The organism is Brucella anthropi ATCC 49188, assembly GCF_000017405.1.
GTDB classification, from domain to species: Bacteria; Pseudomonadota; Alphaproteobacteria; order Rhizobiales; family Rhizobiaceae; genus Brucella; species Brucella anthropi.
The window spans coordinates 627566-684301 of the sequence record NC_009668.1; the positions used below are offsets into that span (position 1 = coordinate 627566).

Here is a 56736-nt window from a genome sequence, read left to right on the forward strand (position 1 = left end):
CCGTTTCGCGAAATATCCGGCGCGCGGACAAGCGCGCCGGATAGTCCGACTGTCGGGTTATGCGCATAATCCTGTCTGGAAACCGCGTCAAGTTTTCCAGATCATGCGTCGTTGATACAGTTTGCGCAATTTTCAGACATTGAGGGCGACGCCACCGGTCTCGCTGCCGGTCAGGCGGCGGGATTTGCCATCTGTACCAACGACGATCGTATAACGCCTGCGCCGCATTGAGAGGTTCGGCGAAACCGCCACATCGATGGCCGGATCGAACTGAAGCGTGATGCGCCACAGTTCAGGCTTGATCGTTTCCTCAACGGCGATGATACGGGCATCGAACGGCGTCGTGTGAAACATGCCGGTGATACGCTGCCCGACACGGTAAGGCGCGGTATCGTCCTCGACGGGGGCGGTCTCCACCTTGCTGTCATTGGCGGCCAGCGTATTCCAGTCGCGTGTGCCGGACTGGCGCGCCACAAGGTCGAGTGCCTTGCCGTGGCTGATGTTGATGCCTTCCTCGCTCAAAGCCTGCCGCAGACGGCGGGCCTGATGCTTGAAGTCAGCGTTATTGGTCCCAGCGATAATAGCTGTGGTCATTGTTTTCGCTCCTGATTGTGAGCGGCGTTTTCATGAACGGGTGCCCGCATTGCCGTTTCTGCCGTCACCGGAACAAAAACGTGAAACAGGAATGCTTTACCATGGCCAAAGGCTGCGGACGGCAGGTGCATTCCAACCGAAGGCTGGAAAATAGGCGCGTCGATACAGGATTTCAAGAGCCTGCCTGCTCGCGCTCTCGGCGCTTGCGCTGCAGGATGGTTCGGTGCACAAATCGGGATATGAAAACTATTGTTCGTCCCCGTCGTTCTGTCCTTTTCGTTCCTGCCGCCAACGCTCGCGCTCTGGAAAAGTCTCTGACCCTGTCAGCGGATTGCGTGATCTATGATCTGGAGGATTCCGTCGCGCCGGAGGCGAAGGTCGCGGCGCGCGATGCGCTGGCCGCGCATTTCGCAAGCCATCCGAAGGTTGGTTTCGAGCGGATTGTACGGGTCAATACGGCGGAAACGCCGTGGGGCAGGGATGATGTCGCGGCGGCTGCGAAGATGGGGGCGGATGCGATCCTTCTCCCCAAGACTGAACGACCACAGGATATAATCGACGCGGCCAACCGGCTTGATCGTCGGGATGCCGATCCGGCAGTTGGTGTCTGGGCGATGATCGAAACCGCGCGTGGCATTCTCAATGCCGACGAGATTGCGGTTCTCGGACATCGTTCGGCGGTGCGGCTTGCCTGTTTCGTCGTCGGGCCGAACGATATTGCGCGGGAAACCGGCGTGCGTCCGCAACCGGGGCGGCCCTATCTCGTCCCATGGCTGATGCAGATCATTCTTGCAGCGCGCGCTGGCGGGATCACCGTTCTCGACGGTGTTTACAATGATTTTCGGGATAGCGTTGGCTTCGAGGCGGAATGCGCGCAAGGTGCCGCCATGGGGTTCGATGGCAAGACGCTGATTCATCCCGGCCAGATTGAAGCGGCTAACCGTGCATTCTCACCAACCGAGGACGAGGTGGCCCATGCCCGCGCTGTTGTTGAAGTCTTCGCCCGGCCTGAAAATGCCGACAAGGGCGTCATCTCGCTGGACGGGCAGATGGTCGAACGTCTGCATCTCGAAATGGCCGAGCGTGTACTCGCTAAAACGGGCGTAAAGTTATAACAGAGGAAGCAACAGCATGAAGTTATATCGTTTCATTACAGGTCCGGACGATTCCGCATTCTGTCATCGCGTCACGGCGGCGCTCAACAAGGGCTGGCAGCTCTATGGTTCGCCGACCTATGCTTTCAATGCCGCAACCGGTGTCATGCACTGCGGCCAGCCGGTGGTGAAGGAAGTGGACGGCGTCGATTACACGCCGGACATCAAGCTCGGCGAATACTGATGGCCGTCCGCCGCATCGTTGCCAATATTGCAGCCGCCGATCCTGCGGCGGCAAAGCGCTTCTACGGCGACTTGCTGGGCCTTGATGTGGCGATGGATTTCGGCTGGATCGTCACCTATGCCACGGATGCGCAGGCACGGGTACAGGTGAGCATCATGAGTGAGGGCGGAGCGGGCACACCGGTGCCCGATCTTTCCATTGAGGTCGATGATGTCGATGCCGTGCTGGAGCGCGCAATCGCGCTGGGATTCCCCGTCGAATACGGTCCGGTCGATGAGGAATGGGGTGTGCGTCGCTTCTACACGCGTGACCCGTACGGTCGGCTCGTGAATATTCTAACCCACAAGAGTTGAACAAAAGGCCGGTTTCCCGGCCTTTTGTTTTTTGGTTCTAGTTCAAACCGCGCTTTTCAATCATCGCGTCTGGCGTCGGCATCTTGCCACGGAATGCCTTGTAAAGTTCTTCCGGGTCGCGGCTGCCACCAGCGGCATAGATATGCTGCTTCAGCTTTGCCGCCAGTTCCGGATTGAAGGCATCGCCGGTTTCCTCGAATGCCGAGAAGGCATCCGCGTCCAGCACTTCCGACCACATGTAGGAATAGTAGCCTGCGGAATAACCGTCGCCGGAGAAGACATGGGTGAAATGCGGTGTGCGATGGCGCATGATGATCGCATCCGGCATGGAAAGCTTTTCCAGCGTCTTTACCTCGAAAGCGAGCGGATCAGCGATCTTTTCCTTACCGGTATGGAACGCCATGTCCACCAGTGCGGATGAGGTGAACTCGACCGTGTTGAAGCCTGCATTGAAAGTGCGGGCCGCAAGCACCTTGTCGAGGAGCGCCTTCGGCATGGCTTCTCCGGTGCGATAGTGCACGGCGTATTGTTCGAGAACGGCCGGGACGGTCAACCAGTGTTCGTAAAGCTGCGACGGCAGTTCCACGAAATCGCGGGAAACGGCAGTGCCGGAAACGGCGGGCCATGTCACATCCGAGAGAAGCCCATGCAGTGCATGACCGAATTCGTGGAACAGCGTGCGCGCATCGTCAAGCGAGAGCAGGGCAGGTTCACCTGCCTTTGGCTTCGCAAAATTCATGACGTTGTAGATGATTGGCTTCTGTCCGCCATTGAGCTTGTGGCTTGATTGCAGGGAACTCATCCACGCGCCCGAACGCTTCGAGGTGCGGGCGAAATAGTCGCCGAGGAAAAGGCCGCGTTCGCTGCCATCCGCATTGAAGACCTGAAACACCCGCACATCCGGATGCCACGCAGCGATGCCCTTCTTTTCCTCGAAGCGGATGCCGAACAGGCGGTCTGCCACGTCAAAAGCGGCTTCGATGATCTTTTCGAGCTGAAGATAAGGCTTCAGTTCCGCTTCATCGAAGGCGAAGCGTTCGGCGCGCAGCTTTTCGGCATAGAAGCGCCAGTCCCATGGCGCAACCTTGTGATTGCCGCCATCGGCTGCGATCAGGCGCTCCAGTTCGACTTCTTCTTCATGGGCCTTGGCGCGCGCCTTGTCCCAGACGGGTTCCAGCAGGTCCATGACCGCCTTTGGCGTCTTGGCCATGGTGTCGTCGAGCTTGTAGGCGGCAAAGTTGGCGTAGCCGAGCAGATGTGCCTTGCGCTCGCGCAATTCCACCATTTCGCGCACGATGTCACGATTGTCGCTTTCGCCACCGTTCTCGCCGCGCTTTGCCCAGGCATTGAACGCCTGTTCGCGCAGTTCACGATTTTCGGAGAAGGAAAGGAATGGCTCGACAATTGAGCGTGATAGCGTAACCGCCCAGGCATCCGGTTTGCCGCGTTCAGCGGCGGCACTTTGCATGGCGTTCTTCAGGAAATCCGGCAGACCGGCGAGGTCGGCTTCATCGGTGATGAACAGGGCCCAGCTTGATTCATCCTTCAGCACATTCTGACCAAAGCGCGCGCCAAGTCCGGCAAGCTTTTCATTGATACCTGCAAGCTCCGTCTTGCCCGCTTCATCGAGCTTTGCTCCGGAGCGAACAAAACCTTTCCATGTCTTTTCAAGAACGCGTTTGGTCTCGGTATCGAGGTCCAGCATATCGCGATTTTCATAGAGCGCGTCGATGCGGGCGAAAAGCGCCGGGTCCATCATGATGCGCGAATAATGACGCGACATTTTCGGCGCGATCTCGCGTTCGAGCGCCTGGATCGTGTCGTTGCTATGCGCACCAGCGCGCATCCAGAAAATCGATGAAACGCGGTCGAGCGCCTTGCCGGTCAGCTGGAGAGCTTTCAGCGTATTATCGATGGTCGCTTCATCGGTCGCCTTCGCGATGACTTCCACTTCTGCGAGGTCCTCAGCCAACGCGGCATCGAATGCAGACGCGAAATCGTCATCCTTGAAAGCGGTGAAATCCGGCAGGCCCAGCGGTCCGCTCCATTCAGTCAGCGCGCGATTGTAAGCGGTCTTGTCGGACATGATGAGACTCCGGTTCAGATGAATTCGATATGGATCAGACTTAGGAGTTAAGCAGCAGAGGGGCAAGGGCTGGAAGGCCGCTTTCACGGTTTCCACATCGCGGGCGTCTCGCTGCCGGGGCAGGAGCTTGGAAAAAGCGTTCGACATCGTCTCGCAGGGCTTGACTTTATTGGCGACCAAGCGCACATCACGCCCGCAGCCGAATTTCTGCGGCAGCATTTTCAACCGGAGTTTTATTCTCTTATGCCCAGCGACAGTCACAGTCGATTGTTTCAGCCGTCAAGGCAGTTCGTGATCTGATCGCTTGCGGTCGGCTTGCACGGTCTGCCTTTGACGGCGGATCGACAGAAAGGCAAGCCCATGACCGACAACAACTTCTTCCCGGAAGTACTCAATGTTGCCGACCTCCCTGCTGCTGCCATCGCAAGCCGCATTGCGGACATGCGTACCGGCGACGCAGTGGAACTCGTTAACGAACTCGATGCCGATGATGCAGTCGCCGTCATCGCACAGCTTTCGCACGAAGATGCCATCCGTCTGCTCGACCAGCCGGAACTGCACCGTGCTACCGAAATCATCGCTACCCTGCCGCCCGGCCTCGCGAGTCTCCTGCTCGATGGCATGTCGGCGGACCGCGCAACCGACGTTTTTCAGGAACTGGAAGACGACGACCGCGCACGCCTGTTTCCCATTCTCGCGCCTGAAACCAAGGTCGCGCTGAAGAAATTGATGGGCTATCCGCCGAATACGGCGGGCTCGCTCATGACCATCGAATTCATTGCCGTGCCTTCCAACTGGAATGTTGGCCAGACGCTGGAATATATCCGCAAGGTCGAACGCACGCGTGAGACGGTTTATGCAATCTACGTGGTTGATCCGGCCAGCCGTGTTCTGTTGGGTGTGGTCAGCTTGCGCCGCCTCATCATCCGCCAGCCGGACGAACCGATTCTGTCTATCGCCCGCGACGAAGAGCCGATCACCATTTCGCCTCTCGCAAGTCGTGAGGAAGTGGCGCGCCTGTTCCGCAAGCACGACCTTCTGGCCGTACCTGTGGTGGACGAAAGCCGTCACATCATCGGCATTGTGACCGTTGATGACGTGCTCGACGCCATGACGGAAGAGGCAAGCGAGGACGCTTACCGTTTCGGCGGTATGGAGGCGCTCGACAAGCCCTATATGCGCATCGGCTTCGGCGAGATGCTGAAGAAGCGTGCGGGCTGGCTCGGTATCCTTTTCCTCGGCGAAATGCTGACCGCGAGCGCGATGCAGCATTTCGAGCTGGAGCTTGAAAAGGCTCTCGTGCTGACGCTGTTCATCCCGCTCATCATGTCATCGGGCGGTAATTCCGGCTCACAGGCGACGTCGCTGATTATCCGCGCGCTGGCCTTGCAGGAAATCAAGCTCAAGGACTGGTGGCGTGTCGCCCTGCGCGAATTGCCAACGGGCTTGGCCCTTGGCAGCTTTCTCGGCGTCATTGGCATCATTCGCATCGCCATCTGGCAGACGCTTGGCATCTACGACTATGGCGAACACTGGATTCTGGTGGCCGCGACCGTCGGTATGGCGCTGGTCTGCATCGTGACTTTCGGCTCGCTGACAGGCTCCATGCTGCCTTTCATCCTGCAAAGGCTCGGATTCGATCCGGCCAGCGCATCGGCGCCTTTCGTCGCCACACTGGTCGATGTGACCGGTCTTGTGATCTATTTCAGCGTCGCGCTGGTCATTTTGTCAGGCACGCTCTTGTAAGGCTCGGGCATGTCGCGAAAAAGTGGAAACTGGTTTTTCGATAACGACATGCCCAAAAAGAATTCAAAAAACTGTCAGAATGACAGTGTAAAAATGCAATGAAATTCGGGTTTTTCGGGTTAATTGGGGGGCAGTTTCGCGCTGCCCCTTTCTAAAATGCAAAAAAACCTGTAAGAGCGCCGCATTGTTTTTCCGCGCGGGTTTGTTGGCGCGGCTCCCAACTCATATAGAAGTGATCTCCATATGGAATTGCGTAATATCGCTATTATCGCACACGTCGATCATGGCAAAACCACTCTGGTCGATGAACTCCTGAAGCAGTCCGGCTCGTTCCGCGACAACCAGCGCGTTGCAGAACGCATGATGGATTCCAACGACATCGAAAAGGAACGCGGGATCACCATTCTCGCGAAGGCCACTTCGGTTGTCTGGAAAAACACGCGTATCAACATCGTCGACACGCCGGGCCACGCCGACTTCGGCGGCGAAGTTGAGCGTATTCTTTCGATGGTTGACGGCGCTATCGTTCTCGTTGACGCTGCTGAAGGTCCAATGCCACAGACGAAGTTCGTTGTTGGCAAGGCGCTGAAAGTTGGCCTGCGTCCGATCGTTGCGATCAACAAGATCGACCGTCCGGATGGCCGTCATGAAGAAGTCATCAACGAAGTGTTCGACCTCTTCGCCAATCTCGACGCGACCGACGAGCAGCTCGACTTCCCGATCCTGTACGGTTCAGGCCGTAACGGCTGGATGGCGCTGAACCCGGAAGGCCCACAGGACGAAGGTCTGGCTCCGCTGTTCGACCTCGTGTTGAAGCACGTTCCGGCACCGAAGGTTGCTGAAGGTCCGTTCCGCATGATCGGTACGATCCTCGAAGCCGATCCGTTCCTGGGCCGCATCATCACCGGTCGTATCCATTCCGGCTCGATCAAGCCGAACCAGGCCGTCAAGGTTCTCGGTCAGGATGGTTCGCTGCTCGAAAATGGCCGTATCTCGAAGATCCTCGCTTTCCGCGGCATCGAGCGTCAGGCCATTGACGAAGCCCATGCAGGCGACATCGTCGCTATCGCCGGTCTTTCCAAGGGCACTGTTGCCGACACCTTCTGCGATCCTTCGGTAAGCGAGCCTCTGGCTGCGCAGCCAATCGATCCGCCGACCGTGACCATGTCCTTCATCGTCAATGACAGCCCTTATGCGGGCACGGAAGGCGACAAGGTGACGAGCCGCGTTATCCGTGACCGTCTGCTCAAGGAAGCTGAAGGCAACGTTGCACTGAAGATCGAGGAATCGACCGAAAAGGATTCGTTCTTCGTTTCCGGTCGTGGCGAATTGCAGCTTGCAGTTCTGATCGAAAACATGCGCCGTGAGGGCTTCGAGCTTGGCGTTTCGCGTCCGCGCGTCGTCATGAAGGACGGCGAGAACGGCGAGAAGCTGGAGCCGGTGGAAGAAGTCGTCATCGACGTCGATGAAGAATATTCCGGCACGGTTGTGCAGAAGATGTCCGAACGCAAGGCCGAAATGGTCGAGCTGCGTCCTTCCGGCGGCAACCGCGTTCGTATGGTGTTCTACGCACCGACCCGTGGTCTGATCGGCTATCAATCGGAACTTCTGACCGATACGCGCGGCACGGCGATCATGAACCGTCTGTTCCACGACTATCAGCCATACAAGGGCGAAATCGCTGGCCGCAACAACGGCGTTCTGATCTCCAACGATCAGGGTGAAGCTGTTGCTTACGCATTGTTCAACCTTGAAGATCGCGGCCCGATGATCATCGACGCTGGTGTCAAGGTCTATCAGGGCATGCTGATCGGCATTCACAGCCGTGACAACGATCTGGAAGTCAACGTGCTCAAGGGCAAGAAGCTCACCAACATCCGCGCCGCAGGCAAGGATGAAGCCGTGAAGCTTACCCCGCCGATCAAGATGACGCTGGAACGCGCTCTGTCGTGGATTCAGGACGACGAGCTGGTTGAAGTGACGCCGAAGTCGATCCGTCTTCGCAAGCTCTACCTCGACCCGAATGAGCGCAAGCGCTTCGAAAAGAGCGGCAAGTCCAGCGCTGCTTAAGTTGACAGAATAAAGAAAACGGCGCCTTCGGGCGCCGTTTTTGTTTGCACGTTTAACGTGAACTTCAGCTCTTTGGTCGATTATGAGATCAATTGGGGGCGCTGATGATATTCTCGCGTTATGAGCGATTTGTTCTGACTGTCGTTGGTGCGTTGGGCGCAATCGACATTCTTCTGATTGCCGCGAAGGGCATTCGCGTAGACTGGACAGGCTACGGAATGATCGGGGCGATCGGTCTTGGAACGATCATGCTCGGCCTGTTTTATCGCTTCGTAAGGAATGATACCCGGATTGCGGAGACACTCATTCTGACTGCGGGCTTCATATTGTTCACACTGGTCGGGTCGGTCTTTAACTATATGTTGCTGCCGATCCATTTCCCGCGAATTGACGAATTCCTGGTCGGCGTCGATCGACTGATGGGATATGATTGGCCAAGTCTGGTCACATACATTGCGCAGTGGCCCGGTGTTTCAGCACTGTTGAAGATAGTTTACTTCACTTCCCTGCCGCAGTTGGTGATGGTTGTTCTGTTGCTCGGCTTTTCGGGGCAATCAGAAAAACTTGCTCATTTCCTGATGACTGGAATTGTAGGCGCTCTTCTCAGCATCGTGGTGTGGGCCTTTTTTCCAACATTCGGTACATCGGCTGTATGGAACCTGCCTGATGATGTTGTGAGAAGTGCAGGATTGGCTGTCGGTCCGTCCTATGGCTTGGAATTGATCCGCTTGTCGAAGGAAGGGGTAGATTATCTGACGCCAGCCAATGTGCTCGGCCTGATCGGATTCCCGTCGTTCCACACCGTCATGGCTGCCATGTCCGTGGTCTTTACATGGCGCATCGCATGGGTGCGTTTACCGGTACTCGCTCTGAATATATTCATGGTACCCGCGATCCTGCTGCACGGCGGGCACCATCTGAGCGATGTCTTTGGTGGACTGGCAGTTTTCACCATCGCATATTTCATCACGCACTATGCGATCAACGTTCTCCGCGACGATAGGGCTGCATCAGCGCCTGCGGGACACGTGCCCGCCGCGCCATCACGATGAGCGCCACAATCGACATGATATAAGGGATCATCAGGAAGAGCTGATAAGGCACCACCTTGCCGTAAACCGTCTGCAGGCGGAGCTGGAAAGCATCGAACAGCGCGAACAGCAGTGCGCCCAGAAGTGCGCGTGCAGGCTTCCATGACGCGAAAACGACGAGCGCAATACAGACCCAACCGCGCCCCTGCATCATCGTCGGGAAGAACGAGTTGAATGCAGAGAGCGTGAGGAACGCGCCGCCGACAGCCATAAGCGCGCTGCCGAACATGATCGTGAAGACGCGAACGCGGATTGGGTTGATGCCTTGCGCTTCGGCGGCATGCGGATTTTCGCCGGTCATGCGGATGGCAAGGCCGAGTGGTGTGCGGAAAAGCACATAACCAAGCAGCAGTGCCAGAGGAATGGCGATCCAGGTGAGGGCCGTCTGCGTGCCAAGCACCTGTCCGATAAACGGAATATCCGCAAGCCAGGACGGATTGACCGGCTGGAATGGTGTAATCGTTGGCGGAGTTGAAGAGAGCGGCACCAGAAGACGGAACAGGAAGTAGCTGAGGCTCGACGCAAACAGCGTGATGCCAAGACCGACCACATGCTGTGACAGGCCGAGCGGGACGGTGAGCGCCGCGTGAAGCAGGCCGAACAGAGCGCCGGAAGCGGCGGCGGCAAGCACACCGACCCACAGGTCGGCACCATTATAGACTGTCAGCCAGCCGATCATCGCACCGAAGGTCATGATGCCTTCGATGCCGAGATTAAGCACACCCGCCCGTTCGCAATAAAGTGCGCCGAGCGTGCCGAAGATCAGCGGCGTTGCAATGCGCAGGACCGAGACCCAGAGGCCTGCGGAGAGCAGGATATCCATCAACTCGTTCATCGGGCGATCCTGTATTGTGTGAAGAACAGAGCAACCAGCATAGTCAGAAGCGACAGCGCCACGGTGACATCGGCGATGAAGCTCGGAATGCCAATGGCACGGCTCATGCCGTCGGCACCGACAAACATTGCGGCAGCAAAAAGTGCGGAGAAGATCGCGCCGATAGGATTCAAATTGGCCAACATGGCGACAATGATGCCGGAATAGCCGAAGCCCGGCGACAGATCGGTCGTGACGTAACCCTTAACGCCCATGACCTGTATTGCGCCTGCAAGTCCTGCAAGACCACCGGAAATGCAGGCGACTTTCACCAGTGTCTTGCCAAGCGGAACGCCTGCAAAACGCGCGGCTTGCGGGTTGAGACCGGCAGCCTTGGTTTCCAGCCCGAACACGGTGCGCTTCTGCACATAGGCGATGATGAGCGCCAGAGCGATAGCGATGACTATGCCAATGTGAAGCCGCATGCCTGCCATGATTTTTGGCAGCACCGCCGCATCCGGCACAGGCTCGGATTGCGGCCAGCCAAAGGCGAGGGGGTCTTTCATCGGCCCTTCGATCATCATCGAGACGATGAGCACCGCAACGAAATTCAAAAGCAGGGTCGTCACCACTTCATCGACACCGAAGCGCAGACGAAGCCCGAGCGGAATAAGCAGGAAAATCATGCCTGCAATCGCGCCGACGATAAGCAACAGCGGAATGAGAATAGGGGCAGGAAGCTGCAATTGCGTCCCACAGGCGACCACCGCCAGCGCACCCATATAGAACTGGCCTTCGGCGCCGATATTCCAGAGTTTGGAGCGGAAGGCGACGGCAGCGGCAAGGCCGGTCAGCATCAAGGGTGTTGCGCGGGTGAGTGTTTCGGTGATCGAAAGCTTGTTACCGAAAGCGCCGATGGCTATCTGGCGGAAGGATTCCAAAACCGGCGCACCGGCAGCGGCAATGAGCAGTCCGGCAAGCACAAAGGCGGTCAAAACGGCGATAATTGGTGCGGTTGCTACCAGTGCCATGGGCCGTGTTTCGCGTCTTTCAATACGCATCAGTTCAGCCCCTTCGTGAGATTAGTCTGCCATTCCCCAGCCATCATCAGGCCCAGCCGTTGCGCATTGGCTTCTCCGGCGTCAATCGGCGGCGAGAGGCGGCCCTTGACGATGGCCTGTACGCGGTCGGCAAGGCCGATAATTTCATCCAGATCTTCCGAGATTAGCAGAACCGCTGCTCCCTTTGCCCGCGCTTCCAGAATACGGGCATGAATGGCTGCGACGGCACCTTCATCAAGGCCACGCGTCGGTTGCGCCGCGATCAGAATGCGCGGAGCCGTTTCAAGATTGCGACCCAGAATAAGCTTCTGCATGTTGCCGCCGGAAAGCAGGCGAATGCGGCTATCAGGCGTGCCGCCGCGCACATCGAAATCCTTGATGATGCGGTCGGTAAATTCACGCGCAGCCGCGCGATTGACCAGAAGACCATTGGAGAACTGGGGATCGCGCACGCGTTCAAGCACAGCATTTTCCCAAAGCGTCAGGTCACCGATTGCGCCTTCCGCATTGCGATCTTCGGGAATGCGGCCAACACCTTCGGCCACAAATTGGCGCGGGTCGAATTTGGTGACCGTTTGCCCGAACATGACAAGTGAGCCACTCGCAGGCTGGCTGAGACCCGAAACGAGACGCCCGAGCGCTGCCTGCCCATTACCCGACACGCCAATGATGCCAAGCGTTTCGCCAGCGCGAAGGTGAAAGTCGAGATCACTAAGGCGGGCCGCGCCATCTTCCACCACTGTTACATTCTTCGCTTCCAACAAGGTTTCGCCGGGCGTGGCCGCTGCACGCGAAGGGCGTGAAACGCGACGGCCAACCATCAGTTCGGCGAGTTCCTCTTTCGAGGTTTCGGAAGCCTTGCGCTCAGCGACAAGCTTTCCACCGCGCAGGACGATCACCCGGTCGGCTGCCGACATGACTTCATGCAGCTTGTGCGAGATGAAGATCAGCGACAGGCCCTGACGTGCCATTTCTTTCAGTGTCGCGAAGAGGTTTTCGGCTTCCTGCGTGGTCAGAACGGCGGTCGGCTCGTCGAGGATCAGAATGTCGGCGTCGTTATAAAGCGCTTTGAGAATTTCCACGCGCTGCTGTTCACCGACCGAAAGATCGCCAAGCCGTGCATCGGGATCAACCTGCAGGCCAAAGCGCTTGGCGATTTCCGCGATCTTGTTACACGCTGCACCGTGCGCGGATTTGAGTCTCCAGAGGCTTTCAGTGCCGGTGATGATGTTTTCCAGAACCGTGAGATTGGGCGCGAGCGTAAAATGCTGGTGCACCATGCCCACGCCCGCATCGATGGCTGCGCGGGGCTTGCCTTGCGGGATTTCAACGCCTTTCACGAAGACACGACCTTCATCCGGCACATAATGGCCGAACAGGATATTCATCAGCGTGGTTTTGCCTGCACCATTTTCGCCAAGAAAAGCGAGGATTTCGCCGCGCTCAAGCTTCAGCGAAATATCGTCATTGGCGGTAAGCGCGCCAAACCGCTTGGTGATGTTTTGCAGTTCAAGAACTGTGGTGGTCATGTGTTCAACCCCGCAACGGGAAATCTGTGCTGCCAACGCTGGTCCGCCTCCAGACGCTGGCCAAGGCTCAAAAGCAGCCGGTCCGCGCCCATCGGGGCCACAAGCTGCAAGGCGACCGGCATGTCGTCGGCGTCGGTTTCAAAGGGAAGCGAGAGTGCCGGAAAACCGGAAATATTCGCAAGCGCCGCATAAGGCGCGAAGGCATTCATCTTCTGCCAATGCGCATCGACATCGCCTTGATCCGTGGGAAAGGAACCGAGCGGCATCGGCCCGCGCGCGAGCATAGGCGTGATCAGCACGTCGATGTCGCGGAAAATCTGCCAGAGCATATGTGCGGCGCTGACAGCTCCGTTCATGGCGCGGTAAAGCGCGGTGGCTTCCATGCGCCGCCCGCGCTCCGCAACGGCGCGGGTGAGCGGTTCAAGCTTGTCTTCATCAAGGGCCAGAAAATCGATTGCGGCCGCAAGATTGACGGAAATGATACGGTCGAATGCGCGTGCGCTGGAAGCGATCAGCGGGCTGAATTCCGAAGCCGGGATTTCGCGGATTGTGTGTCCCTGTGCCTCAAGGAAATGCGCTGCATCTGCCACAACCTGCAGGCGCTCTGATGTGATTGGATAGTTTGCGAGATCGCCGGTCACGATGCCGATACGAAGGCGGTCCGGCAAATCGCCTGCCAGCATCGCCGGGTCGGGCAGAAAGCCTTCCGTTTTGCCTTCAACAAGCGGCAGAAGCGCTTTCGCATCACGGACCGAGCGGCAAAGCGCAAACTCGCTCGCAATGCCTGCAAGATAATTGCCGAAATGCGGACCCGCTGGCATAGCGCCACGACTTGGTTTCAGACCGACAAGCCCGCAGGTTGCGGCGGGCACACGGATGGAACCACCAGCGTCGGTAGCGTGCGCAATTGCGACTATCCCGGCTGCAACCGCTGCTGCCGCTCCGCCGGATGATCCACCGGGTGAAAGCGTTTCATCGAAGGGATGGCATGCAGGCGGTGCTCCCGCTGGTTCGCTCGCAAGCGCCAGACCGAATTCGGGAACGGTGGTAGTACCGAAGAAATTCAATCCGGCTGCGCGTAGCCGGTGGCCGAGTTCGGAATCCATCTGAGGTGAGGCATTGAGGAATGCCTGCGAGCCGAGCCGGATCGGCAGACCGGCACAGGGCCCGCCCAGATCCTTGAATAGGGAGGGAACGCCCGCGAAGGCAGCTCTGGATGGCGCTGCATCGAATGCGATGGCACCGGCGCGGCCAAGATCGCGATCGAGATATGCAATGACGCCCAAGGGGCGCCATTTTTCTGCTGCGTCGAGAGCGGCATCCATGGCCTGTTCGGCACTGAGGATTCCTTCCGCAATCGCCTGCGCGAGCGCGGTCGCATCCTGTTGGTTCATGTCGATTGCCACGATATGCTTGCCCGTCCTGAATGATTACTTCGGTTCGGCCGGGTTCGGCTTGTACTCGAACTTGCCTTCCTTCAGTTCCACACGGCGGGCTTCCATCTTGGCTTCCGCTTCGGCAGGGGCAATGCCCTTGACGTAGATGATGTCGTTGCCGCCTTCCTTCATCAGGCTGAACGGCGTGTAATCCTTGCCGGTTGCCTGGCTGGCCTTCACGTCGGCGATAGCCGCATTCAGGATCGGGCGGAAATTCCAGATCGCATTGGCGAAGACCGTGTCGGGATAGCGCGGCGTATAGTCGATCAGCGAGCCGATGGCCTTGATACCGCGTTCCTTGGCGGCATCGGCTGTGCCGATGCGCTCACCGAACAGGATGTCGGCACCGGAGTCGATCTGGGCAAGACCGGCTTCGCGTGCTTTCGGTGGGTCAAAGAAGGTGCCAATGAACGATGCGATGAACTTCGCATCGGGACGGGTTTCCTTCACGCCATCCTGAAAGGCATTGATGAGCATGTTGACTTCCGGGATCGGCACGGCACCGACGGAGCCGAAGGTGCCGGACTTGCTCATCGCGCCTGCCAGCATGCCTGCGAGATAGGCAGATTCAAAGTTCCAGGTGCCGAAAACACCAAAATTATCGCCCTGCGGCTTGCCGGAGGAGCCCATGACGAAAGCCGTCTTCGGATAATCGCCTGCCACCTGGCGCGCTTCGCGTTCGACGGCATAGGATTCGCCGACGATCAGCTTGATGCCCTGTTCGGCATATTCGCGCATGGCGCGGGGGTAGTCGCTCGCTGAAACGCCCTCGGAGAAGACATATTCGATGACGCCGTCGTCATTTGCCTGCTTCAGTGCCTCGTGAAGGCGGGAATTCCAGGCATTCTCGACCGGCGAGGCGTGGATGCCCGCGACTTTCAGCTTTTCATCGGCCGCAAAGACGCGAGTGGTCATTGCCGTTGCGCCGAGTGCTGCCGACATTGCGAGAATGTCGCGACGGGTAAAGTTCGGTGCTTTGATGATTTTGGTCATAGGACCCCTCTTTTGTGTTTTCGGCGTGCCGGGAATGCACTGCCGGTTGCTTCGTTTTGTGTGAGCAGAATGTATGAGCAACGGTTCTATCTTTGCTCAATCTGCCTCGAATACAAGCGAATTAGGCTGCGGCCTGAAAATTAGGCATGGGGTTTCAAGCCGCGACTGTTCCGGTTCGTTCATCCGGCAATGTGCCGGGTAGGCCGAAACTGTTGATATTATTAGCCGATTGGCGCGTAATCAGCCCCGTCAACCGAAGACGGACGGCCTTCGAGGTTGAGGCGGCTTATGCGCTGCGGTGTTTCGGCGATGACCTTGCCACGCTTCACGACGGTCAGGCGGTTTGCCTTGAGCCGCAGCGCTTCAATTGGATCGCGCGCCTGCAGCACCACGAAATCGGCATTGCAGCCCTTTGCAAGACCGTAGCCTTCGAGGCCCAGCGCCTTGGCGGAATTGACGGTGAGTGCATCGAAAACCTGCTTCTTGCCTTCGATCGACGTCATCTGCGCCACGTGAATGGCCATATGGCCGACTTCCAGCATGTCGCCGGAACCCATCGAGTACCAGGGGTCCATAACGCAATCGTGGCCGAAAGCGACATTGATACCGGCAGCCATCAGCTCCGGCACGCGTGTCATTCCGCGGCGCTTCGGATAGGTGTCCGCGCGGCCTTGCAGCGTGATGTTGATGAGCGGGTTCGGGATGGCGTTCATCTTTGCTTCCGCAATCAGCGGAATGAGTTTCGAGACGTAATAATTATCCATGGAATGCATGGAGGTGAGGTGCGAGCCGGATACACGGCCCTGCAGGCCAAAACGCATGGTCTGCGCCGCCAGCGTCTCGACATGGCGCGACATCGGATCGTCGCTTTCGTCGCAATGGATATCGACCGGCAGCCCGCGTTCAGCGGCAATGCGGCAGAGTTCCTCCAGCGAGGCTGCGCCATCAGCCATGGTGCGCTCAAAATGCGGAATGCCGCCGACGACGTCGAGGCCCATATCGAGCGAGCGGTTGACGAGATCGACCGCGCCCGGCGAACGGTAGTAACCATCCTGCGGGAAGGCCACGAGCTGCAGATCGATGTAAGGCTTCACCTTCTCGCGCACTTCGATCATCGCTTCAGCAGTGAGAAGGCGCGGATCGCTGACATCGACATGGCTGCGAATGGCCAGCAGGCCCTGCGAAACGGCCAGATCGCAATAACGCAGCGCGCGCTCGACCATGGCTTCAACGGTCAGCATCGGCTTCAGTTCGCCCCAGAGCGCGATGCCTTCAAGAAGCGTACCGGAACGGTTGAGGCGTGGCAGGCCAAGCGACAGGGTCGCGTCCATATGGAAATGCGGATCGATGAAAGGCGGGGTCACGAGCCGGTCGGTCGCATCGATTTCCTGAGCCGCCTGATGCTCCCCCTTGGAGGGCCCGATATCGGCAATCTTGCCGTCCTTGACCAAAATGTCCTGCTTCTCGCGACCGTCGGGGAGATTGGCGTTTCTCACGATCAAATCGAACATCGGCAGGACCTTTCGTCTGGATATGCAAGAACAGAGCTCAAAAATATGGGCTCATTTTCCAATTGCCTTATACCCTATATCCGGTGGGCGCAATGCCGGGGGAAGCTGGAAGGGGTCGTCATCCTCAATGGAAAATGCTAGGCCCCGCAATCATCTTTGTAGGATTGCCATGTTCACGATCAGTCGCGTCGAAACCTTTAGTCAGGAGATCAAGAAAAGTCGATTTCTGGCCATTGCTTCGCCTGTCGCAAACGAGCAGGCGGCGAAGGATTTTTTGAGCGAGCATTCCGATCTGTCGGCGAGCCATAATTGCTGGGCCTGGCGCATGGGGCAGAACTACCGTTTCAGTGACGACGGTGAGCCAAGCGGCACGGCAGGAAAGCCGATCTTGCAGGCAATCGACGGCCAGCAGCTGGACAATATTGCAGTCGTGGTTACGCGCTGGTTCGGCGGCATTCTTCTGGGAAGTGGTGGCCTGATGCGCGCCTATGGCGGCACTGCCGCTACCTGTCTGCGACAGGCTGAGAAAACAGAAGTTATCCCGCTGGTCGGATTTCAGTTCGCCTGCGATTTTTCAGATCATGCGCTGCTAAAAGCACGTCTGACGGCGGTGGAAAACCTTGCTATCGCGCAAGAGAATTTCACCGGTACCGGCGTGGAAATGGCGGGCACGATGCCCATCGCCGCGCGGGATGAACTATCCCGCCTCGTCACCGATCTGACGCGCGGCAAGACGATTATCGCATTTGATGACTAGAGCATGTCTCCCAAAAGTGGGGACCGGTTTTGGGATAAAGACATGCTTAAAAACAAAGAGATAGAGTGTTTCCAATGATTCAATCAAAACAGGAAATGCTCTAGATTGTACCGCTCGTATACTGCTGGCGCTTGTTCTCATACATCAGCAGGTCGGCGCGCTTGGCAACGGTTTCCAGCTTCTCGCCCGGCATGCTGGTTGCAGAGCCGATGGAAAGATTGAGCTTGAGTTGGGAATAATACTGGTTGTTGATATCGACCAGCCGCTGAATGTCCTCGACCATCGCCTCGGCGCCGCGCTCATCGACATAAGGCAGCACGATAGCGAATTCGTCACCGCCAATGCGTGCGGCATGGCCCGGCTGCTTCACGGCTTCATTCAGCACTTCTCCGATGCGTCGCAGCAATCCGTCACCTGTCGCATGGCCCCATTGATCATTCGCGGCCTTGAGGCCGTTGAGATCGATGATGATGACTGAAACGGGCGTATGGCCCTTGCGCTCAAGCCGGTTAAGCTCATCGACATAATAGGCGCGATTGTGCAGCTTGGTCAGCACATCGTGCTTGCCCAGATATTCCAGATAGGCCTCGGCCTTCTTGCGCGCCGTGATGTCGGTAAGTGCGACCTGCACCAGCGACCAATCCGTCTCATGTCCCGGCAGAACAGAGAACTGCAGCAGAACATGCCGTTCGGACCCATCGAGCGCATAGTTCACCACTTCGCGACGCTGGAACAGGATTCCGTTCCACAGATCGATCAGTTGTTCGCGGAAAGAGGCTTCCATCTCATCCTTGAAGATATGCGGCAGGTTCTGCAGCAGCGTTTTCTTGTCGGATGCGAGGAAGAGGGCCGTCGTCTCGGTGTTGATTTCGAGCACGCGGATCTCGCTCATGCACTGGCGCACGAATTCTGGATGCACGTCGGTAAACACCCGAAAATCAACGATGCCGCGCTGGCGCACATCGTCCATCAGTTGCTTGATGCGGCTGAAATCCTCGACCCAGAGCGAAACCGGTGAATGTTCGAAGAGGCCCACGGCGTGCTGTTTGTGCCGATCCTGCTCGCGGCGGGCATTCTCGCGAGCGGTCACATCCTCGATGGAAAGCAGAACCCGCTCCCACGTGTGTTCATAGCCGGGAAGCACGACGCCCTTGAGCTGGATGTCGAGCCGCTTGCCGCCGAGCGAATAGTTGATGGTGTCGCTTGAGAAAGTACCGCCGCCGTTCCAGAGCTGGACCATCTCATCGATATGCGGGTCCAGCATGTCGTCGCGAAACACGCGTTCGAGGTTGGCGACCAGATGACTGACGCTGTCCGCCTCGAAAAGCGAAAGCGTCTTGCGGTTGACCTTCAGAACCCGGATATGGCTGGTGCAGATGCGCAACCGGGTCGTGTCTTCGTGCAGGAAAGCCCCGAGATCGGTAACGCCAAGCGCACGCCATTCTTCGAACTGCTTGCGCAGACCGCTATAATCCTCAAGCCACAGGGAAATTGGCGCAAGGTCAAAAATATTGGCGCTGTCGCTCAAGGCAGACTCGATATTCATGGATTTCCCGCTCTACCATTGGCTTCCCGCATTTCCGAAACTGAGGCGTTCAGGATATGCGTCCAAACCGGATTCTCTTTTCCCATCGGGAAAAGCCGCGATGGATTATTGGGAGCGCGTTATATTACGTGAGGCTCAGATAAACTAGAGGTTTTAGTGTAAAAACACTTCGCTTTTTACGAAAAATACAAAGGGCGGCCCCTTGGGGCGCCGCCCTGAATAGATATATAGGCGGCTATCAGTTCTCGATCGGCAGCCGATGGCGCACGAGCGTTGTCCAGTACGAGCAACCCCAGGCAATGACATCGTCGTTGAAGTCATATTTCGGATGATGGAGATTGGCGCTCGGGCCGTTGCCGATGTTGATCATCGCGCCCGGCACCTCGTTCAGCATGAAGGCAAAGTCTTCACCGCCAAGCGTTGCCGGCATATCCCGAGCCACGCGGTCAGCGCCCGCAACTGCATCGGCAGCGATTGCGGCCAGTTCTGTCTCGCGCTCGTGATTAACGGTGACCGGATAGCTGCGCTGATAGTCGAGCGTGGCCTTGGCGCCGAAAGCATCGGCAATGCCCTGCACGGCGCGAGCCAGCTTTTCCTCGATATGGTCGCGCACTTCCTCACGAAGCGTGCGGACCGTACCGGTCAACCGGATTTTCTGCGGAATCACGTTGAAAGCATCGCCGCCCTGAATGGTGGTGATCGAGATCACAGCGGAATCCAGCGGGTCGACGGTGCGTGCGGTCAGCGTCTGGATTGCCTGAATGAGTGCTGCCGTCACCGGGATGGGATCGATGGTCTGGTGCGGCGAAGCTGCATGTCCGCCAACGCCCTCGATGGTGATGTCGAGAATGTCAACCGATCCCATGATCGGGCCGGAATTGATGATGAAGTGTCCGACGGGAAGATTCGGGCGGTTATGCATGCCGTAGACTTCATTGACCGGCCAGCGCTTGAACAGGCCGTCGTCGATCATCGCCTTTGCGCCTGCGCCGCCTTCTTCGGCAGGCTGGAAGATAACGATGACGGTGCCGTCGAAGGCGCGGCTTTGCGCCAGTTCGCGGGCAGCGCCCAGAAGCATGGTCGTATGGCCGTCATGGCCGCAGGCATGCATTTTCCCCGGCACTTTCGATGACCATTCCGCGCCGGTTTCTTCGAGGATCGGCAGTGCGTCCATGTCGGCACGCAGGCCGATGGCGCGACCGGAACGGTTCGACTGACCGCGAATGACGCCGACGACGCCGGTGCGCCCGATACCAGTCACGACCTCATCGACGCCAGCGGCGCGTAGCGCTTCGGCAACTTTTTCGGCAGTCCGGTTCACATCGTAAAGCAGCTCGGGGTTTTCGTGCAGGTCACGACGGAACGCGACGAGTTCGTCCAGCTGGTTCGATGTCCAGTTTTCAACCGGCATGTCAGGCTCCTTTTGTGTTGTCTTCGGCGGTGTCGAGGCGGTAGCGGAAATCGCAATGGCTTGCGCCCTTCATGATGGTCTGCGAGCGTTCCAGCTTCATTTCGGGATTGTAGCCGATGCAGAAATCGCCATCGCGATTGCAGGAAAGCAGGTGACCGATATGGCCAAGACCCATCTCGCGGTACATTTCCGAATAGCGGCAGCGCGTAACGTTGAAATCGAAATGATCTTCGCCCTGCGAAATCACGTCGATCTCCAGTGCGTTTTCCTTCGTCCACAGCGGCTGGATATCGGCAAAGTCCTGTATCGTTGGCGTGCGGCCCAGCTCGTCGGCAAAGCTCTTGCCCTGTTCGATGGCCGAACGGCTGACTGCTTCGCCGATTGCAGCCTGCGCTTCTTCCTCACCGGAGCGCTCGCGAATAACTTCGTAAACATTCTTGAGAACCAGCGCTTCGATGCGGCGACGTTCGAGAATTGACATTTGATTCATGGACCTGACCTTTCACATGAACGTTAAATGAGCGGGACTAGAGATTTGGCTCGGTGAGATCCTTGCGCCGAAGCCATGCGAGATAGAACGGCGCGATCTTCCGCGCGACTTTATGAAAAGGCAGTGGTGCCGGTTCCGAGACGGGCAGGGCAAGTTCCTGCACAGGCTCGCCGTCGAGCGCCCGTGCGAATTCACGCCCGAGCGATGTGCCAAGCGCAACACCGCGCCCGTTGCAGCCGATCCATGCCCAGCCATTGGGGCCGAGCTGATGAACGCGCGGGAAACGATCCCATGTCATGCCGATATAACCGCTCCACACATGGGTGATTTCCGGCTCGCCAAGTGCAGGGAAAGCTTCCGCCATGTTGCGCGCCGTCTTGCGCTTGACGCGTTCTGCGATGTTGAAATTACCCATTACCACGCCGCCGGTAATCAGCCGGTTGCGGGCATCGTAGCGGAAGAAGCGCAGATCGCCGCGCGTATCGGAAACCGCCTGCCGTCCCGGCAAAATCGTCGCCCGCAGATTGTCGCTGACAGGTGCCGTCGCCATTTGCCACGAGAGTACCGGCACGATGGTGCGGGCTAGGCGCGGGGCAAGCCCTTCGCGCAACTCGCCGGTATAGGCGTTGGTGGCGAGCAGAAAGCCCTTGGCACGAACTGTGGCGCTGGCGGTCTTGACTTCCCAATAGTCGCCCACCTGGGCATAGGAGATGACCGGGCTTTGTTCGTGAATGATTGCGCCGTGGCGTTCGGCTGCGGCTGCAAGCCCGCGCGCGAAAGCCAGCGGATTGATATGGCCGCCGGTCGGGTTGAACATGCCGCCATACCAGAAATCGCTGCCCAACAGCCGCGATGTTGCGGCGCGGTCGAAAAACTCTGCCGGGAAGCCGAAACGTTTCCATGCGTCCACGCGGGTTTGCGAAAGCTTCACCCGGCCCGGCGAATGGGCAGGCTGGAACCAGCCGTTCTGTTCGGCCTCAGCGTCGATATTTTCATCACGCACGATGGAAAACAGAATGTCGGCGCTATTGCCGATCAGTCTGGCAAAACGTTCACCTGATGCGCCGTAGCGTTTGGCGATTGCATCGGGTTCCGCCGAAGTCATGGTCGGAATGACCTGTCCATTGTTGCGCCCCGATGCGCCCCAGCCGACCGCATTGCCTTCCAGCAGGATGACGCGCTTGCCGCGTTTCGCCAGATGGAGCGCTGCTGAAAGTCCCGTAAAGCCACCGCCGACGATGGCGACATCGGCTTCCGCATCATTGTTCAGCGGCTTTGCTTGTGTGCGGGCAGGGGCGGTGGCAGCCCAGATGGAGGGTGGAAAGACTATGTTCTGCATGGTGTCACGCATTTTCCAAACGAGGAGGCGTCCAGCCCTTGCCAGGAATGGAGGCAAGGAGGCGCTGTGTATATTCATGTTGCGGATTAGCGAAGACCTCAGCCGTCGGACCTGCTTCGGCGATCTCACCCTTCGACATGACGATGATGCGGTCGCAAAGCTGGGCCGCGACGCGCAGATCATGCGTTACGAAAAGCAGCGACAGGTTGAGCCGTTCGCGCAAGTCTGCGAGCAGGCGAAGAACCTGCGCCTGTACCGAGACATCGAGCGCGGAGACCGGTTCGTCGGCGACGATGATGCGAGGTTCCAGCGCCAGCGCGCGGGCGATGCCGATGCGCTGCCGCTGTCCGCCCGAGAACTCATGCGGAAATCGGTCGGCGGCAGCGGGCGAAAGCTCAACTAGTTCCAGCAGTTCGCGGGCCTTTGCATGCGCCTGTGCCTTCGGTACACCATGGACGATTGGGCCTTGTGCGATGAGGTCCACGACGCGGCGACGCGGGTTGAGCGAGGCCATCGGGTCCTGAAAAACCATCTGGATGTCCTTGCGCATGGCACGCACTTCACGCGGACTGGCGCTCAGAAAATCCCTGCCATTCACATCGACCTTGCCACTATCGGCTTCAAGCAGACGGGTGACGATGCGCGAAACGGTTGTCTTGCCCGAGCCGCTTTCGCCAACGACGCCGAGCGTTTCGCCCTGACGTAGTTCGAACGAAAGGTCCTTTACGGCGGGCACGGCGCTGCGTTTGCCGGTGAGCAAGCCACCGCGCGCCTTGAAGGTTTTGCGTAAAGCGCTCGCCTTGAGAATGATCGGTTGTGTGTTCACCGATGGCTTCGGTTCGGGCGGAGTGAGAGCTGGAACCGATGCGATCAGCGCTTTGGTATAAGCGTGCTGCGGATGGTTCAGCACTTCGTTTGCCGGGCCTTCCTCGACCAGTTCGCCAAGCCGCAAAACGGCCACGCGGTCGGCAATTTCCGCCACCACGCCGAAATCATGCGTGATGAACAGGATGCCGGTATTGTGTTCGCGTTGCAGGTCGCGGATCAGTTTCAGGATTTGTGCCTGCGTGGTCACGTCGAGCGCCGTGGTCGGCTCGTCGGCGATGATGAGGCGCGGTTTCAGGATCAGCGCCATGGCGATCATGACACGCTGGCGCTGTCCGCCCGAAATCTGGTGCGGGTAGGCGTTATAGGCGGATTCAGGGTCCGGAATTTTCACTTCCGCCAGCATGTTCAGCACGGCGGCGCGACGTTCCTTGCGACCGAGTTTCGTGTGCAGGCGCAACACTTCATCGATCTGCCAGCCGACCGTCTTCTGCGGGTTGAGCGCGGTCATCGGCTCCTGAAAGATCATGCCGATGCGGTCGCCGCGCAGCTTCTTCATGTCGGCTTCGCTGAGCGAATAGAGATCGGTGCCTTCAAGCCTGATTATGCCATTGGTCACGCGCACATGCGGTTCCGGCAAAAGGCGCATGATTGCGCCTGCCGAAAGCGATTTGCCGGAACCGCTTTCGCCGACGAGGCAGACGATTTCGCCGGGATTGATGGTCATTGTCAGGTCCTGCAAGGCGTAAGGGCGGTCGGCGCCCTTTGGCAGCGCGATCTGCAGGTTTTTGATTTCCAGAACGGGTGCAGCGGTCATTATTTCTTCTGCCTCGGATTAAGCGCGTCGTTCAGGCCTTCGCCAAGCAGGCTGAAGGAGAGAACGGTGAGCAGAATTGCGATGCCGGGAATGACCGAGCAGAACCAGTCGGTGCGCAGCACAGCACGACCCTGACCGATCATGTTGCCCCAGCTCGCATAGTTCGGGTCACCGAGACCGAGGAAAGCGAGCGCGCTTTCCATCAGGATGGAGGTGGCCATCACCACGGATGCGAAGACAATCACCGGCGGCAGGGCATTCGGCAGGATTTCACGGAAGATTATTGAGGCATTCCCGACGCCGAGATTGCGCGCTGCATCGATGAATTCGCGCTTGCGCAGCGCCAGAAATTCGGCGCGTACCATGCGGGCAGGCGCGGTCCATGACACGATGCCGATGCAGATGATGATGTTTTCAATCGATGAACCGAAGATTGCCACCAGTGTCAGAAGCAGTACGAAGCTTGGAACGGTCTGGAAGGCTTCGGTGATGCGCATCAGAACGTCATCCACCCAGCCGCCATAATAGCCGGCAAGAGCGCCGATGATGATGCCGATCACGATAGAAATCAGGGTGGCGACCACGCCGATCAGAAGCGAAATGCGCGCGCCATGGACGATGCCTGCCATGATATCGCGCCCAAGCTGGTCGGTACCAAGCGGCGTTGCAGCATTGACGAATGGCCAGACGAGCGGATCGCCTGCGCGCCGCAGCGGGTCGCCGGGCGCAATGACATCAGCCAGCAACGCGATCAGGACCACGGCGATGAAGAGGATAAGGCCTAGTACGGCGGCGCGGTTGCGGCTGAAGCGCTGCCACAGAACTTTCGTGCGGGAGACCTGCGGGCGGGTGAGGGAGATGTCCTGTGAAGTCATGACAGTTCGATCCTGGAATCAAGCCGCGCATAGATGAGGTCGGTGATGAAATTCACGATCACCACCAGCACCGAGCACAGAAAGATGATGCCCATCAGCGTGTTGAGGTCGCGCTTGATCACGGAAGTGTAGGCAAGCTGACCGAGGCCGGGCAGCGAGAAGATTGTCTCGATCACGACGGAGCCGCCAAGCACAGTCGAGAACTGTAGTCCGAGCAGCGTAACGACAGGCAGGAATGCGTTGCGCATGATGTGATGAAACATCAGCCTTGCACCGCTGGCGCCCTTGGCTCGTGCGGTACGAACATAATCGAGGTCGGCCACTTCCAGCACGCTGGTGCGCATCAGGCGCATGTAGAAGGCGAGATAGATGAGCGAAAGCGCCGTCGTCGGCATGACGAGGTGCACGGCAATATCCCAGACATTCTTCCAGCCGGTGTAAAACCCGGCAATCGTCTTGTAACCGCCGACCGGCAGCCAGCCGAGCTTGACGGAAAAGATGAACATCAAGATGAGGCTGAGAAAGAAGCTAGGCATTGCATAGAAGACAAGGCCGAGCGTGGAAATCGCATTGTCGGTCAGCGAATAGGCGCGCCGCGCGGCGAAAGCTCCGAGCGCGATGCCGAAAATGAAGGCCACCGAAAGCGAGGAAACCATGAGCAGGAGCGTCGGCACGAGGCGGGCCATCAGTACGTCAAGCACCGGCTGTTCGTAGACGTAGGACCAGCCGAAATCGAACTGCGCCAGCTTGGTCATGTAAATCCAGAGCTGTGTCCAGACCGGCTGGTCAAGGCCGTATTCGGTGCGCAGATTGGCGACGAATTGCGGATCTGCGCCGCCCATGTCACCGACAAGTGCGTCCACGGTATCGCCGGGCGCGAGCTTGATCAGCAGGAATGACCCGATCATGATGAGAAGAATGACGGGGATCGCCTGCAAGATGCGCCGCAGCGCAAAAGTCAGGATCGGGGGCAGGGGCATTGCGGGTTATCCTGCAAGATATTCATTTCAGCATTCATGAAATTGGGGAACCGCTGCCGGATGACCGGCAGCGGCTGGTATTGCTTATTGATCGATCCACAGATCGTACCAACTGGAAGAATCCCAGCGCGGCGTGTTGTGGTGGTTCTTCAAGACCTTGTTGGTCACGCCGACGAACGGATGTTCGATGGCGAAGATGACCGGCAGGTCTTTCATCTCAAGCTGCTGGATCTGGTGATAAAGATCGGCGCGCTTGGTCGGGTCGAGCTCGCTCGCGGCCTTGTCGATCAGGCTGTCCATTTCGTCCGATTTGTAGTCGAACTGGTTGGACCATGCGGTGCCGACCGGAGCGCCGGAGCGCAGCCAGACGGTGGTGGAAACAGCCGGATCGGAGCGGAATTGGTGCCAGCCGCTTGCCGTGTCGAAGTCATGGTCACGATAGACACCGTTCAGAAAGCCCGGCGCATCGTTGGTCAGGATCTGGACGTCGATACCGACTTCCTTCATCGCCTGAGCATAATATTCGGCCCAGAGCTGCGTATATTCACCCCATGGTGCCGGGCGATGACGCAGCTTGAAGCGGATGCCGTCGGGGCCAGCCGGATAACCGGCTTCGTCGAGCAGTTTCTTCGCCTTTTCAACATCATACGGGTAGGTTTGGACCTGATCCGTGTAATTGGCGCCGCCGGCGCTTGGGATCGGGCCACGGCCCGGCTTGGCATAGCCGCGCATGATTGTCTTGATCGCAAAGTCGATATCGAGCGCGTGATAGATCGCCTGACGAACTTTCAGATTGGCAAGGATCGGATTGCGCAGATTGAACTCGATGGTCGAGTGGGCAACGTTGTTTTCGAAACCCTTGGTGCCGGTGTCGAAGCGGCCATCCTTCTGGAGGCGCTCGGTATCCGACATGGAAATGCCGTTGAAGGCGGTTTCCATCATTTCACCGGCTTCAAGCGCTGCGGCAGCAGCGGCCTTGTCCGGCATGAAACGCCAGACGATGCGGTCGAGATAAGGATATTCCTTGCCACGCCAGTAATCGTCGTTGCGCTCGGCAATGATGTGCTGGCCACGCTCATATTCGACGAACTTGAACGGTCCCGTGCCGACCGGTGCGGCGTTGTACTTGTTCTTGAGAATATCCGTGCCTTCATAAAGATGCTTCGGCACCGGATGACCGAGATCAGGCATGGCGGCGACGAGCAGCTCCAGCGGCATCGGCTTGGAATAGCGGAACACTGCCGTGTGCGGATCGGTGCAATCGACGGCTTCGAGATTGGCCTGAAGCGTGGTCGAATAGTTGAGCAGCTTCTTCCAGAGGTTCATCGCGCTGTACGAAACGTCATCGCAGGTGAAGGGCTGGCCGTCGTGCCAGCGCACATTCTCGCGCAGCTTGAAGGTGATAGCCTTGCCGTCTTCCGAGGAAGACCAGCTTGTCGCCAGAACCGGCACATAGCCCTCGTAGGTGCGATCGATCAGCGGCTCCATGATGCGGCCGGTGATCTGATAGACACCGGTGGAGGCGCGCAGCGCAGGGTTAAGCACACCCTGCTCGGTGTTCATATGGACGATGACAGTGCCGCCGCGCTTCACTTCTTCGGCGTGCGAAGACGCCGTCGCAAGCGAAAACGCCGCTAGAAACAGGCCAAGGCCAGCTTTTCTGATATGCATTCTCTGTTCCCCTGAAGGACGTTGAGGGAGGGCTTTCCAGCCTCTTTTCCCGCACGTCCCAATATTGTTCAAGCCCCTGAAATCGCAACGAAATGCCACCTCAGAGGGTCTTTATTGTATGCAAGCATTGATATGCTAGAATCCGTGGCGATAATGTCAAGATAAACTAATATCGCGGGCAAAATTGGTAAAATTTCTCGACCAGCCTGCGTTAATAAATGTCGATTTTCTACGACGGAGTTTGTTGATGAGCCAGAATTCCCCCGAGCAGAACGCAAACTCGGGCAAAAACGAGCGCGGCGCGGTCTGGATCACCGGCGCCGGGTCGGGCATCGGCGCTGCCATGGCGCGAAGGTTCGCACGCGAGGGCTGGCGGGTGGCGCTGACGGGCCGCAAGGCGGATGCACTTGCAGCGATTGCCGAGGCGATCGTCTCCAATGGTGGCGAGGCGCAGATATTTCCGGCGGATGTTCTCGACCGGGAGGCAGTTGCCGCTACTGCCGGAGCTATCGTCGAATGGGCAGGTCGTCTTGATGTGCTCTGCAACAATGCCGGTCTCAATATTCCGCGCCGTAGCTGGGCGGATATTGATTTCGATTCATGGGACGATGTCATCGACATCAACATCAAGGGTGCAATCAATGTGATTGCCGCTGCTCTGACGCCTATGCGTGCGCAGGGTGGTGGGTTGATGATCCACACATCGTCCTGGGCAGGGCGGTTTTCATCGCCCGGCGGCGGTGTTCCTTATGGTGCGTCCAAACATGCGCTCAACGATCTGAGCGCCAGCCTGAATGCGCAGGAAGGGCCGAACGGCATCCGGTCGACCGTGCTATGCCCCGGTGAGGTGGCGACGCCGCTTCTGGCGCGTCGTCCGGGCTTCGATCTCTCTCGCATGGATGATGTCATCCAGCCCGAGGATATGGCTGAAACCGCCCTCTATGTTGCCAATATGAATCCCAAGGTTACGATCCACGAGATTGTTCTGGCTCCGACCAAGAAATAGAAAAGGAAGTTTTGTATGTCTCATCCGGTCAAAGGCGTCGATCATATTTTCCTGCTGGTCGGCGATCTGGAGAAAAGTGCCGAACAATATCGCCGTTTCGGATTTACGCTGAGCCCGCGCGGCCTCCACAGCAAGGAAAAGGGCACCGGCAACTACACCATCATGTTTCCGGAGGATTATTTCGAGCTGCTCGGCATCGTCGCCGAGACGCCGGGCAATCTGCATCAGCGCGAGAAGCTGGCAGCGCAGGGCGAAGGTCTCCATGCCATTGCCTGCCGCATCGACAATGCGCGCGATGCCAAGGCGGAACTGGGCGTGCTGGGCATCAAGACCGGCGAGGTTGGCGCGTTTCAGCGTCCGGTAGAACTGCCGGGCGGTGGCGAGGGTGTTGCGGCTTTTGAAACGGTGTCTTTCGCGGAAAGTGAAGTGCCGCAAGGTATGGTCTTCATGTGCCAGCACAAGACCCGCGAAACAGTCTGGCTGCCGGAACTGATCGAACATGCAAATGGTGCAAATGGCCTTTCCGCCATTGTTGCCATCTCATCCGATCCGGAAGCCGCCGCCAAAGGTTTTGCCCGCCTGTACGCCAATGGCAAGGCAGAGGCACAGGATGGTGGCTGGAAGGTTTCGACAGGCTCACGTTCGGCAGACATATGGGTTGTGAGTGAGGAGAAAGCCGCTGCAATCTATCCCGGTGTGGATTTTGCCCGGACACCGGGCAAGGCTTTCGCCGTTCTGCGCATCCGGGTCGCATCGCTGGATAAGGCGCGCGGCGTTCTCGATGCCAACGGAATTTCCCACGTGAAGACATCTGCGGGCATCGCCGTGCTGCCGGAAAATGCCAGCGGCACGGTTCTGGAGTTCTCGGAACAGTAAGGGTTTGAGCAAGCGGGGCTGTGAGGCCCCGCTTTGCTAATCAGCGCGGAAAGCGCTGGTTTTCTTCCAGTACGTTCAGGTCCATGTGGTTGCGCATATAGCGCTCGGACGCCTTTTGCAGCGGCTGGTAGTCCCATGGATAATAGGCGCCGTTGCGCAACGCCGGATAGACGACGTGGCGACGAGCCTGACTGGCCCGGACGTCGGCATCGTAGCGTTCCAGATTCCAGCGTTTTTCAGCTTTGGCCAGAAGGTCGTCCAGAACGGTTTTGAATTCCGGCAGTTCCGCCAGATTGCGCAGCTCGTCGGGATCGTCGGCAAGGTTGAGCAATTGTGGCGGGTCGGCGCGGCACAGGTTGAGCTTCCAGTCGCCATCCCGCAGCGAGATCATTGGCGCAATGGTGCCTTCGGCTGCATATTCGACCGGAACCGCACCGCGTTCGGCTGTACCGGAGGCAACATCTGTCAGTGAAACGCCGTCGGCCCACGGCATGATGCCCTTGAGGTCGATCCCGGCAAGGTCGGCCAGTGTCGGCAGAACGTCGAGCGTCGAGACGGGCGCATCCACGCGGCCAGCCCGCAATTGCGGGGCCGCAATCATCAACGGGACGCGAGCGGAGCCATCGAAGAAGCTCATCTTGAACCACAGGCCGCGTTCGCCAAGCATATCGCCGTGATCGGAAGTGAAGACGACAATCGTGTCATCCGCCATGCCGCAGCGTTCGACGACATCGAGCAGGACGCCGATCTTGTCATCCACATAGGAGATATTGGCGAAATAGGCCTGACGTGCCGTGCGAACCTGTTCGCGGGTCAGATCGTAGTCCTCGGCCTTGCAGGCCCGTAACAGGCGTTCGGTGTGCGGGTCGATCTCGCTTTCAGCCAGCGGTCCGATTTTCGGATCAAGTTCGGGAATGCCCGCATAGAGATCGAAGAAGTGCTTGCGCGCTACGTAAGGGTCATGCGGATGTGTGAAACTGACCGTCAGACACCATGGCCGCTCGTCGTGGCCGCGCGCCAGATCATAGAGCTTTGCTTCGGCCTGATAGGCAACTTCATCGTCATATTCGAGCTGGTTGGTGATTTCGGCGGAACCCGCTCCGGTGATCGAACCGAGATTGTGATACCACCAGTCGATACGTTCACCGGGCTTGCGATAATCTGGCGTCCAGCCGAAATCCGCCGGGTAGATGTCGGTGGTGAGCCGCTGCTCGAAACCGTGCAGCTGATCCGGACCGACGAAATGCATCTTGCCGGAAAGCGCCGTCTGGTAGCCAGCGTTGCGGAGATGATGCGCATAGGTCGGGATTTCAGACGAAAACTCCGCAGCATTGTCATAGACGCCAGTTCGAAACGGCAACTGGCCCGACATGAACGATGCACGCGCCGGGGCACAGAGGGGGCTCGCGGTGTAGCAGTTGGCAAAACGGGCGGAATGTTCGGCAAGCTTTCTCAGATTGGGAACATGCAGGAATTCGGCCGGGCCGTCCGGAAAGAACGTGCCGTTCAGCTGATCGACCATGAGGATGAGGATATTCGGCTTTTTCATTGTGCGGGACCGTTGGCAAGTGTGGGAACGCGAAACGGCGGGCGCTGAAACGCCCGCCTGCAAACTGCGTGTTGTTCTCGGTTAAAGACCGAGGTTTGCCTTGACGGCTTCCGCGCCCGGTTCGCCCTTGAATGTGGTGACACCCGCAAGCCATTTGTCGATCTGGTCCGGATGCGCCTTCAGCCATTCCTTGGCGGCTGCAGGACCTTCCGCACCTTCATCGAGAATCTTGCCCATCAGCTCATTCTCGATATCGACAGTGAAAGTGAGGCTCTTGAAGAACGTTGCGGCATTCGGGCACTGCGCGGCCCAGCCGGTGCGGCCAAGCGTGTAGACTTCCGCGCCGCCGAAATTCGGGCCGAAATAGTCATCGCCACCCGCCAGATATTCTATCTTGAGCTTGTTGTTCATCGGGTGCGGCGCCCAGGCCAGAAACACGACCCATGCCTTATCCTTGTTCTTGCGATCCACCTGCGCGAGCATGGCCTGCTCGCTCGATTCCACCAGCTTCCAGCCATCGAGCTTGAACTTCTGGTCCTCGATGATTTTCTGGATGTTCTGGTTGGCAGGCGCACCCGGCTCGATGCCGTAGATTTCCTTGCCAAATTTGTCCGCATGGGCGGCAAGATCGGCAAAGTCCTTCACGCCTTCGCTTGCCACATAATCCGGCACGGCCAGAGTGAACTTCGCCCCTTCGAGATTCTTGACGATGACTTCGGCGGCTTTCGCCTTGTCGAGATCGTCGCGGAACTTCTGCTGTGCGGGCATCCAGTTGCCGAGGAAAACGTCAAGATTACCGGTCTTGAGCGCCTCATAGCCGATCGGCACGGACATGGTCTTTACATCGGGCTTATAGCCGAGACCTTCCAGCAGCACGCTTGCGACGGAGTTGGTGGAGGTGATGTCGGTCCAGCCCGGATCGGACAGCCGGATGGTTTCGCAAGCTGCGGGATCGGCAGCAGAAGCCGCTCCTGAAAGCCCCGCCAGTGCCGTGAACGTCAGTGCCGCAATCTTCAAGTAGCGCATTTTGTGACCCCTCCTATAGATTAAGACCAGTTATGTCTTATGTTCCTACTTTAAGGAGAACATCATTTAGGCTAAGGAAAAACCCATTCATTTTTTATCGAAGCTATAGAAAGTATTTATGGTTTCTCCATCCTGGGACCTTGGCAGCCTTGGCGTTTTCGAAGCGGTGGGACGATTGGAAAATCTGACCCTTGCAGCGCGTGAACTCGGCATGACGCAACCGGCGGTCAGCTATCAGATAAAACGCATCGAGGAGCGTCTGGGCGTCGCATTGTTCGCTCGACGGGCCCGTGGTGTCGAGATATTGCCCGAGGGCCGCATTCTTTATGAAGCAGTGCGCTCCGGTCTCGATGGAATCGATGAGGCTGTGCAGCAGATAAAACGTCGCCAGCGCGCGCCGGGACTGCGGATCGCGACCGACTATGGCTTCGCGACGTTCTGGCTGATGCCGCGTGTCGCGCAGTTTCGCCCGAAACATCCGGAGGTGGATGTGCGCATCACGGCATCATCCATGCTTCAGCCGCTCGACCGGCGTGACGCGGATATTTCGGTCCTTTTCGGCGGTCGCGAGGATTTCCCGAAGGACGCTATCGCCTTCATCGGTGAAAAAGTCGTGCCGGTCTGTTCGCCTGCCTATCTTGCCGAGCATGGCCCGTTTCCGGATGGGAAACGGCTGGGTACCGCTTCACTGCTGCATCTTGATACGCTGCAGGGTGATCGCTGGTTCACATGGCAGTCATGGCTCGATGCTATCGGTGAGGACATCGAGGACGGCAATTACGGGCTGGTCTTCAACACCTATAATCTGGTGATCGAGGCAGCCATTGCCGATCAGGGGGTGGCGCTTGGCTGGGCGGGGCTGATCGACGGGGCCGTGCAGCGCGGGCAGCTTGTCCATGCTTGCGAGGTGTCGCAGACGAGCGACAAAGGTTATTGGCTGGTCTTCAATCCGGACATTTCTGCGGGCGCGCGCAAGCTCGCACTGGAATTGCTGCAAGCAGCAGACGAAAGCTGATATTGTAAGAAAGCAGTCGCGATCCTACTTTTGCACATCATTCAATATCTGACGCGCTTGCCAAAAGCGCGCGGTTTTTTAAGAGGTGTCGATATGATTACCTGGAACCGGATCGATGAAACGAATTGAACTTCTGATCGAAAATATCATTCTGGCGTCACGCTGGCTGCTGGTTGTCTTCTATCTCGGCCTCGCCGTCGCGCTGGCGATCTATGCTGTATCCTTCGTGGGCAAGCTGTTCGATTTTGCAACGAAAGTTACCGCGCTGAATGATACCGACACGATCCTGAAAGTCCTAGGGCTCATCGACGCGGCGTTGATTGCGAGCCTCGTGGTGATGGTCATCATTTCGGGCTATGAGAATTTCGTCAGCCGCTTCGATCAGGCTGGCGACGAGGTGCATTGGCTTGGCACCATCGATGCGGGCTCGCTCAAGATCAAGGTTGCCTCGACCATCGTGGCGATCTCGTCGATTCATCTGCTGCAGATATTCCTCAACGCCACCACCTACACGTCAAACCAGTTGCTGTGGTTCACCATCATCCATCTGGCATTCGTGTTTTCGGCGCTGTTCCTCGCCTATATCGACAAGCTCACGGCCAAGGATAAAGGCGGGGCTAAAGGCAAGGGCAAGATCGAGCCGAATATCTGATGCTCTCGGATATAATTCATTGAAAAGACCCGGCTTTTGCCGGGCCTTTTGTTTTGAAAGACGAATGCAGTAAAGTTGGTTTCAATCAATGTGAAGAAGCTGCCGATATGCATTGCAGGCAGCGGTGTGGCTCCATTTCAACCTTGTGCTAGACTGACCTTCTTTGAGAGGAAGGGCTGACCATGACACGTCTGACGGCGAAGGATTTCCCGCAAGAACTTCTCGAACTCTACGATTTCTATGCCCATGGTCGGATAACCAAACGAGAGTTTCTGGACAAGGCTGCAAAGTTTGCGGTCGGCACCATGACGGCCACAACCATACTGGCCTCGCTCAGTCCCGATTATGCGATGGCGCAACAGGTCGAATTCACCGATCCCGATATCCATCCCGAATACATCACCTATTCGTCACCGGAAGGAAACGGCGAGGTTCGAGCCTATCTGGTGCGACCGGCCAAGCTGCAGGGCAAGCTGCCCGCCGTCGTGGTAGTGCACGAAAATCGCGGACTGAACCCGTATATCGAAGACGTCGCCCGCCGTGTCGCAAAGGCCGGTTTCATCGCACTCGCGCCCGACGGTCTCACCTCGGTTGGTGGCTATCCCGGCAATGACGATAAGGGCCGTGAATTACAGCAGCAGGTCGACCCGACCAAGCTGATGAACGACTTCTTTGCGGCGGTCGATTTCATGATGAAAAGCGATCTGACGACCGGAAAGGTCGGCATTACCGGCTTTTGCTATGGCGGTGGTGTTGCCAATGCGGCGGCGGTCGCCTTTCCGGAACTCGCAGCCGCTGTGCCTTTCTATGGCAGGCAGGCTCCGGCGGATGAAGTGTCGCGCATCAAGGCGCCTATCCTGTTGCACTATGCCGAACTGGACACCCGCATCAATGAGGGCTGGCCCGCTTATGAGGAAGCGTTGAAAAAGAACGGCAAGACCTACGAGGCTTACATCTATCCGGGCGTCAATCATGGCTTCCACAACGATTCCACACCGCGCTACGACGAAGCGGCGGCGAAGCTCGCATGGGATCGGACAATCGAATGGTTCAAGCGCTATCTGGCCTGAAGTTAGAGCATGTCTCCCGAAAGTGGGAACCGGCTTCGGGATGAAGACATGCGTGAAAACGAACAGATAGGGCGCCGATCTGATGCAATCAGATCGAAACGCGCTCTAGGCCTTCGCTTTCAGGGCCTTGAAGACGTTGACGGCTATCACGACGACAATACCGATTAGAACCGCAAGTACAGCCTGCAGGAAGGACGTGGCGATCCATTCGAAGGCGGCTGCAAACCGGGTGCCCTCGGTCGGCAGGTGCGAGACGATGGAATGGATGAAGGCTTCAACGCTATGGATGCCGATGGAATCCAGCCCATGTACGATGATGCTGCCGCCGACCCAAAGCATGGCGATGGTGCCAACAGTGCTCAGAACCTTCAATATGATGGGCATGCCCGCGACCAGCCCCTTGCCGAGTTGCCTGCCGAAAGCCGTGTGACTGTTGCGCACGAGCGAGACGCCCATATCGTCGAGCTTCACGATGATGCCGACCACGCCATAAACGGCGAAGGTGATCAATATGCCGACTGCGGCGAGGATGGCTGCCTGCGTATAGATGCTCGACGGAGCCAGGCCCGCCAGCGTCAGCGCCATGATTTCCGCCGACAGGATGAAGTCCGTGCGGATCGCACCGCTGACGGTTGTTTCCTCGATCTCCTTGGCAGTCGTGCCCTTGGTTTCCTCATGTTCCTCTTCCTTGTGCGGGATGAAGAACTCCACCAGCTTTTCCGTTCCTTCAAAGGCCAGATAGACACCGCCGATCATCAGAAGCGGCATGATGAAGGATGGTGCGAAATAGCCGAGGATGAGCGCCAGCGGCAGCAGGACGATGAGCTTGTTGCGCAGCGATCCCTTGGTGATTTTCCAGATGACCGGCAATTCACGTTCCGGCTTCAGTCCCACAACATATTTCGGCGTAACGGCCGTATCATCAATCACGATGCCTGCAGCCTTGGCGCTGGCCTTTGCCGTCTGTCCTGCAACATCGTCGAGCGAAGCTGCCGCCATTTTCGCAATGGCTGCGACATCATCGAGAAGCGCGAACAAGCCGGACGCCATGGGGAACCTTTCTATATTGCTGTTGCAGGTAGCTAAACTTTGAATGGGCAGTACGTCTAGATGGAAATCATCATTGCCTGCAACTGTATCTGAAATCGATACAATCTGTGCATGATTGTCAATGTTTCAATGATCATACCGATGGCTATATTGGCGGTAACACAACAGGAGAGATAGCCATGCTTAATCAGATCAAGGGCCTCCACCACGTGACCTCGCTTGCCGCCGATGCGCGCTCCAATAACCGCTTTTTCACCGATACTCTGGGACTGCGCCGCGTCAAGAAGACCGTCAATTTCGACGATCCGAGTGTCTATCATCTCTATTATGGTGATGAACTAGGCACGCCCGGCACTGTCATGACCTATTTCCCGTTTCCCGGCATGCCGCGCAGTCGCGATGGTACGGGCGAGGTGGGGACGACGGTATTTGCCGTGCCGCAGGGTTCTCTTGGCTTCTGGAAGGATCGTTTCGAGCAATCCGCCGTCAAGATTGAATCCGACGACGAAGCGTTCGGCGAAAAGCGTATCCATTTCCGTGGACCGGATGGCGACAGTTTTGCACTGGTTGAAGTGAAGGACGATCCACGTGCGCCGTGGGCACATGAGGGGATTGATGCCGAGCACGCCATCCGTGGCTTTCATTCGGTCTCAATGCGGCTTCGCGACGAAGGCGCGACCTCGGAACTGCTGAAATATATGGGATATCAGAAGCTCGATGCGAAGGACGGTGTCACCCGGCTCATCATGCCGGAAGGCAATGGTGCGGGCGTCATCGATCTGGAAACCTTGCCAGCAGTTGGTCGCAACCAGCAGGGTGCCGGTTCCGTGCATCACGTGGCATTCGCCGTCGAAAACCGCGAGAAGCAGCTGGAGGTGCGCAAGGCGCTGATGGATACGGGCTATCACGTCACACCGGTCATCGACCGCGATTACTTCTGGGCGATCTATTTCCGCACGCCGGGCGGCGTGCTGTTCGAGGTGGCGACCAACGAGCCCGGTTTCGACCGCGACGAGGATACGGCCCATCTCGGTGAAGCGCTGAAGCTGCCGGAGCAGCACCAACATCTGCGTGGCTATCTCGAAGAGCATCTGGACAAGATCTGAAGACGTCGGGACAGGAGATTGAACATGACAATCCAAACCTATGAGCACCGGCTGAAGGCCGGTGCGAACGGAGCGCCGCTGTTCATCGTGTTTCACGGTACGGGCGGCGATGAAAACCAGTTTTTCGGTCTGGCGGAACAGCTTTTGCCGGAAGCGACCATCGTGTCGCCACGCGGTGATGTGTCGGAATATGGCGCTGCGCGCTTCTTCCGCCGCACAGGCGAGGGCGTCTACGATATGGAAGACCTCGCTCGCGCCACCGACAAGATGGCCGGTTTCATCGCTGGCCTTGTGGCGCAGCACAAGCCATCCGAAGTGATCGGGCTCGGCTATTCCAATGGCGCCAATATCATGGCGAACCTGCTGATCGAGAAAGGCAGGGTGTTCGACAAGGCGGCACTTCTGCATCCGCTGGTGCCATTCAGGCCGAAGGACAATCCGGCGCTCGAAGGCGCGAAAATTCTGATGACTGCCGGGCGGATGGACCCGATCTGTCCGCCGGATCTGACAGAAGCGCTTGCACATTATTTCGAGCGCCAGAAAGCTGATGTCGAGCTGGTCTGGCATCCGGGCGGGCACGAGTTGCGCCAGACGGAACTGGCCGCCGTTCAGTCACTGCTCCAGAATTAAGCTCAAAGCCACCGTTCAATTTTGTACGGCGGCATTATTGTTCTGGCTCTCTTGTAAAAAACAATATACATTATATTTAATTGTATATTGAAAATAGGGTGCCATGATGGATGCGATTTCGGGCCGAGCGCCAGCCCATGAAAACAAGATGACGCGCACGGAAATGGAGGGGCGGGCAACCGAGGTTGCCGAACTCCTCAAGACGCTGTCGCATCCGGCGCGGCTTATGCTGGCCTGCACGCTTGCAGAACGGGAATATTCGGTTGGAGAGCTGGAGGAAGCGCTTGGCATTCACCAGCCGACACTGTCGCAGCAGCTGGGCGTGCTGCGCGAAGCGGGCATTGTCGAAACCCGTCGCGAAGCGAAGCAGATTTTCTACCGGCTGACGGAAGCCAAGGCCGCACAACTCATCGAGGCGCTTTACGGCATTTTTTGTGCACCGGAGGAGCGGGCATGATCACAACCTATCTGCAATCATTGGCAGGCGGCATGTTGCTCGGTCTTTCCGCAGTCCTGCTGCTTGTCTTCAATGGGCGCATCGCCGGGATCAGCGGCATCGTCGGGCGGCTTCTGGGCGGCAAACAGGTTCCAGCCAATGCGGTCTTTGTCGTCGGCCTCGTTCTGGGGCCGATTATCTATGCGGCAATTTATGGTTCCTTTCCCCCGGTCACGATGGCTATGTCCTGGCCCGTCATCGTCGTGGCAGGACTTCTGGTCGGTATCGGAACGCGGATGGGATCGGGCTGCACATCCGGTCATGGCATCCTCGGCATGGCGCGGTTTTCCAGGCGTTCGATAGCCGCAACGCTCACCTTTCTTGTAACCGGCATCGTGGTGGCCAGCATTTCGGGAGCATTGCTATGAAACAGTCGGCATATGCGCGTCTGGCCATGACGCTGCTTGCGGGCGCGATCTTTGGTTTTGGCCTGTCGCTGTCGGGCATGATCGATCCGTCGCGGGTGACGGGTTTTCTGAATATTACCAGCGGTCACTGGGACCCGAGTCTTGCCTTCGTGCTGGGCGGTGCCCTCCTGGTGGCTATCCCCGGCGTGATGTTGCAGCGGCGTATGGCGCGGCCGGTGCTGGACCAGTCTTTCCATCTGCCGGAGAATACTGAGATCGACCGTCGGTTGATTACCGGTTCTGCCATTTTCGGTGCGGGTTGGGGGCTGGCAGGCTTTTGTCCAGGCCCTGTCGTGTCCGCACTGTCCATGGGGATGCCGCAGGTATGGCTCTTCGTTGCAATGATGGTTTTGGGAATGATTTTCCACGATCGTATTATGACGAAGTATTCATAGGAAAATCATTCCGGGCGGCGAAATTCCGGACAAAAGGCAGCAGAAGCATTCAAATCTTGAACTCTTTGGTCAAATTACCCTTTTAATAGGGAGATGAATGAGTTAGGCACCCTCTGAATGATCTTGAGGGAACCGTGCCATGGCTGGATTGCTGAAACGTTTTGCCGGATATTATCGTCCGCATCGTGGGCTGTTCGCGCTGGATTTTACCAGCGCCGTGGCGTCCGGCCTGCTTGAGCTTGCCTTTCCGGTTGCCGTTACGCTTTTCATCGACAAGCTGTTGCCGACCGGCCAGCTTGGCGTGATCGCCATTGCTGCGGTCGGCCTGCTGGCCATCTACGTCGTCAATGCCTTCCTGCAGGTTATCGTGACCTATTGGGGGCATATGCTCGGCATCAAGATCGAGACGGAGATGCGCCGCAAGGCCTTCGATCATCTGCAGAAACTCTCCTTCGGCTTCTTCGATAATCAGAAGACCGGCCATCTTGTGGCGCGACTGACCAAGGATCTGGAAGAGATCGGCGAAGTGGCGCATCACGGACCGGAAGATGTCTTCATCGCGATCATGACCCTGATCGGCGCCTTCATCCTGATGCTGTGGGTGCATCCGCAGCTTGCGCTGATTACCGCCGTCATCGTACCGCTGTCGGCCTATGTCACCGCCCGCTATGGCGGACGCATGACGCACACATGGCACGCGCTTTACCGGCGCGTCGGTGATTTCAACGCGCGTATCGAGGAGAATGTCGGCGGCATCCGTGTCGTTCAGGCCTTCACGAACGAAGATCATGAACGCCAGCTTTTCGCGGAGAGCAACGACAAGTATCTCACCACCAAACTCGCCGCCTACAAGATCATGGCCGCGTCGATGTCTCTGTCCTATCTGTCGATGCGCTTTGTGCAGGTCGTGGTGATGCTGGCAGGCGCATGGTTCGTGGTGCGCGGCGAACTGACGGCTGGTGGATTTGTCGGCTTCCTGCTGCTGGTGAATGTGTTCTTCCGCCCGATTGAAAAGATCAATTCGGTCATCGAAACCTATCCGAAAGGCATTGCCGGTTTTCAGCGTTATACGGAGTTTCTCGACACGCGCCCGGATATTGCAGACCGCCCCGGTGCGCAGTCCGTTGCACGTCTGACCGGCGATATCGAATATCGCGATGTCAGTTTCGGCTATAGTACCGAGCGCCCCATTGTCGACGGTCTCGATATTTCCATTCGTGCTGGCGAAACGATTGCCTTTGTTGGTCCTTCCGGTGCAGGCAAGACGACGATCTGCTCGCTGCTGCCGCGTTTCTATGATGTGACGAAGGGCGCGATTCTTGCCGACGGCAGCGACATTCGCGATATGACCCTGAAGTCTCTGCGGTCGAATATCGGTATTGTCAGTCAGGATGTGTTCCTGTTCGCCGGAACGATCCGCGAAAACATCGCCTATGGCCGTCTTGATGCGACTGACGCGGAAATCGTCGAGGCCGCGCGCCGCGCGCGGCTTGATGGCGTGATTGCCAATCTGCCGGAAGGCTATGACACGGTTATTGGTGAGCGTGGCGTCAAGCTTTCCGGCGGGCAGAAGCAGCGCATGGCCATTGCGCGCATATTCCTGAAGAACCCGCCGATCCTGATCCTCGATGAGGCGACTTCCGCACTCGATACGGAAACCGAACGTGCCATCCAGCAATCGCTCGCCGAGCTTTCACAGGGGCGCACGACGCTGGTGATCGCACACCGCCTTGCAACCATCGTCAATGCCGACCGCATTCTGGTGGTGGAGGGCGGACGGATCGCCGAACAGGGCAGTCATGCCGAGCTTCTGGCCATGAAGGACGGACGCTACAAGCGCCTGCATATTGCGCAGGCCGGGCTGGATCAGGGGCATTATTCAGCGGCGGAATAGGCTGATCTGCACATCAGGATACGCTTAAGAAAGGCGGCCTTTGGCCGTCTTTTTTATTGTCTGACAACGAGCGGAAGAGTTTCCTTTGATATCTGATGTATCAGATATTGACATATCAGATTCGCTGTTTCAGGATCGGAGCGTGAATTCAGTGACAAACAGGTGTTGCCTTGGGTGATAACGTTTCCCCCCTTTCTCCGATCAAGGTGAAGAGCCTCAGAGACCATGTGCATGACAATCTGCGGGAGGCGATTATTTCCGGGCGGATCAAGTCCGGCGAAAAGCTGAATGAGAGGCAGCTGGCATCCGATCTGGGCATCAGCACGAGCCCTTTGAAAGAAGCGCTGCGCCAGCTGGAAGGAGAAGGGCTGGTGCGCACGGAGGCCCGTCGTGGAACGTTCGTCTCGTTCAATGCGCGGCAGGCCGAAGAGATGACGCTCGCTCGTGCCGCGCTTGAAAGCATCATTGCGCGGCAGGCGGCCAAGCATGGCGGCGAGGAGGCGTTCGGCTTTCTTCGCGCGGTGATTGAAGAAATGCGGGCGGCGGTCGAGGCAGGCAATGTCGATCAGCTGATCGAGCTGAACGAGAAGTTCCACGACGGCATCCATGAGGCATCGGGATGTGAATATCTGCGCCGGTTGCAAAATGCACAGCGCATGTACGACCACGCCGCAAGGGTGACTGTTCTGTCGCGCGAGGATGTGCGTCGGCAGTCCTTCAACGAGCATGAAGCAATCATGAAGGCAATTACGGCACGTAACGGCGATCTGGCTGAGCGTCTGATGCGCGAACACATCGTGAAAGCGGGAGACACGCATATCGAACTGGTCTTCTGACCAGTACATTGGGAGGAAATAATGGATCTAGCGGAATACCGCCGGGTGCTTCGGGGCATTTCGGGTGTGCACGCGACTGCCTATGATACAGATGGTGAAATCGATGACGCGCTGACGGCGAAAATTGTCGAGCGGATCGCCGGCGCCGGTGTGCATAATATTGTTACCGGCGGCAATACGGGCGAGTTCTACAGCATGACTGTGGATGAGGTCATCCGCTTGCAGGCTATCGCGGTGAAAGCGGCAAATGGCAAGGCTGCAGTGACAGCCGCAGCTGGCCGTTCCGTGCGTGATGCGATCAGGATTTCACAAGCAGCACAAGCCGAAGGTGCCGATGGCGTGATGATCCATCATCCGCTTGATCCCTTTGCGGCGCCGCATGCGCAGGTGGATTATTTCATTGCGATTGCCGAAGCCATAGACTTGCCAATCGTTGCCTATATCCGTTCGGATCTGATTCCGCTCGATGAAATGGTGCGCCTTGCGACCCATGCCAAGGTCGCAGGCGTCAAGTTTGCATCGCAAAACACGATGCTCTTCTTCGAATGCTGTCGGGCGACAAAAGGCATGGATGCGACCTGGATCTGCGGCTTGGCGGAAAGCTGGGCCTTGCCTTTCTATGCCCTTGGTGGCCGCGGCTTTACCTCTGGCCTCGTGAATGTTGCACCGAAGCGTTCGCTGGCGGTCTGGAATGCGCTGGAAGCGGGAGATTTCGCAAAAGCGCGGGCGGTAGTCGAAAGCATTGCCGATTTCGAGACCATGCGCACCAAGTACCGTAATGGCGCGAACGTGACTGTTGTGAAGGAAGCGTTGCAAATTCAGGGGTTTGAGGTCGGAAAAGTGCGACTACCCGGATTGCCACAGCTTGAAGCGAATGATCGCGAGGTGCTCCAGACAATCGTCTCGGGCTGGGAGACTGATGGCATTGTCTGACAAATGAAACCCGGCCGTCCTGACAGGGAGAAGAGGGGCGCACCGGAAACCAAAAAGTGGAGGAGAACATGAATAAGGGAATTTCACGTCGTACATTCATGGCGGGGGCCGGAATTGCAACTGGCATGGGTATCATGCTGCCGAAAGGCGTATGGGCACAGTCGGCGAAACTGCCGTCTTCGCCGGTGGCGCTCAACGTCATCGATGCTGCAGGCAATCTTGCTCTGACCCAGCCGATCTTCGACAATTTCGCTGCCGAGCAGAAAGCGCTGGTTTCGCGCTTTACCTTCAACAAGGCACCGGCGCCGGAACTACCGGGGAAAATCAAGGCGCAACAGCGCGCCAACCGCATCGATATCGACATGGTGATCGTCGGGCCGGATGCGCTTTCCGCCGGACTTGCCGATGACATATGGACCGACATCATCGCGTTGCCGGATAACGGCTTGCCGAATCTTCAGGATATCTATCTTGAACCCGCATGGCGTATGCAGGAAATGTCGAAGGGCAAGGGCGTTGTGGTTTCCTATTATCCATCTGGCCCCCTTCTTGAATATCACCCCGACAAGGTGAAGACACCGCCCAAGACCGCTGAAGAACTGCTGGCCTGGACGAAGGAAAACCCGAACAAGTTCATCTATGCTCGCCCGGCCAATTCCGGTCCGGGGCGCACCTTCCTGATGGGGCTTCCCTATCTTCTGGGTGATAGTGATCCGAAGGACCCGGTCAAGGGGTGGGACAAAACCTGGGCCTATCTGAAGGAGCTGCACAAGAATATTGAATACTACCCGGCAGGTACGGGCGCGCTCATGAAGGAACTGGGTGAAGGCACGCGCGATATGACGGTGACCACCACTGGCTGGGACATCAATCCGCGTGCGCTCGGTGTGGTGCCGAAGGAAATGGGCGTCAGCAAGCTGGAAGGCTTCCACTGGGTTTGCGATGCGCATTACTTCGCCATTCCCAAGGGCGTGTCCGAGGAAAAAATCGCAGTGCTGATGGAGTTCATCAAGTTCTCGCTCAAGCCCGACCAGCAGGCCTATTCCTACGATGCCGGTTATTTCTATCCGGGTCCTGCTGTGAAGGACGTCACCATCGAAATGGCGCCGAAGGAAAGCCAGAACATCATCGCGGAGTTTGGCCGTCCGGAGTATGCCGACTGGATTGCAAATAATCCGATCGAGCTGCCGCTCGAACCGGAGGCGCTGGTCGCTGCATTCCGCCGCTGGGACGAAGAGGTCGCCGCTGGTTGATTGACCGAAGGCTGGGTGGTGGGCCGTGAAGGGCTCGCCACTGGCCGCTGATAGTCGCCAATTCTAAATCATGGTGCTTGTGTCAATGTCCTTTCAAGAACTCCGGCTCGACCGGATGAGCCGATCATTCGGAACTTTCAATGCGCTGAGGGAAATCAACCTCACAATCCGGAAAGGCGAGTTCATCGCACTTCTGGGACCTTCCGGCTGCGGGAAATCGACGGCTCTCAATTGCATCGCCGGACTTCTCGGCACGACGAGCGGTGGCATCTATATCGATGAACGGCGCGTGGACCAGTTGAAGCCGGAGGATCGCGGTTTCGGCATGGTGTTCCAGAACTATGCGCTGTTTCCGCATATGAATGTCCTGCAAAATGTCGGGTTCGGTCTCAAGATGCGCGGTCTGGCAAAAAGCGAAATAGAAAAACGTGCACGCGCTGCATTGGCTTTGGTGCGCCTGCAAGGACAGGAAGAAAAACTGCCGGGACAGCTTTCCGGTGGCCAGCAGCAGCGCGTGGCAATTGCCCGCGCCATCGTCATCGAGCCGCCGGTGGTTCTCATGGATGAGCCGCTTTCCAATCTCGATGCGAAGTTGCGGCTTGAGATGCGAGCCGAAATCCGCCGCATCCATAACCAGCTCGGCTCAACGACGATCTATGTGACCCACGATCAAGACGAAGCCCTGTCGCTGGCCGACCGCATCGTGGTCTTGCGCGACGGTGAAATCCGTCAGGTCGGCAAACCGCACGAGCTTTATGAAGAGCCCCGCTATCGTGATGTCGCCGCCTTCATGGGTTTCCGCAACGCCTTGCCAGGCAAGGTCGTGCGCGTCGAGAACGGGCAGGCGATCATTTCCGTCGCGGGAAACGAACTCGTTGGCCGTGCGATGGATGGGCTTGAGCCGGGTGACGATGCCGTGCTGATGGCACGCGGCGATGATGTCGTGTCCGGTTCGGGTCATCGCAATGACCTGCAGGCGACCGTCGAGACCATCGAATATCGAGGGCGCGAATATGTCGGTACAGCCCGCACCGAAACCGGGATGGAGCTGATCTTTCATGGGCCGCAGGGCGTGGAGCCCGGCAGTGGTATCGTGTTGGGCGTCGATGCTGGTCATGCGCTGGTTTTCCCGGCGGAGGGCTGAGCGATGGTGGCTGAGACCTACGCGGATGCACCGCTTAAGCCCGGTTTGCGACAACGGCTTGCAAATCACGGCTTCGACGGCGTCACCTTTCTGATCCTGCCCGCGCTGCTCTTTGTGGTGGGTGTATTCATCTATCCGTTTCTTTACGGGCTAGTTCTGTCCTTCAATCCAATTGATGGCGGCGGTGCACTGGCCAATTACCACAAGTTCTTCTCCGATCCCTATCTTTACAAGACCATCGGCGCGACGCTTTGGCTTGCGGTTCCCGTCACCGTCATCAGTGTTCTTTTCGCGGTTCCAATTGCCATGCGCGTGCGTCTGATGCCGCGCCAGCGCCTGCTGACCACGATCCTCGTTCTGCCGGTGACGCTCGGCACGGTTCTGATTGCGGAAGGCCTTCTGAATTATCTGGGGCCGCAGGGCTGGTTCAGCCGCACGCTGATTTATATCGGCCTGATCGACAACCCGCTGAAGCTCACCAACAATTACTGGGGCGTCTTTGCATCTCTGGTCATCACGGTTTTTCCGTTCACCTTCCTGCTGACGCTTTCCTACATAACCGGCATCGACCCAGCGCTGGAGCGCGCCGCTGCCACGCATGGCGCCAATAGCTGGCAACGTTTCCGCTACGTCATGTTGCCCCTGCTGGTGCCAGGGCTGGTCGTGGCCGCCTGTCTCACCTTCGTGCAAGCCTTTGCCGTGTTTCCGTCCGCCGTCCTGCTGGGCGCGCCTTCGGGGCCTACGCGCGTGATCTCCATCGCCGCAGCCCAGGCAGCCTTCGAGCAATATGACGACTCCATGGCTTCATCCATCGCCATGATCATGGCGGCAGTGCAATTGCTCGTCGTCGGCGCGCTTCTCGGGGTGCGTTCGCTCTTCTATCGCGGTTCCACCGCAGGCGGAAAGGGATAGTCATGATCCGCGATACATCCATCCTTTCCAAGCTCTGGATCACCCTTGTCTGGCTTGTGACCGGCTTCTTCGTGCTGAATGTTCTGGCGGTTATCACGGCTGTGGTGGTTTCGAGTTTCGGCACGCGCTGGCTCGGCACATGGTTGCCCGATGCGTTTACCACACGCTGGTATGCGGCGGCCTGGGCCGAGTTCCAGCTCGATCAGGTGCTGCTGGTCACCTTTCAGGTCGTCTTTGCTGTGGTGATCCTGTCGGGCATTCTGGGCGTGACGGCGGCTTATGCCATGGCGCGCCGCGATTTTCCCGGCAAGAAGCTTGTGCTTCTGATCTTCCTGCTGCCGCTTCTGGTGCCGCCGATAACCTTCGGCATTCCGCTGGCAACCGTGCTTTACAAGTTCGGGGTGGGCGGCACGTTCTGGGGCGTCGTTCTCGCCAATCTCGTGCCGACTGTGCCCTTCGTCATTCTGGTGATGATCCCCTTCATCGAGCAGATCGACCCGAAGGTCGAGGCAGCAGCGCGCGTGTTCGGTGCGGGCACGTTCAAGCTCTTCATCCATGTGCTTCTGCCCATGCTGATGCCGGGTGTGCTCGCGGCCATGCTTCTGGTTCTGGTGCGCACGGTGGCAATGTTCGAGCTGACCTTCCTGACCGCAGGGCCGACATCGCAGACGCTCGTTGTGGCGCTCTATTATTCGGTGTTCGCTGCCGGGGTACGCTCCGTCCAGTCGATCGACGCCATGGCGGTCATTTACATGGTCACCTCTCTGGTGTGGCTGCTTCTGGCGCTGCGTTTCGTCAATCCGACGCAGATCGTTGCGCGCAACCGTCAACCGTCCGCGCATTGAGGCACAACAGGATGAAAATCACCGCTATTGAAACGGTGCAGCTTCCGCACCTCAACAACATAGTGTGGGTGCAGGTCCATACCGACGATGGCATTGTCGGCCTTGGCGAGACATTTCGCGGCGCAAATGCAGTTGCGGCTTATATCCATAGCGATATCGCGCCGCTGCTTGTCGGCCAGAACCCGCTGGAGATCGACCGCATCTCCAAACTGCTGCTGGAGTCCTATGTCGGCTTTCGCTCGTCGGGCGTGGAAATTCGGGCAGCCTCGGCAATCGACATCGCGCTCTGGGATATATTCGGCAAGGTGACTGGCCAGCCGATCCACCAGCTGCTCGGCGGCCTGTCTCGACAATCGATCCGCACCTACAATACCTGCGCGGGCTACACCTATAACAAAAGCGGCGCGCGCCGATATATCGGTGATGCCGACGAGGCGAAGGAAGGGCCCTACGAGGACCAGCTCGCATTCCATCGCGACGCAGGGGCCTTGGCTGAGAGCCTTCTGTCGGAAGGCATCACGGCCATGAAAATCTGGCCCTTCGACCCGTTCGCTGTCGCATCCGGCGGAAATTTCATCCATGCCGGCGATCTCGACAAGGCGCTGGCACCGTTTCGCCAGATACGCGATGCGGTCGGCGAGCGGATGGAAATCATGGTCGAGTTCCACTCCATGTGGGACTTGACGTCGGCTCTGGCCATTGCGCGCGAACTGAAAGCCTTCCGGCCATTCTGGTCGGAAGACCCGATCAAGATGATGAACCCGCAGGCGCTGGCCGTTTACGCACGCCAGTCCGGCATTCCGGTCTGTGCCAGCGAAACCATGGCGACGCGTGCGCAATTTCTCGATGTCCTACGCGCCGATGCCTCCGATTATGTCATGCTCGACATTTCATGGTGTGGCGGGCTTTCGGAAGCGAAGAAGATCGCCACCATGGCCGAGGCATTCCAGCGCCCCATTGCGCCGCATGACTGCACTGGTCCGGTGGTGTTCGCGGCCTCCGTCCATCTGTCGCTCAACGCGCCCAACGCGATCTTTCAGGAATCTGTGCGGGCCTATTACACCTCGTGGTATCGCGATCTGGTGACGGTGATGCCGCGCATAGAGAAGGGCATGATCTATCCGTTCGAAGGAGCGGGTCTTGGATTGGAGTTGTCTGATTTCGTATTCAGTCATCCCGATGTCATTCGGAAAAAGACGGGAGCTGAATGATGGGACCGTTTCGCTGCATAGCCGATCTGCGCGGGCAACTGATGGAAAGTCCGGTCTGGGATGACCGCAGGGGAACACTTTTTGCCTGCGATATCTATGGGCGCCGCATATATGAAATCGACATTGACGCCGATAGAGGTGTGCTTCGTGAATGGTCCTTTACAAGCGAGGTAGCAAGCTTCGGATTGACAGAAAGCGGACGTCTCGTGGTGGCGCTTTCACGTGAGGTTGTCCTGTTTGATCCTGAAACCGGCATCCGTGAACCGCTATGGGCGGGGTACGATGAGCCGGGAACATCCCGCCTCAATGACGGCAAGGTCGGTCCTGACGGTGCGTTCTGGATCGGCAGCATGGATGGCCGTCCTGAGCGGCAAGCCATCGCGCGGCTCTACCGAGTAACATGGGACGGCGAGGCTTCTGTCAAGGCCGAGGGTTTTGAGATTTCTAATGGTCTGGCGTGGACGGCGGACGGCAGAACCATGTTCCATACGGATTCCCGCGGGCCGTGGATCGACCGTTATGACTTCGACCCGGAGACCGGTGAGATTAGTGGGCGCAAGCGCATTTGTGACCTCGATGAGCAAAGCGGCAGGCCGGATGGCGGTGCCTGCGATGCTGAGGGTGCTTATTGGAGCGCGGGTGTATCCGCTGGCATTCTGAATCGCTTCGACCGCGAGGGCAATCTGCTTGAAAAGGTTCTGGTACCGGTTCCGGCTCCAACGATGCCCTGTTTTTGCGGACCAGACCTGACACTTCTGGCCATCACCTCGCATCGCCAGTTGCCGGAAGCGACCCTGGAGGCCGCACCTCGGTCGGGTGGCGTATTTCTGGCGCAGGCTTCGGTTGCAGGAGCCCCCCTGGCCCGGATGAACGGAGTGTAACGTGATCGCGCAGGCACTCCTGAATATTTGTTTTGAATATCATCTCGAAGCCGTTTTACGCCCTTCGGGATATTTTCTGATCGGGAAGGTAGGGAAATGACCAGAAAGACCTATGGAGATCTGCGTTCGGCGCGCTGGATGCTGCCCGATGATCAACGCTCGTTCGGCCATCGTTCGCGCACCATGCAGATGGGATATGATCCGGTCGACTGGGAAGGTCGTCCGATCATCGCCATCATAAACACCTGGTCCGAGGCCCAGCCTTGCCACATGCATTTCAAGGATCGGGTGGAATGGGTCAAGCGCGGCGTCCTGCAGGCCGGCGGATTCCCGATGGAGTTGCCAGCATTGTCGCTGTCGGAAAACTTCGTGAAACCGACCACCATGCTCTATCGCAATCTGCTTGCGATGGAGACCGAGGAACTTCTGCGCTCGCATCCTGTCGATGGCGCGGTGCTTTTGGGCGGTTGTGACAAGACAACGCCGGGTCTCGTCATGGGGGCCGTCAGTATGGGACTGCCGTTCATTTTCCTGCCCGCCGGACCAATGCTGCGCGGCAATTATGCCGGTAAATATCTGGGCTCCGGCACTGATGGCTTCAAATACTGGGACGAGCGCCGCGCAGGCACCATTTCCAAGGAGGAATGGCAGGGGATTGAAGGTGGCATCGCACGGTCCTACGGCCATTGCATGACCATGGGAACCGCATCTACCATGACCGCGATTGCCGAAGCCATGGGGCTGACGCTTCCCGGTGCATCATCGATCCCGGCTGCGGATGCCAATCATCAGCGCATGTCCACGCAATGCGGTCGCCGCATTGTGGAAATGGTCTGGGAAGACCTGACGCCGGAAAAGATTATGACGCCTGCTGCAATAACCAATGCGGTCACTGTTGCGATGGCAACGGGATGTTCGACAAATGCCATCATTCATCTGATCGCGATGGCGCGCCGGGCAGACGTGCCACTGGAACTGGACGATCTGGATCGCATCGGACGCACGACGCCTGTGATCGCGAATATCAGGCCTTCCGGCACGACCTATCTGATGGAAGATTTCTACTATGCGGGAGGGTTGCGAGCGCTCATGAAGCAGCTTGGCGACAAACTCGATCCTTCGGCCGTGACCGTGACCGGCAAGCCGCTGACCGACGGTCTGGATGAGGCTCACATCTGGAACGATGACGTGATCCGCCCGCTTTCCAATCCGGTCTATCATGAAGGTTCGCTTGCGGTGCTGAAAGGCAATCTCTGCCCCGATGGCGCGGTGATAAAACCTGCTGCCTGCGACCCCCGCTTTCACCGCCATAGTGGCCCGGCGCTTGTCGCGGACAGTTACCCCGACTTGAAAAAGATCATCGACGACCCCGATTATCCCATGACGCCGGATACGGTTCTGGTGCTGCGTAATGCCGGTCCGCAGGGCGGGCCGGGAATGCCGGAATGGGGCATGATCCCCATGCCGAAAGCGCTGTTGAAACTTGGGCTGCGCGATATGGTGCGGATTTCGGATGCGCGCATGTCGGGAACCAGTTTCGGTGCCTGTGTTCTGCATGTTGCGCCGGAATCCTTCATCGGGGGACCACTCGCCCTGCTGAAGACGGGCGACATCGTCGAACTCAACATTCCAGCCCGCAGCCTCAACATGCTGGTTTCGAACGAGGAACTGGCGGCACGGCGCGTAGCATGGCAGACGCCACCACCCAAATATGAGCGCGGCTATGGCTTTGTCTTTTCCAAGCATGTTGAACAGGCCGACAAGGGCTGCGATTTCGACTTCCTGAAAACCGATTTCGGCCGTTCTGTCGACGAACCGGTCATCTATTGAGAGGCAGTTTCGATGTCAGATTATGTGCTTTCCGAGGAAACGCGGGCCAAGCTGAAGACGGTTTCGACGGCTTCCGTTGCGACGGCGCTTTACAAGCGTGGCCTGCGCAACCAGTTCATTCAGGGCGTGTTGCCGGTGGCGCGCAAGCGCGAGAACATGGTCGGTCAGGCCTTCACGCTGCGCTACATCCCGGCGCGTGAGGACCGGAATCCCATCACGGTTTTTCGTAATCCGGACCACAAGCAGCGCGTTGCGATAGAGACCTGTCCGCCCGGTTACGTGCTGGTGATGGATGCGCGCAAGGATGCGCGTGCGGCGACTGCGGGGTCTATCCTCGTGACAAGGCTTGCCTTGCGCGGCGCGGCGGGCATTGTTTCTGACGGCGGATTTCGCGATGTCAGCGGGATCGGCGAGCTTGATATGCCTGCTTATTGCTCAAAGCCATCTGCGCCGACCAATCTCACGTTGCATGAGGCGGTGGATATCAATGTGCCGATAGCCTGCGGCGATGCGGCAGTGTTTCCGGGCGATGTGCTGGTTGGCGATGCTGACGGTGTCATGGTCATTCCGGCTGGTCTTGCGGATGAAATCGCAACCGAATGTATCAGCATGGAAACTTATGAGGATTTCGTGCTGGAAGAAGTGCTGAACGGCGCTACCATTGTCGGCCTCTATCCGTGCACGAAAGAAGAGACCGAGCGCAAGTTTGAGAACTGGCGCGAACAAAATGGCCGTTAGCGCATCCCGAAAAGTGTGAAACGGTTTCCGGATAAGAATCGCGACAAAACAAAAAAAGGAGGCTTTCGCCTCCCTTTTTCACGCAGCTTTGTTGCCATGTTTTAGTAGAGCACGTTCTTGGCTTCCGGCTGGTCGATATTGTCCTTGGTGACGACGACGGCGCCCGTATCGACAACCTTCTCGACCTTTTCCTTGTTCAGCACCTTTAACAGGGTTTCGATGCCCTTTTCGCCCATCTGGTAGGAACCCTGAACGACGATGGCGTTGAGCGTGCCATCCTTGACGAATTCCTGAAGGTCCTGATTGCCGTCGAAGCCGATGGCAGTCAGCTTGCCGGACTTGCCTGCCTGCTTGATCGCGCGGCCCATGCCGATGGCGGTCGGTTCATTGGCACCGAAGATGCCGACGAGGTCGCCATTGGCCGCCAGAACGTCGGTGGTCTGGTTGAGCGCCGTCGCCATCTGCGATTGCGAATAGTAAGGGCCGACGACTTCCAGCTTGGAATTGGCCTTGATGTAATCCACGAAGCCACCGACGCGACCGATTTCCGAGCCAGCGCCCGCAACATAGGACATGACGGCGATCTTGCCGGTCGTGCCTGCCTTGTCGATCAAGGCCTTGGCTGCGGCTTCGCCGGCCTTGCGGTTATCGGTGGCGAGGAACGACCGGTAGTATTTGTCGCTGCCATCGGCGAGCTGCGAGTCGATGATGACGACCGGAATTCGGGCTTCCCACGCCTTCTTCACGGCAGGCGTCAGCGCATCCGGATCGGACGGGGCAAGAAGGATTGCATCCACTTTGCGGTTCACGGCATTTTCCACCATGTTCACCTGATCGGCGATGGCCGATTCAGCCGCCGGACCCTGGAAGGTCATGGTGTGATCCTTGGAATCCTTGATCGCAGCTTCGGCACCCTTCTGAACGTTCTGCCAGAAAGTCGAATTCACGGTCTTCACGATAACGGCGATTTCGCCCGCCGAAGCGCTTGCCGCTCCCGCAAGTACAAAAGCCGAAGCCATCAATGCAGAAACCAGTCTACGCATGTTTTCCTCCTGTTATCGAGCTCTTGGCTCTACCCTTTTCCGGAATGCCTGACACATTCCGTCTCCCCTTTCATCGGCGGTTGCGCATCTGGTCGATCCATACGGTGACCAGAATGACGAGGCCGATGATGATCTGCTGTGTGAAAGCGGAAATGCCATTCATGTTGAGGCCGTTCCGCAGGATTCCGATGACGAACGAGCCGATGAACGTGCCCGAAATCGTACCCACACCGCCGATGAGCGAAGTGCCGCCGATGACCGCGCTCGCAATGGCGTCGAGCTCATAGGCGACACCTTCATTGGGCTGTGCGGTCACGAGGCGGGACATGAGAACGCAGCCCGTCAGACCCGCCAGTGTTCCCGATACGACATAGGTGAAGGCCGTTACACGGGCGACGTTGACGCCCGAAAGCCGCGCTGCTTCCGCATTCGATCCGATGGCATAGATGTGGCGGCCAAGCACGGTGCGGTTCAACACGAGTGCGGCCACGACCGCGATCACGATCATCAGCACCACCGGGTAGGGGATGCCGGGGAAGGTGACGACCGGAAAGCCCTGTTCGTCAATGCTCTCGATGCGAAATAGCGAGCCGTTGCCCAGCACGCCGAAGGATTCGCCAAGGCCGGAGACGGCACGCGCACCGGTGATCTGAAGCGCGACACCGCGTGCGATCAGCATCATGCCAAGTGTGGCGATGAAGGGCGGCAGTTTGAGCTTGGTGATGACGACGCCGTTGATGAGGCCGCAGAGCGAACCCGTCAATATGCCGAGCAGCATGGCGAGCGGGATCGGCAGCGAAAGATCCTTGACCGCAAGTGCGGCCACAACACCGGCAAGCGCCAGAACCGAGCCAACCGAAAGATCGATGCCGCCGGTTATGATGACATAGGTTGCGCCGATGCCGAGAAACGCGATTGACGTCACCTGCAAGGCGATGGTCATCGCGTTGTTGACGGTCATGAAGGCACTGCTGGTGACGGAAAAGATCGCCGCCAGAATGATAAGGCTGCCGACAGCCGCAAATTTCTGGATGATATCCTTCTGACGGTCGCTGAGCCCCTTGGATTTTACCGTCTGCTGGGGCTTGTCCGTAGTGATTTCGGCCATTACTGCGTCCTCATTTGTCCTGCCGGCCCCGACCGGAGGCATAGGTCATGATTTCTTCCTGCGATGTCGCGGCCGTGTTCAAGACGGCGGTGATGCGCCCCTCGTGAAAGACCGCCACACGGTCCGAAAGCCCCAGAATTTCCGGTAGCTCCGAGCTGATCAGCACAATGCCGATGCCCCTTGCGGCCAGTTCGTCCATGATCTGGTAGATCGCGAACTTTGCACCGACATCGATGCCTCGCGTCGGTTCATCGAAGAACATGATACGCGGTTCGCGGAACAGCCATTTGCCGATGATGATCTTCTGCTGATTGCCGCCCGAAAGCAGTCGAACGGGCTGGGCCAGCCCCGGCGTCTTGATATTGAGAAGATCGACATAACGCTGGCTCGCCTGCCGCTGTCGCTCGAAATCGATCACGCCATATGAGCTGCTGACCGCTTCCATATTGGCGAGTGTGAGATTGGCGTCGACCGGCATCTTGACCGCCAGTCCTTGCGCCTTGCGGTCTTCAGACAGATAGGCAATGCCTGCCTCGATGGCGTCGCGCGGGCTGGAGATGGAAAGCGTCTCACCTTCAAGCACAATCGTTCCGGCATCGTGCGGATCGGCGCCGAAAATCGCCCGCGCTACTTCCGTGCGCCCTGCGCCCATCAGTCCGGCAAAGCCGAGGATTTCTCCGCGCCGGAGTTCAAAGCCGATATTCTCGAAGAGGCCGCTTCGCGTCAGTCCGCTGACGGAGAAAATCACTTCCTCCGTCAGCTTTCGGGTCGGTTCCGGAAACTTTTCATCAAGCGAGCGCCCGACCATCCCGGCCACGATTTCATCGACGGTGACAGCGTCAAAGTCCTTGGTCCAGACATAGCGTCCGTCGCGCAGGATGGTGACGCGGTCGACGATCTCCGCCATTTCATCGAGACGGTGCGAAATATAGACGATGCCGGTGCCTTGCGCTTTCAGTTCGCGGATGACCTTGAACAGAAGCTGCGCTTCCTGCTCGGTCAGCGAGGAGGTCGGTTCGTCCATGATGAGGACGGAGGCATTGAGCGAGAGGGCCTTGGCGATTTCGACCATCTGGCATTGGGCGACGGACAGGTTCAGCACCTGTGCAGACGGGTCGATCTTGACGCCAAGCCGATCGAGGCAGTGCTGCGCGTCCTGCTTCAGCTTGCGGCGGTCGACGAAGAAACCGCGTTTCGGCTCGCGAGCGAGATAGATGTTTTCGGCAACGCTCAGATGCGGAACGAGGTTCAGTTCCTGATGGATGATGGCGATGCCCGCCGCTTCCGATTCAAGCGTGGAAGCAAAGCGGACAGTCTGGTCGCGATAATGGATCGTTCCGCCATCCGGCTGATAGACGCCACTGACGATCTTCATTAGGGTAGACTTGCCCGCACCATTCTCGCCGCAGACGGCATGAACCTCGCCCGCCCGCAATTCGAAGCTGACATTCGACAGGGCTTTGACGCCTGGAAATTCTTTGGAAACGGAATCCAGCTTGAGCAAGATAGGCGCGGTATCGGCGCGCGCAGTCGCTGACGGCAATCCTCCCATCGCGCTTCCTCCCTCGCGCAAAGTTTCGTCACCTATGAATGGAAGAAGTAGAAGCCTGCTGGTTTCTGGTCAAGCCAATTTTGCGCGAGCAGCAAAAAACCCGCTACATGGCGGACTGGCTCTCCAGAAATTCAGTTATTAAACCTAATTGGCCTGACCAGACGATGGTTTTGCGGTTTTACCTGCATCGTGAATCATTTACTGGAAAGAAGAGAAAAGGCAGCTTCTGCTGGCGAGAAGAGAGCACATAAGTACTGCAATTCCGACAGTATCGCAGTATTTTGTGTCGCGGCCTCTGGAAAGAGGGGCGGTTCCTTTCTATCATTATATTCCGATTATCTGATCCCGAGGGGCAGTTTTGTACTTTGAAATAATTACGGTCGTGCTGTTGACGATCCTCAATGGTGTTCTCGCCATGTCGGAACTCGCAGTGGTTTCCTCCCGCCCAGCGCGACTAAGGGTAATGGCCGACAAGGGCAGCCGCGGCGCCCGCATGGCCATCGAGCTTGCCGATAATCCCGGCCGTTTCCTGTCCACCGTCCAGATCGGCATCACGCTGGTCGGCATTCTGTCGGGTGCATTTTCCGGCGCGACGCTGGGTGCCCGTTTGTCGGGCTGGCTTCTTGGGCAAGGCTTGTCGCCAGCCCTTGCCGATGCTGTTGGCGTCGGCTCGGTGGTCGTGGTCATCACCTATCTGTCGCTGATTGTCGGCGAACTCGTGCCAAAGCAGATCGCACTGCGTGAGCCGGAAGCGGTTGCAAGCCGTGTAGCGCCGACCATGACATTGCTGTCCAAGATGGCTGCACCTCTGGTCTGGCTTCTCGATACATCGGGCCGTCTGGTCTTGAGACTGCTTGGCCAGTCGGGCAAGTCGAGCGACGGCGTGACCGACGAAGAGATCAAGTCTGTTCTGGCCGAAGCGCATAGCGCGGGCGTGATCGAGACGGAGGAATCCCGCATGATTGCAGGCGTTATGCGCCTTGCGGACCGGACGGCACGCGGGCTGATGACGCCGCGCATGGATGTCGAAATGGTCGATGTGGATGATAGTTTCGATGAAATTCGCCTGCAACTGCACAATACGAGCCGTTCGCGGCTTCCTGTGCGCGGCGAAGATTCCGATGAAGTGATCGGCGTCTTACAGGTGCGCGACTTCTTCAATCAGCTGTCCTCCAGGGGCAGTGTCAATCTGCGCGAGATCGTCCGTGATGTTCCGGTCGTGTCGGACTTTTCCGATGCGCTCGACGTGGTGGAAGCCATTCGCGGCACGCCAACGCATATGGTGCTCGTCTATGACGAGTATGGTCATTTTGAAGGTGTGATTACTGCGGGCGATGTGATGGAAGCGATCATCGGCGCCATGCAGGAGGACCATATCGAGGAAAAGGCTATCGTGCGCCGGGCGGATGGTTCTTATCTCGTCTCGGGCTGGATGCCGATTGACGAGTTCTCGGAGTTTTTGCGTTTCCCGATTGACGACGATGCGGAATACAACACCGTTGCCGGGCTGGCGCTTGAGGAACTGAAGCATCTGCCGGATGTGGGTGAAACTTTCGTCAAGAACGGATGGGTGTTCGAAATCGTTGACCTTGACGGACGCCGCATCGACAAGCTGCTGCTGACGGCGGAAGAACAGTCGACAGAGTAGTTTGCGGGTGGCGCGTCCCTAACTATTGTTGAGCGCGCGCCTCAAGCGGCATGTCGATGGTATGCCTTGTCCGCCGAAGTGATCGTCTTGATTGAACTGCCGTACCATTGGCATTTTAGATTGTATGCATGTTATAGTTGTCAGTCGGGGGCAGGTTTGCTGTCATTCCTTTTTAATCAGGACACGAGGGGCGTCCCGATTGGAAAAAAGCTGAACGTGCTCTGGCCAGTGGTGGCGTTTAAATGGGGTCGAGAACTGAATATTGGCTTCAACTGGTCAGGTCTGCCTATGGCAGGC

At 57.9% G+C, this 56736-nt stretch carries 53 protein-coding genes (1 of these 53 running past the window's edge); 31 read left to right on the top strand and 22 right to left on the bottom strand.

What is annotated here, in order from left to right; genetic code table 11:
- Window positions 1-132: 132 nt before the first annotated feature.
- Window positions 133-594, bottom strand: a complete 462-nt coding sequence (locus OANT_RS17085) for a glyoxalase superfamily protein (RefSeq protein WP_012092736.1) — start codon at window positions 592-594, stop codon at window positions 133-135.
- A 239-nt stretch (window positions 595-833) separates the two neighbouring features.
- Between OANT_RS17085 and OANT_RS17090 the strand changes: the two genes are divergently transcribed.
- Genes OANT_RS17090 through OANT_RS17100 form a run of 3 tightly spaced genes read left to right on the top strand, consistent with a single transcriptional unit; the run spans window position 834 to window position 2285 of the window.
- Window positions 834-1709, top strand: a complete 876-nt coding sequence (locus OANT_RS17090; protein ID WP_012092737.1) for an HpcH/HpaI aldolase/citrate lyase family protein — start codon at window positions 834-836, stop codon at window positions 1707-1709.
- Between the two features lie 16 nt (window positions 1710-1725).
- Window positions 1726-1932 carry a DUF1737 domain-containing protein gene (locus tag OANT_RS17095; RefSeq protein WP_002965766.1) on the top strand — a complete coding sequence of 69 codons (207 nt, stop codon included), beginning with the start codon at window positions 1726-1728 and terminating at the stop codon, window positions 1930-1932.
- A complete protein-coding gene (locus OANT_RS17100; RefSeq protein WP_012092738.1) occupies window positions 1932-2285 on the top strand; it encodes a VOC family protein in 354 nt (117 codons plus the stop codon). Before OANT_RS17095 ends, OANT_RS17100 begins: the two co-directional genes overlap by 1 nt.
- 37 nt (window positions 2286-2322) lie before the next feature.
- On the opposite strand, the gene OANT_RS17105 is transcribed toward OANT_RS17100, so the two are convergent.
- Window positions 2323-4371, bottom strand: coding sequence for a M3 family metallopeptidase (locus OANT_RS17105; protein WP_012092739.1), 2049 nt, complete (start codon window positions 4369-4371; stop codon window positions 2323-2325).
- A 360-nt stretch (window positions 4372-4731) separates the two neighbouring features.
- Between OANT_RS17105 and mgtE the strand changes: the two genes are divergently transcribed.
- The 3 genes from mgtE (at window position 4732) to OANT_RS17120 (ending at window position 9239) form a co-directional block, all read left to right on the top strand.
- The gene (mgtE, locus tag OANT_RS17110; protein ID WP_010658501.1) at window positions 4732-6117 is read left to right on the top strand and encodes a magnesium transporter; all 1386 of its coding nucleotides are present in this window, start codon (window positions 4732-4734) and stop codon (window positions 6115-6117) included.
- 243 nt (window positions 6118-6360) lie between these two features.
- On the top strand, window positions 6361-8187 hold the full coding sequence (typA, locus tag OANT_RS17115) for a translational GTPase TypA (protein WP_010658502.1): 1827 nt from the start codon (window positions 6361-6363) through the stop codon (window positions 8185-8187).
- A gap of 104 nt (window positions 8188-8291) precedes the next feature.
- Window positions 8292-9239 carry a phosphatase PAP2 family protein gene (locus OANT_RS17120; protein ID WP_012092740.1) on the top strand — a complete coding sequence of 316 codons (948 nt, stop codon included), beginning with the start codon at window positions 8292-8294 and terminating at the stop codon, window positions 9237-9239.
- Here the strand turns inward: OANT_RS17120 and OANT_RS17125 are convergent.
- The 6 genes from OANT_RS17125 to OANT_RS17150 all read right to left on the bottom strand — a co-directional run bounded on the left by OANT_RS17125 (window position 9169) and on the right by OANT_RS17150 (window position 16622).
- Window positions 9169-10113, bottom strand: a complete 945-nt coding sequence (locus OANT_RS17125) for an ABC transporter permease (protein WP_012092741.1) — start codon at window positions 10111-10113, stop codon at window positions 9169-9171. The genes OANT_RS17120 and OANT_RS17125 overlap by 71 nt on opposite strands.
- Window positions 10110-11153, bottom strand: coding sequence for an ABC transporter permease (locus tag OANT_RS17130; RefSeq protein WP_012092742.1), 1044 nt, complete (start codon window positions 11151-11153; stop codon window positions 10110-10112). The genes OANT_RS17125 and OANT_RS17130 overlap by 4 nt, the downstream gene beginning before the upstream one ends.
- Complete coding sequence (locus OANT_RS17135; RefSeq protein WP_012092743.1) at window positions 11153-12682, bottom strand: ABC transporter ATP-binding protein; 1530 nt, start codon at window positions 12680-12682, stop codon at window positions 11153-11155. The genes OANT_RS17130 and OANT_RS17135 overlap by 1 nt, the downstream gene beginning before the upstream one ends.
- A complete protein-coding gene (locus tag OANT_RS17140) occupies window positions 12679-14076 on the bottom strand; it encodes an amidase (RefSeq protein WP_012092744.1) in 1398 nt (465 codons plus the stop codon). Before OANT_RS17140 ends, OANT_RS17135 begins: the two co-directional genes overlap by 4 nt.
- A gap of 36 nt (window positions 14077-14112) precedes the next feature.
- The gene (locus OANT_RS17145) at window positions 14113-15111 is read right to left on the bottom strand and encodes a BMP family protein (RefSeq protein ID WP_012092745.1); all 999 of its coding nucleotides are present in this window, start codon (window positions 15109-15111) and stop codon (window positions 14113-14115) included.
- A gap of 221 nt (window positions 15112-15332) precedes the next feature.
- Window positions 15333-16622 carry an amidohydrolase family protein gene (locus tag OANT_RS17150; protein WP_012092746.1) on the bottom strand — a complete coding sequence of 430 codons (1290 nt, stop codon included), beginning with the start codon at window positions 16620-16622 and terminating at the stop codon, window positions 15333-15335.
- Between the two features lie 169 nt (window positions 16623-16791).
- Between OANT_RS17150 and OANT_RS17155 the strand changes: the two genes are divergently transcribed.
- Window positions 16792-17379, top strand: a complete 588-nt coding sequence (locus OANT_RS17155) for an IMPACT family protein (RefSeq protein WP_040128375.1) — start codon at window positions 16792-16794, stop codon at window positions 17377-17379.
- Between the two features lie 100 nt (window positions 17380-17479).
- Here the strand turns inward: OANT_RS17155 and OANT_RS17160 are convergent, their stop codons facing one another.
- From OANT_RS17160 to OANT_RS17195, 8 genes are all read right to left on the bottom strand, one after another.
- Window positions 17480-18925, bottom strand: coding sequence for a sensor domain-containing diguanylate cyclase (locus OANT_RS17160; protein WP_012092748.1), 1446 nt, complete (start codon window positions 18923-18925; stop codon window positions 17480-17482).
- A gap of 238 nt (window positions 18926-19163) precedes the next feature.
- Window positions 19164-20336 (bottom strand): M20 aminoacylase family protein, encoded by a 1173-nt coding sequence (locus OANT_RS17165; RefSeq protein WP_012092749.1) that lies wholly within the window; start codon window positions 20334-20336, stop codon window positions 19164-19166.
- 1 nt (window position 20337) lies between these two features.
- Window positions 20338-20826, bottom strand: coding sequence for an L-2-amino-thiazoline-4-carboxylic acid hydrolase (locus tag OANT_RS17170; protein WP_012092750.1), 489 nt, complete (start codon window positions 20824-20826; stop codon window positions 20338-20340).
- 37 nt (window positions 20827-20863) lie between these two features.
- Window positions 20864-22165 (bottom strand): NAD(P)/FAD-dependent oxidoreductase, encoded by a 1302-nt coding sequence (locus OANT_RS17175; protein WP_012092751.1) that lies wholly within the window; start codon window positions 22163-22165, stop codon window positions 20864-20866.
- Between the two features lie 4 nt (window positions 22166-22169).
- Window positions 22170-23807 (bottom strand): ABC transporter ATP-binding protein, encoded by a 1638-nt coding sequence (locus OANT_RS17180; protein ID WP_012092752.1) that lies wholly within the window; start codon window positions 23805-23807, stop codon window positions 22170-22172.
- Complete coding sequence (locus OANT_RS17185; RefSeq protein WP_012092753.1) at window positions 23807-24682, bottom strand: ABC transporter permease; 876 nt, start codon at window positions 24680-24682, stop codon at window positions 23807-23809. The genes OANT_RS17180 and OANT_RS17185 overlap by 1 nt, the downstream gene beginning before the upstream one ends.
- Window positions 24679-25662: an ABC transporter permease gene (locus OANT_RS17190; protein ID WP_012092754.1), complete on the bottom strand. Its 984-nt coding sequence runs from the start codon at window positions 25660-25662 to the stop codon at window positions 24679-24681. Before OANT_RS17190 ends, OANT_RS17185 begins: the two co-directional genes overlap by 4 nt.
- 84 nt (window positions 25663-25746) lie before the next feature.
- The gene (locus tag OANT_RS17195) at window positions 25747-27333 is read right to left on the bottom strand and encodes an ABC transporter substrate-binding protein (RefSeq protein ID WP_012092755.1); all 1587 of its coding nucleotides are present in this window, start codon (window positions 27331-27333) and stop codon (window positions 25747-25749) included.
- Between the two features lie 247 nt (window positions 27334-27580).
- On the opposite strand from OANT_RS17195, the gene OANT_RS17200 reads away from it, so the two are divergent.
- Together OANT_RS17200 and OANT_RS17205 are read left to right on the top strand one after the other, a co-directional pair.
- Window positions 27581-28339 carry an SDR family oxidoreductase gene (locus tag OANT_RS17200; protein ID WP_012092756.1) on the top strand — a complete coding sequence of 253 codons (759 nt, stop codon included), beginning with the start codon at window positions 27581-27583 and terminating at the stop codon, window positions 28337-28339.
- A gap of 15 nt (window positions 28340-28354) precedes the next feature.
- The gene (locus OANT_RS17205) at window positions 28355-29215 is read left to right on the top strand and encodes a VOC family protein (RefSeq protein ID WP_012092757.1); all 861 of its coding nucleotides are present in this window, start codon (window positions 28355-28357) and stop codon (window positions 29213-29215) included.
- Window positions 29216-29255: 40 nt separating this feature from the next.
- On the opposite strand, the gene betC is transcribed toward OANT_RS17205, so the two are convergent.
- Together betC and choX are read right to left on the bottom strand one after the other, a co-directional pair.
- Window positions 29256-30764: a choline-sulfatase gene (betC, locus tag OANT_RS17210; protein ID WP_012092758.1), complete on the bottom strand. Its 1509-nt coding sequence runs from the start codon at window positions 30762-30764 to the stop codon at window positions 29256-29258.
- An 81-nt stretch (window positions 30765-30845) separates the two neighbouring features.
- Entirely contained in the window at window positions 30846-31790 is a 945-nt protein-coding gene (gene choX / locus OANT_RS17215; RefSeq protein ID WP_012092759.1) for a choline ABC transporter substrate-binding protein, read from the bottom strand.
- A gap of 118 nt (window positions 31791-31908) precedes the next feature.
- Between choX and OANT_RS17220 the strand changes: the two genes are divergently transcribed.
- The 3 genes from OANT_RS17220 to yghX all read left to right on the top strand — a co-directional run bounded on the left by OANT_RS17220 (window position 31909) and on the right by yghX (window position 34527).
- Window positions 31909-32805 (top strand): LysR substrate-binding domain-containing protein, encoded by an 897-nt coding sequence (locus OANT_RS17220; RefSeq protein WP_012092760.1) that lies wholly within the window; start codon window positions 31909-31911, stop codon window positions 32803-32805.
- 115 nt (window positions 32806-32920) lie between these two features.
- Window positions 32921-33457, top strand: a complete 537-nt coding sequence (locus OANT_RS17225) for a TIGR00645 family protein (protein ID WP_010658524.1) — start codon at window positions 32921-32923, stop codon at window positions 33455-33457.
- 182 nt (window positions 33458-33639) lie between these two features.
- Entirely contained in the window at window positions 33640-34527 is an 888-nt protein-coding gene (yghX, locus tag OANT_RS17230) for a YghX family hydrolase (protein WP_012092761.1), read from the top strand.
- A 105-nt stretch (window positions 34528-34632) separates the two neighbouring features.
- Here the strand turns inward: yghX and OANT_RS17235 are convergent, their stop codons facing one another.
- A complete protein-coding gene (locus tag OANT_RS17235; RefSeq protein WP_010658526.1) occupies window positions 34633-35577 on the bottom strand; it encodes a DUF808 domain-containing protein in 945 nt (314 codons plus the stop codon).
- Window positions 35578-35756: 179 nt separating this feature from the next.
- Here OANT_RS17235 and OANT_RS17240 point away from each other — a divergent pair, with 179 nt between their 5' ends.
- The 16 genes from OANT_RS17240 (at window position 35757) to OANT_RS17315 (ending at window position 51088) form a co-directional block, all read left to right on the top strand.
- Complete coding sequence (locus OANT_RS17240) at window positions 35757-36683, top strand: VOC family protein (RefSeq protein WP_012092762.1); 927 nt, start codon at window positions 35757-35759, stop codon at window positions 36681-36683.
- 24 nt (window positions 36684-36707) lie between these two features.
- On the top strand, window positions 36708-37313 hold the full coding sequence (locus tag OANT_RS17245; protein ID WP_012092763.1) for an alpha/beta hydrolase: 606 nt from the start codon (window positions 36708-36710) through the stop codon (window positions 37311-37313).
- Between the two features lie 106 nt (window positions 37314-37419).
- Window positions 37420-37770 (top strand): sulfite-sensing transcriptional repressor BigR, encoded by a 351-nt coding sequence (bigR, locus tag OANT_RS17250; RefSeq protein ID WP_012092764.1) that lies wholly within the window; start codon window positions 37420-37422, stop codon window positions 37768-37770.
- Window positions 37767-38177: a YeeE/YedE family protein gene (locus tag OANT_RS17255; protein WP_012092765.1), complete on the top strand. Its 411-nt coding sequence runs from the start codon at window positions 37767-37769 to the stop codon at window positions 38175-38177. Before bigR ends, OANT_RS17255 begins: the two co-directional genes overlap by 4 nt.
- A complete protein-coding gene (locus tag OANT_RS17260; RefSeq protein ID WP_012092766.1) occupies window positions 38174-38611 on the top strand; it encodes a YeeE/YedE family protein in 438 nt (145 codons plus the stop codon). Before OANT_RS17255 ends, OANT_RS17260 begins: the two co-directional genes overlap by 4 nt.
- A gap of 139 nt (window positions 38612-38750) precedes the next feature.
- Window positions 38751-40505, top strand: a complete 1755-nt coding sequence (locus tag OANT_RS17265; protein WP_012092767.1) for an ABC transporter ATP-binding protein — start codon at window positions 38751-38753, stop codon at window positions 40503-40505.
- Between the two features lie 227 nt (window positions 40506-40732).
- Window positions 40733-41341, top strand: coding sequence for a GntR family transcriptional regulator (locus OANT_RS17270; protein ID WP_010658533.1), 609 nt, complete (start codon window positions 40733-40735; stop codon window positions 41339-41341).
- A gap of 21 nt (window positions 41342-41362) precedes the next feature.
- Window positions 41363-42274 carry a dihydrodipicolinate synthase family protein gene (locus tag OANT_RS17275; RefSeq protein ID WP_010658534.1) on the top strand — a complete coding sequence of 304 codons (912 nt, stop codon included), beginning with the start codon at window positions 41363-41365 and terminating at the stop codon, window positions 42272-42274.
- 98 nt (window positions 42275-42372) lie between these two features.
- A complete protein-coding gene (locus tag OANT_RS17280; protein ID WP_231771617.1) occupies window positions 42373-43527 on the top strand; it encodes an extracellular solute-binding protein in 1155 nt (384 codons plus the stop codon).
- Window positions 43528-43597: 70 nt separating this feature from the next.
- On the top strand, window positions 43598-44671 hold the full coding sequence (locus tag OANT_RS17285) for an ABC transporter ATP-binding protein (protein ID WP_172488812.1): 1074 nt from the start codon (window positions 43598-43600) through the stop codon (window positions 44669-44671).
- A gap of 3 nt (window positions 44672-44674) precedes the next feature.
- Window positions 44675-45583, top strand: a complete 909-nt coding sequence (locus OANT_RS17290; RefSeq protein WP_012092771.1) for an ABC transporter permease — start codon at window positions 44675-44677, stop codon at window positions 45581-45583.
- Between the two features lie 2 nt (window positions 45584-45585).
- Window positions 45586-46428, top strand: a complete 843-nt coding sequence (locus tag OANT_RS17295; protein WP_012092772.1) for an ABC transporter permease — start codon at window positions 45586-45588, stop codon at window positions 46426-46428.
- Window positions 46429-46439: 11 nt separating this feature from the next.
- Window positions 46440-47639 (top strand): mandelate racemase/muconate lactonizing enzyme family protein, encoded by a 1200-nt coding sequence (locus OANT_RS17300; protein ID WP_012092773.1) that lies wholly within the window; start codon window positions 46440-46442, stop codon window positions 47637-47639.
- On the top strand, window positions 47636-48520 hold the full coding sequence (locus OANT_RS17305) for an SMP-30/gluconolactonase/LRE family protein (RefSeq protein WP_012092774.1): 885 nt from the start codon (window positions 47636-47638) through the stop codon (window positions 48518-48520). Before OANT_RS17300 ends, OANT_RS17305 begins: the two co-directional genes overlap by 4 nt.
- A 96-nt stretch (window positions 48521-48616) precedes the next feature.
- Window positions 48617-50350, top strand: a complete 1734-nt coding sequence (gene araD / locus OANT_RS17310) for an L-arabinonate dehydratase (protein ID WP_012092775.1) — start codon at window positions 48617-48619, stop codon at window positions 50348-50350.
- 12 nt (window positions 50351-50362) lie between these two features.
- Window positions 50363-51088 (top strand): ribonuclease activity regulator RraA, encoded by a 726-nt coding sequence (locus tag OANT_RS17315; protein ID WP_012092776.1) that lies wholly within the window; start codon window positions 50363-50365, stop codon window positions 51086-51088.
- 101 nt (window positions 51089-51189) lie between these two features.
- Here the strand turns inward: OANT_RS17315 and OANT_RS17320 are convergent, their stop codons facing one another.
- The 3 genes from OANT_RS17320 to OANT_RS17330 all read right to left on the bottom strand — a co-directional run bounded on the left by OANT_RS17320 (window position 51190) and on the right by OANT_RS17330 (window position 54791).
- Window positions 51190-52131 (bottom strand): ABC transporter substrate-binding protein, encoded by a 942-nt coding sequence (locus OANT_RS17320; RefSeq protein ID WP_012092777.1) that lies wholly within the window; start codon window positions 52129-52131, stop codon window positions 51190-51192.
- A gap of 70 nt (window positions 52132-52201) precedes the next feature.
- Window positions 52202-53239, bottom strand: coding sequence for an ABC transporter permease (locus OANT_RS17325; protein WP_012092778.1), 1038 nt, complete (start codon window positions 53237-53239; stop codon window positions 52202-52204).
- A 10-nt stretch (window positions 53240-53249) separates the two neighbouring features.
- Window positions 53250-54791, bottom strand: a complete 1542-nt coding sequence (locus OANT_RS17330; protein ID WP_012092779.1) for a sugar ABC transporter ATP-binding protein — start codon at window positions 54789-54791, stop codon at window positions 53250-53252.
- A gap of 38 nt (window positions 54792-54829) precedes the next feature.
- On the opposite strand from OANT_RS17330, the gene OANT_RS26500 reads away from it, so the two are divergent.
- The 3 genes from OANT_RS26500 to OANT_RS17340 form a co-directional block, all read left to right on the top strand.
- A complete protein-coding gene (locus OANT_RS26500; protein ID WP_144243784.1) occupies window positions 54830-55042 on the top strand; it encodes a hypothetical protein in 213 nt (70 codons plus the stop codon).
- 107 nt (window positions 55043-55149) lie between these two features.
- A complete protein-coding gene (locus tag OANT_RS17335; protein WP_012092780.1) occupies window positions 55150-56439 on the top strand; it encodes a hemolysin family protein in 1290 nt (429 codons plus the stop codon).
- A 242-nt stretch (window positions 56440-56681) separates the two neighbouring features.
- Window positions 56682-56736, top strand: the 5' end (the start) of a protein-coding gene (locus tag OANT_RS17340; RefSeq protein ID WP_012092781.1) for a putative bifunctional diguanylate cyclase/phosphodiesterase. The gene runs 1916 nt beyond the window's last position; only the first 55 of its 1971 coding nucleotides appear in the window; it begins with the start codon at window positions 56682-56684; its stop codon lies beyond the right edge, outside the window.

What these genes read in the sequence shown, in the direction of transcription:
- OANT_RS17085 (WP_012092736.1), bottom strand. Translation starts at nt 594, where the DNA reads ATGACCACAGCTATTATCGCTGGGACCAATAACGCTGACTTCAAGCAT.
- OANT_RS17090 (WP_012092737.1), top strand. Translation starts at nt 834, where the DNA reads ATGAAAACTATTGTTCGTCCCCGTCGTTCTGTCCTTTTCGTTCCTGCC.
- OANT_RS17095 (WP_002965766.1), top strand. Translation starts at nt 1,726, where the DNA reads ATGAAGTTATATCGTTTCATTACAGGTCCGGACGATTCCGCATTCTGT.
- OANT_RS17100 (WP_012092738.1), top strand. Translation starts at nt 1,932, where the DNA reads ATGGCCGTCCGCCGCATCGTTGCCAATATTGCAGCCGCCGATCCTGCG.
- OANT_RS17105 (WP_012092739.1), bottom strand. Translation starts at nt 4,371, where the DNA reads ATGTCCGACAAGACCGCTTACAATCGCGCGCTGACTGAATGGAGCGGA.
- mgtE (WP_010658501.1), top strand. Translation starts at nt 4,732, where the DNA reads ATGACCGACAACAACTTCTTCCCGGAAGTACTCAATGTTGCCGACCTC.
- typA (WP_010658502.1), top strand. Translation starts at nt 6,361, where the DNA reads ATGGAATTGCGTAATATCGCTATTATCGCACACGTCGATCATGGCAAA.
- OANT_RS17120 (WP_012092740.1), top strand. Translation starts at nt 8,292, where the DNA reads ATGATATTCTCGCGTTATGAGCGATTTGTTCTGACTGTCGTTGGTGCG.
- OANT_RS17125 (WP_012092741.1), bottom strand. Translation starts at nt 10,113, where the DNA reads ATGAACGAGTTGATGGATATCCTGCTCTCCGCAGGCCTCTGGGTCTCG.
- OANT_RS17130 (WP_012092742.1), bottom strand. Translation starts at nt 11,153, where the DNA reads ATGCGTATTGAAAGACGCGAAACACGGCCCATGGCACTGGTAGCAACC.
- OANT_RS17135 (WP_012092743.1), bottom strand. Translation starts at nt 12,682, where the DNA reads ATGACCACCACAGTTCTTGAACTGCAAAACATCACCAAGCGGTTTGGC.
- OANT_RS17140 (WP_012092744.1), bottom strand. Translation starts at nt 14,076, where the DNA reads ATGAACCAACAGGATGCGACCGCGCTCGCGCAGGCGATTGCGGAAGGA.
- OANT_RS17145 (WP_012092745.1), bottom strand. Translation starts at nt 15,111, where the DNA reads ATGACCAAAATCATCAAAGCACCGAACTTTACCCGTCGCGACATTCTC.
- OANT_RS17150 (WP_012092746.1), bottom strand. Translation starts at nt 16,622, where the DNA reads ATGTTCGATTTGATCGTGAGAAACGCCAATCTCCCCGACGGTCGCGAG.
- OANT_RS17155 (WP_040128375.1), top strand. Translation starts at nt 16,792, where the DNA reads ATGTTCACGATCAGTCGCGTCGAAACCTTTAGTCAGGAGATCAAGAAA.
- OANT_RS17160 (WP_012092748.1), bottom strand. Translation starts at nt 18,925, where the DNA reads ATGAATATCGAGTCTGCCTTGAGCGACAGCGCCAATATTTTTGACCTT.
- OANT_RS17165 (WP_012092749.1), bottom strand. Translation starts at nt 20,336, where the DNA reads ATGCCGGTTGAAAACTGGACATCGAACCAGCTGGACGAACTCGTCGCG.
- OANT_RS17170 (WP_012092750.1), bottom strand. Translation starts at nt 20,826, where the DNA reads ATGAATCAAATGTCAATTCTCGAACGTCGCCGCATCGAAGCGCTGGTT.
- OANT_RS17175 (WP_012092751.1), bottom strand. Translation starts at nt 22,165, where the DNA reads ATGCAGAACATAGTCTTTCCACCCTCCATCTGGGCTGCCACCGCCCCT.
- OANT_RS17180 (WP_012092752.1), bottom strand. Translation starts at nt 23,807, where the DNA reads ATGACCGCTGCACCCGTTCTGGAAATCAAAAACCTGCAGATCGCGCTG.
- OANT_RS17185 (WP_012092753.1), bottom strand. Translation starts at nt 24,682, where the DNA reads ATGACTTCACAGGACATCTCCCTCACCCGCCCGCAGGTCTCCCGCACG.
- OANT_RS17190 (WP_012092754.1), bottom strand. Translation starts at nt 25,662, where the DNA reads ATGCCCCTGCCCCCGATCCTGACTTTTGCGCTGCGGCGCATCTTGCAG.
- OANT_RS17195 (WP_012092755.1), bottom strand. Translation starts at nt 27,333, where the DNA reads ATGCATATCAGAAAAGCTGGCCTTGGCCTGTTTCTAGCGGCGTTTTCG.
- OANT_RS17200 (WP_012092756.1), top strand. Translation starts at nt 27,581, where the DNA reads ATGAGCCAGAATTCCCCCGAGCAGAACGCAAACTCGGGCAAAAACGAG.
- OANT_RS17205 (WP_012092757.1), top strand. Translation starts at nt 28,355, where the DNA reads ATGTCTCATCCGGTCAAAGGCGTCGATCATATTTTCCTGCTGGTCGGC.
- betC (WP_012092758.1), bottom strand. Translation starts at nt 30,764, where the DNA reads ATGAAAAAGCCGAATATCCTCATCCTCATGGTCGATCAGCTGAACGGC.
- choX (WP_012092759.1), bottom strand. Translation starts at nt 31,790, where the DNA reads ATGCGCTACTTGAAGATTGCGGCACTGACGTTCACGGCACTGGCGGGG.
- OANT_RS17220 (WP_012092760.1), top strand. Translation starts at nt 31,909, where the DNA reads ATGGTTTCTCCATCCTGGGACCTTGGCAGCCTTGGCGTTTTCGAAGCG.
- OANT_RS17225 (WP_010658524.1), top strand. Translation starts at nt 32,921, where the DNA reads ATGAAACGAATTGAACTTCTGATCGAAAATATCATTCTGGCGTCACGC.
- yghX (WP_012092761.1), top strand. Translation starts at nt 33,640, where the DNA reads ATGACACGTCTGACGGCGAAGGATTTCCCGCAAGAACTTCTCGAACTC.
- OANT_RS17235 (WP_010658526.1), bottom strand. Translation starts at nt 35,577, where the DNA reads ATGGCGTCCGGCTTGTTCGCGCTTCTCGATGATGTCGCAGCCATTGCG.
- OANT_RS17240 (WP_012092762.1), top strand. Translation starts at nt 35,757, where the DNA reads ATGCTTAATCAGATCAAGGGCCTCCACCACGTGACCTCGCTTGCCGCC.
- OANT_RS17245 (WP_012092763.1), top strand. Translation starts at nt 36,708, where the DNA reads ATGACAATCCAAACCTATGAGCACCGGCTGAAGGCCGGTGCGAACGGA.
- bigR (WP_012092764.1), top strand. Translation starts at nt 37,420, where the DNA reads ATGGATGCGATTTCGGGCCGAGCGCCAGCCCATGAAAACAAGATGACG.
- OANT_RS17255 (WP_012092765.1), top strand. Translation starts at nt 37,767, where the DNA reads ATGATCACAACCTATCTGCAATCATTGGCAGGCGGCATGTTGCTCGGT.
- OANT_RS17260 (WP_012092766.1), top strand. Translation starts at nt 38,174, where the DNA reads ATGAAACAGTCGGCATATGCGCGTCTGGCCATGACGCTGCTTGCGGGC.
- OANT_RS17265 (WP_012092767.1), top strand. Translation starts at nt 38,751, where the DNA reads ATGGCTGGATTGCTGAAACGTTTTGCCGGATATTATCGTCCGCATCGT.
- OANT_RS17275 (WP_010658534.1), top strand. Translation starts at nt 41,363, where the DNA reads ATGGATCTAGCGGAATACCGCCGGGTGCTTCGGGGCATTTCGGGTGTG.
- OANT_RS17280 (WP_231771617.1), top strand. Translation starts at nt 42,373, where the DNA reads ATGGCGGGGGCCGGAATTGCAACTGGCATGGGTATCATGCTGCCGAAA.
- OANT_RS17285 (WP_172488812.1), top strand. Translation starts at nt 43,598, where the DNA reads ATGGTGCTTGTGTCAATGTCCTTTCAAGAACTCCGGCTCGACCGGATG.
- OANT_RS17290 (WP_012092771.1), top strand. Translation starts at nt 44,675, where the DNA reads ATGGTGGCTGAGACCTACGCGGATGCACCGCTTAAGCCCGGTTTGCGA.
- OANT_RS17295 (WP_012092772.1), top strand. Translation starts at nt 45,586, where the DNA reads ATGATCCGCGATACATCCATCCTTTCCAAGCTCTGGATCACCCTTGTC.
- OANT_RS17300 (WP_012092773.1), top strand. Translation starts at nt 46,440, where the DNA reads ATGAAAATCACCGCTATTGAAACGGTGCAGCTTCCGCACCTCAACAAC.
- OANT_RS17305 (WP_012092774.1), top strand. Translation starts at nt 47,636, where the DNA reads ATGATGGGACCGTTTCGCTGCATAGCCGATCTGCGCGGGCAACTGATG.
- araD (WP_012092775.1), top strand. Translation starts at nt 48,617, where the DNA reads ATGACCAGAAAGACCTATGGAGATCTGCGTTCGGCGCGCTGGATGCTG.
- OANT_RS17315 (WP_012092776.1), top strand. Translation starts at nt 50,363, where the DNA reads ATGTCAGATTATGTGCTTTCCGAGGAAACGCGGGCCAAGCTGAAGACG.
- OANT_RS17320 (WP_012092777.1), bottom strand. Translation starts at nt 52,131, where the DNA reads ATGCGTAGACTGGTTTCTGCATTGATGGCTTCGGCTTTTGTACTTGCG.
- OANT_RS17325 (WP_012092778.1), bottom strand. Translation starts at nt 53,239, where the DNA reads ATGGCCGAAATCACTACGGACAAGCCCCAGCAGACGGTAAAATCCAAG.
- OANT_RS17330 (WP_012092779.1), bottom strand. Translation starts at nt 54,791, where the DNA reads ATGGGAGGATTGCCGTCAGCGACTGCGCGCGCCGATACCGCGCCTATC.
- OANT_RS26500 (WP_144243784.1), top strand. Translation starts at nt 54,830, where the DNA reads ATGGAAGAAGTAGAAGCCTGCTGGTTTCTGGTCAAGCCAATTTTGCGC.